Below are 57671 nucleotides of genomic sequence, written 5' to 3'. Positions count from 1 at the left end.
CATGGTCGAGCAGGCATTGTAGGCTTGCGCGTTGTAGAGCTTGTTCCAGGTATAGCTCAGGATGGCCTCGCTGTTGCCGCGCAGCTTGCCGTACTGGTACAGGGAGGGGCCGATATTGCCGAAGGAGATTTCCTTCTTGCCGATCTGGTGGCAGGCGTAGCAATTGCCGCCGTTGACCGCCCCGACCGCGTCCGACGACTGCATGCCGCGTCCGTTCTGCGCGATCTTCTCGCCTTCCTGCCATTTGCCGAGGTACTTGCCGTCGGCCGGCGGTTTGACCGCCGCCAGCTGGGCCGCCTCGATACGCGCCGCCACCTCGGGCGGGCGCTGGATCGGGTACTGGCTGCACAGTTGCTGGGATTCGTCGCGGGCGGCGACCCGCTCCACCGTGGCCGGGCCGGCCGAACGGAAGTCTTGCCGGATCAGGTCGAGCGCGGCCTGGCGATAGTCGGTGTCGGCCGCCACCGTGGCGCAGCCGGCGATGGCGGCGGCGCCGCAGGTCGCCAGGAAGATGCGTGCGATTGCTTTCATGTGCTTTCCCCTATCGTTTTAAGGCCGGTCCGGCATACACGCCGCCGTTCGCGTTTTTTGCCAGGAACATCGTCACCGCCGTCAGCGCGTCGGAGGCGTACAGCGGCTCCGGAAAGCGCTGCTGGCGGAAGCAGTCGGCCAGGCGATGCTGCATGGTGCGCACTTCCCCCTGCGAGACGCGGTAGGCCGGCCACGTGGTGTAGGCCGCCTGGGCGTTGATCGGGTTGAGGATGTTCGGCAACTCCTGCAGGCGGATGCGCTGGCCGTCGACCGAATGGCAGGTGGCACAGGAAAAATCGTGCGAGCCGCCACGGTAAAAGAACAGTTGCTTGCCGGTTTCGTAAGCGCGCTGTTCCATCGGATGCGCGCTCGAGACCGCCATCTTCATGCCGCGCGACTCGGCGCTGATGTACGAGACCAGCGCCTCGATGTCGGACTTCTTGCCGGCCGCGCCGAACGGCGTCTTGACCGCCTCGGCCGGGCTCAGGCCCTGCAGGGTCACGCGGCAGTGGACCAGGCGCTGCTCCAGGTCCATCACCTTGTTTACGTCCCTGAAGTAGCGCGGCAGCTCGGCGTACGCGCCTTTCAGCACCCCCGCGCCCTTGCCGAAGTCGCACTGCTCCAGCGACACCTTGTTCGGCCCGGCCCTGGTCTTCCACAGCTCTTCGCCGCGCATTTCCCACAGCTCGGCGGGATTGCCGTCGGCCAGCATCTGGCGGTACTTCGCGATCTCGTCGGTGCTGGACGTCTGCGCGAGCACGGCGCTCATCGTCGCTAGCAATCCCACAGCGAGCACCGCTGTGCGCTGCTTGATCATGGTCGTCTCCTCGATATGGTTATGGGTACTGCCTGCCGGTTCAGCCGATCGTGCCTTCGTCGGTGCGGGTGTCGCCCGCCGTGTCGACCCAGGTCACGCTGACCTTGTCGCCCTTGGCCGCGCCCTTGAACTTGAACGACAGGTAGGGGTCCTTGGAGACCGAAGGGCCGAAATTGGCGTCGAACACCACCTTGTCGCCAACCTTGGCGACCAGGGTCTTGATGAAATGGGCGGGGACGACCTTGCCGGCGGCGTCCTTGCGCTGCCCGGTTTCCATGTCGTGACGCATGAGGATTTTGACTTCAACCAGATCGCCGGTGGCGCTGGCGCGAATGCGCATGGGATCAGCCATGATGGTTTCCTTTGTCGGTGAGGGAAAAAACGGGGAGCGGCTCAGCCGCCGCAGCCGCCGAGGGTGACCTTGATTTCCTTGGAGGCGAGCAGCCATTTGCCGTCGGCGCGCGCCAGGGCGTGCACATTCGAGGTGCCGCCCATCTTCACGCGCGTGGTCACGGCCGGCTCGGTGCCCGGCGGAATGTTGAAGCTGGCCGACATGGTGTTGGGATTCTTTTCCACCAAAATGGCCATGAAGTCGGTATTCGGCGCCTTGCTGGCGACCGAGACCGGCACCACGGCGCCGTTTTCGGCGATATCCGGGCCGGTGATCGAGACATCGGCGCTGACGACGAACTTGTCGCCGCCGAGTTCCTTGACCACGGCCTCCAGGCTCTTGGCGTCGAACACTTTCTGGCTCCATTCTGCCGCGAACACGTCGGACGGTTTGAGTAGCCCGGCGGCGAATGCCGCGCCCAGCACCGAGGTAATGCGCATCAGATTGCGTCGACTTTGATTCATCATCTTCTCCCATGATTGAAAATTGCCCCCGCCAGTTGACGGCGGGAATACTGCCTTAAACCAAGACTACCCGAGGCGGGTCGTCTCCTGCCATCGCTGTTCATTTGGGTGTTGCCAGAATCCACGCCACCATCCTTGCAATCTCGGCATCGTTAACGTGTCCGTGCGCCGGCATCGGCAGCGCGCCCCAGGTGCCCACGCTGCCCTCCCTGACCTTGCCCGCCAGCCTGGCCGCGGCCGTGCTGTCGCCCTGGTATTTTTCGCGTACCGCCTTGAAACTCGGGCCCATCACCTTGGTATCGATGGCGTGGCAGGCCATGCAGGCGTGCTGCTGGAGCAGCGCCAGGGTGGCCTTGTCGGGCGCGCCCGCAGCCGCCGGCGGCGACGGCGGCGCAGCCACGGCCGCACGCGTCGCCGGCGCCGGCTGCGTTGTATCGACGCCACGGGTGGCGCCGAAACCGCGTGTCTGCTGCGCCAGGTTGCCGTGCGCGTTGCGCGCCGCTTCCGGCAGCGACGAGCGCACCGTGGCCTCGACCGGGCAGTTCTTCATGCAGGCCACGCTCTTGACGTCGGGCTTGCCTTTGACCTCCCACAAGCCATGGCTGGTGACCATGCCGTTGCGGTTCGGCATGCGCTGCTGGGCTTGCGCCATGGTCTGGTCCGACAGCACGAAGTCGTCCGGCACCACCTCGCCCATGTTCAGCATGTAGGCCGTGACGGCGTACACCTCGTCGGTGGTGAGCGACTTGGGCGCGGTCCAGGGCATGGCGCGGTTGATGTAGTCCCACAGGGTGGACACGGTGGCCGCTTTCATCAAGGTGGTCTTTTGCGGCTGGCGGCCATTGACGAGCGAGGCCACCCTGCCCTTGGCCACGTCGTCGGCCGTGGTGCCGCCGATCAGCGGGGTAAACACTTCGTTCGACTCGCCGAAGGTGCCGTGGCAGGAGGCGCATTTGCCTTCCCACACCGCCTGCCCGGCCAGCACGCTGCCCGAGCCCTTGGGCAGGCCGGTGAAGTCGGGCCGCACATCGATATCCCAGGCGGCCACTTCCCGGGCGGTGGCGCTGCGCCCGGGCTTGCCGGCCGGGGCGGCGGCGAGGTTGGCGGCCAGCGCGGCAATGCCGAGCGCGAGCGCGGCTTTAGTAAACCTGGACATTCGACACCTCGCCCGATTGCGCAACCTGCCACGACTGGATTGCATTGTTGTGATAAATGGAGCGGGTGCCGCGCACCGCGCGCAGTTCGTTGATTTTCGGCTGTACGTAGCCGGTCTCGTCGATGGCGCGCGATTGCAGCACGGCCGGCGCACCGTTCCAGTCCCAATCGATATTGAAGCGGGTCAGGCATTTCGACAGCAGCGGCGTCTCCAGGCGCGCCGTGCGCCAGTTGCGTCCGCCGTCCACGGACACGTCGACCCGCTTGACCTTGCCGCGTCCGGACCAGGCCAGCCCGGTGATGTTGTAGTAGCCGGTATCGAGCAGGCGCTGGCCGGCCGACGGCGTGGTGATCACCGACTTGCATTCCTGGATCGAGGTGTACTGGCGGAAGGTTCCGTCCGGCAGCGCGTCGATGTAGTGCAGCGCCTCGTCCTTGGCGGCGTAGGGCTGGTCGCCCACTTCGATGCGGCGCAGCCATTTCACCCACGACACGCCCTGCACCCCGGGCACCACCAGCCGCAGGGGATAACCGTGTTCCGGACGCAGCATTTCGCCATTCATGGCCCAGGCCACGATCACGTCGTCGAGCGCGCGTTCGAGCGAGATCGTGCGCGTCATGGACGAGCCGTCGGCGCCTTCGGCCAGCACCACCCTGGCGCGGCGCTTGTCGTAGCCGCAGTCGTCGAGCAGCACCGACAGCGGCACGCCGGTAAATTCGCTGCAGCTGAGCATGCCGTGCGAGTACTGCACCGAGGGCACCGCCACATTGCCCCACTCCATCGCCGTGTTGGCGCCGCACTCGATGAAGTGCATGCGCGACACCGAGGGCATGCGCATCAGGTCGTCCATGGTGTAGACCTTGGGGTTTTTCACCAGGCCGTTGATCATGAACCGGTGCTTGGCCGGATCGATATCGTGCCAGCCCTGGTGGTGGCGCTCGAAATGCAGGCCGGACGGCGTGATGATGCCGAACAGCCCCTGCAAGGGGGTGAACGAGACCGAGGCCGCGCCCACCCGGGTCAGGCCGGGCGACTCGCGCCGCTGCAGGTTGGCTTCGTACTGCGAGGGCTGGCCGTAGGGATGGGTGACAACCGGCTTGCCCAGGGTGCGCGAATGCTCGGGCAAAGTCAGGATGTTCGGGTCGCCGGCGCCGCCGTCCTGGGCCAGCGCGCTGCCGGCGGTCATGGCGGCCCCGGCGGCGAGGAAACTGCGCCGCAAGAAGCCGCGCCGGGCGCCGTCGATGCCGGCGCGGTTGATGTCCTCGATCAGCGCGCTGTCGAGGAAGTGTTCGGGGGCGGCCTGCACACGGCCGCGCTTGCGTATCGGAGTCGTCATTGCCACTGCCTCTCGCTTGCCTGTTGAACGTCGCCGCTGGCGGCTACCGTTGTTACTTATATGACCATATACGCATATAACCATGCGCGCATATGCTATGTTCGACATCGCCGCCGTGCCGCGTCCTCAGGCCTGCGCGCCCATGAATCCCTGGATCGCGCCCTGCTCCATGCGGCGGCTGTTCTTGACCTTTTCCGCCATCTGCGAACAGACGGTGCGGCACAGGGCGATGGTGTTCTGGTCTTCGATGCGGTAGTACACCTGCGCGCCCTCCTTGCGGCGCCCGAGGATGCGGGCGCGGTACAGCATGTTCAGCTGGCGCGACACATTCGCCTGGGTGGCCCCGATGTCGCCGACGATGGCCCCCACCGTGCGCTCGCCATGGCACAGCGCGTGCAGGATCTTCAGCCGGGTCGGCTCGGACAGGAGCGCGAAATAGTTCGATACTTCTTCGAACACTTCGCTCATCTGTTCGCTGTCGAGGTCTTGATCCATGCTTTATTTCAGGTTTAAAGAAATGCCGATATACGCATGAAACCAAATCCGCACGGATTGCACAAGCGCTTTCGATGTTGCGATGCGGAAAACAACACACGGGTGCGCGAGCCGGTTCAGGGCGTGCCCTCGAGCATTTGCTGTACCAGCAGGTGGGCGTGCGGGGTCAGTGCCGAGAAGTCGCGTGCGCACAGGTAGAGCTGGCGCCTGGCCCAGGCTTCTTCCAGCGGCACGATGGCCAGGTCGCGGCGCAAGGTCCTGGCCAGCACCTCGGACAGGATCGACACGCCGACGCCTGCCTCCACGTGCATGGCGATATGCTCGGGGTTGCGCAATTCGATGCGGTAGTCGAGCTGGCGTCCCAGGCGCGCCGCGCGTTCGGCCAGGTGGATGGTCAGCGCCGTATCGGCCATGCCCACGATCGGCTCGGCGAACAGCTCGGCAAAGGCCACGCTGGTGTGCCCGGCCAGGCGATGCGAACGGCTGGCAATGACGACCAGCTGGTCGCTGGCGATAAGATGCGTCTGCAGCGGGCCGAAATCGGTCACGTCCGACAGGATGCCCAGATCGGCGCGCCGGTCCACCAGCGCCTGCACGCTTTCCAGGCTGGGCCGCTCTTCCAGGTCGATCGACAGGTCGGGATGGGCCGCCAGGAAGCGGCACAGCCGGGGCGGCAGAAAGGCCGCCATCGCCGCCGTGTTCGACAGCAGCCTGATGCGGCCTTTCAGGCCTGTCGCGTAGGTGCGCAGTTCGCCGCGCATCTGTTCGACCTGATCCACGATCGAGCGTCCGTGCCGGACCAAGGCTTCGCCCGCGGCGGTGGGACGCACCCCGCGCCGGTTGCGTTCGAGCAGCGCCGCGCCGAGCGCCGCCTCCATCCCGGCGATCCGTTCGCTGACCGACGCCAGCGCCAGGTGCATGCTGCGCGCACCCTGGGTCAGGCTGCCGCATTCGACGACGCTCAGGAAGACGCGGATATCGGTCAGGTCGAAGCGCATGGTTTGTCTCGTGCTTTCGGAAAATCCGAAGTGTAGCACCGGAATTCCCAGATTGCGCGATGGCGGCCGGCGCACTAAGATCGTTTGCATGGGCCGCTCACTGTCGCGCCGCTCAACCGAGGAGAACATCATGCTTGACGCCCTGCTGCAAACGATCGGAACGCTGGCGGTCCTGGCAAGTATCGCGGCAAAATTCCTGTATTACCGCCGCGCCGGCAAGCGCGCCGGGACCGGACGGCTCAGAATTCGCCGCGCGCACCGCGTTCCAGCATCTTCCGGATGGCGTCGCGCACGCGCATCACGCGCGGCCTGAGTTCGGGCGGCAGCTTGCGGCCCATGCTCGTGAGCATGTCCATGTTCATGGTGTAGATCCACAGTCCGTCGTCCTTTTCCAGCACGGTGATGCGGCACGGCAGAAAGGCCGCCATGTGCGGGCTGAAGTCGACCATCGCGCGCGCGGTCTCGGGGTCGCAGTACGAATACACCTTGAGGAATTTCTGCGGCTGGCCGGAACGCGCCTGCAACTCGGCCGACAGGGGCAGGCTGCCGACCATCTTCAGGTTTTCTTCGGCCGCCACGCTGGCAAAGGCGTCTTCGATCTCGGCCACGGTGACGCCGGCGTCGACCTTGCGCTCCCAGGTGACGGCGACCGCGATGTCGCCGCCGGAGTCGGCCCAGCGCCCCCACACATGGGCCAATTCGGCGCCGGCGCCGTCTTCCGCCCGGGCGGCGGCATTGAAGGTGCCGCAGGCGGACAGCAGCAGCGGCGCGGCGGCCGCCAGCAGGCGCAGGGACGGGAAAGTCATGGTCATCGTATCGCTTGGCATGGGCTGTGCGGGTGGTCGGTAGCGGGCCATGATAATGCGGATCGGCGCGCGATGGCTTAGAATATGCGCGCCATCCGTCCAGCGCTTCCGAGGTCCACATTGAATCAACCGCAGCAAGGGTTCCTCCTGACCCGCCACTGGCGCGATACGCCCGCCGGCACCGAGGTCGACTTCTGGCTGGCCACCGACGATGGACCGCGCCATATCCGCCATAGCGGCCAGCAATCGGTCGCCTTCATTCCCGAGCAATGGCGCACCCAGGTCGAGGCGCTGCTGCAGGGCGAACGCGGCTGCGAATTGCGCGCGCTCGACCTGCGCGACTTCCGCCAGCGGCCCGTGTTCGGCCTGTACTGCCATCAGTACCGCCAGCTGACCCGCCAGTCCAAGCGCCTGCGCGAATACGGCATCGACGTCTACGAGGCCGATATCCGCCCGCCCGAGCGCTACCTGATGGAGCGCTTCATCACGGCGCCGGTGCTGTTCCACGAGGCGCCGGACAGTCCCCTGAAGCCCGATGCGGCCTACCGCCCGCGCCTGAAACTGGTCTCGCTCGACATCGAAACCACGTCGCGCGGCGAGCTGTACTCGATCGCGCTGGAAGGCTGCGGCCAGCGCCAGGTGTACATGCTCGGCCCGCCCAACGGCTGCGCCGCCGCGCTCGACTTCGCGCTCGACTACTGCGACAGCCACGCGCAGATGCTCGAACGCCTGAACGCATGGCTGGCGACCCACGATCCGGACGCCATCATCGGCTGGAACGTGGTGCAGTTCGACCTGCGCGTGCTGCAGCAGCACGCCGAGCGCTGCCAGGTGCCGCTGCGCCTGGGGCGCGACGGCAGCCCGATGGAGTGGCGCGAACACGGCTCGCAGCAGCACTTCTTCGCCGGCGCGGCCGGACGCCTGATCATCGACGGCATCGACGCGCTCAAGTCGGCGACCTGGCAATTCTCGTCCTTCAGCCTGGAGAACGTGGCGCGCACCCTGCTCGGCGAAGGCAAGGCGATCGACAATCCCTACCAGCGCATGGCCGAAATCGAACGCCGCTTCAAGGAAGACAAGCCGGCGCTGGCGCACTACAACCTGAAGGACTGCGAACTGGTCACGCGCATTTTCGACAAGACCGACCTGCTGGCCTTTTTGCTCGAACGGGCCAGCGTGACCGGACTGGCGGCCGACCGCAGCGGCGGCTCGGTGGCCGCCTTCGAACACCTGTACCTGCCGCGCATGCACCGCCAGGGTTACGTGGCGCCCAACCTGGGCGATATCGCGGGCGAAAACAGCCCTGGCGGCTACGTCATGGATTCGCGTTCGGGCCTGTACGATTCGGTGCTGGTGCTCGACTACAAAAGCCTGTACCCCTCGATCATCCGCACCTTCCTGATCGATCCGGTCGGCCTGATCGAAGGCTTGCAGGACGAAAGCGGCGCCACCGTGCAGGGCTTTCGCGGCGCGCGCTTCTCGCGCGAGAAGCACTGCCTGCCCGCCATCGTCAGCCAGATCGCCGCCGGCCGCGAGGCGGCCAAGCGCGAACGCAACCAGCCGCTCTCGCAGGCGCTCAAGATCATCATGAACGCCTTCTACGGCGTGCTCGGATCGAGCGGCTGCCGCTTCTTCGATCCGCGCCTGGCGTCCTCGATCACCCTGCGCGGGCAGGAGATCATGCACCGCACGCGCGAGCTGATCGAGGAACGCGGCTACCGGGTGATCTACGGCGACACCGATTCGACGTTTGTGTGGCTGGGCGACGCGCACGACGACGCCCCGGCCGGCGAGATCGGGCGTGCACTGGTGGCCCATGTCAACGCCTGGTGGGCGCAGCACCTGCGCGGGCAATTCGGCCTTGAAAGCGCGCTCGAACTCCAGTACGAAACCCACTACCGGCGCTTCCTGATGCCCACCATCCGCAATTCGGAAGAAGGCAGCAAGAAGCGCTACGCGGGCCTGATCGGCCAGGCCGGCGGCGGCGAAGAGATGGTCTTCAAGGGCCTGGAAACGGTGCGCAGCGACTGGACCCCGCTGGCGCAGCAGTTCCAGCAGGCGCTGTACCTGCGCATCTTCAAGCGCGAGCCGTACCGCGACTATGTGCGCGAGTATGTCGCCAGCACCCTGCGCGGCGACTTCGACGCGCTGCTGGTGTACCGCAAGCGCATCCGCCGCCCGCTCGCCGAGTACCAGGGCATCGCTCCGCCGCCGGTGCGCGCCGCGCGCCTGGCCGACGATTTCAACCGCCAGCACGGCCGCCCGCTGCAATACCAGCGCGGCGGCTGGATCCGCTACGTGATGACCCTGGCCGGCCCGGAGCCGCTGGAAACGCAGCGCTCGCGCATCGACTACGAACACTACGTCACGCGCCAGCTGCTACCGATCGCGGACGCCATCCTGCCCTTCCTGGGCGACGATTTTGCCAGCCTGACAAGCTTGCAGCAGACCCTGTTCTGACTCCGATCCATGCGCATCACATAAATTTGCCATATTTACGCAGCTCAGCAATAATATGAATGGGAATCATTATCATTCGTAGTAAAGCACAAGAACAAGGACGTCACATGGCACTGCAACCGAAACGGCTGGCCGTCATCATCGCGCTGGCACTCCCCTACCTGTCCAGCCCTGCCCTCGCGCAGAACCAGACCGAACTGAAAGAAATCACCGTCACCGCCACCCGCGACCAGGACGCCGGCTACAACCCGGCCAGCGCCACCAGCGCCACCAAGATCGACGCGCCGCTGCGCGACATTCCGCAGACCGTCAACGTGGTGCCGCTGTCGGTGCTGCGCGACCAGGGCGCGCGTTCGCTGCAGGACGTGCTCAAGGCGGTGCCGGGCATCGGCCTGTCGCACGGCGACGGCCAGCGCGACCAGGTGACCATCCGCGGCTTCACGGCGATCGCCGACCAGTTCGTCGACGGCATGCGCGACGACGCGCTGTACTTCCGCGACCTGTCCAACATCGAACAGGTGGAAATCATCAAGGGACCGGCGTCGGTGCTGTACGGGCGCGGCTCGTCCGGCGGCCTGATCAACCGGATCAGCAAGAAGCCCGGCATCAACAAGAGCGAAGTGAGCCTGCAGGCCGGCAGCTGGAACCAGCGCCGCGCCGAGATCGACGTGGCCCGCGCCGGCGGCGCCAGCCCGGTGGCGGTGCGCGTGACCGGCGCCATCGAACGCGCCGACAGCTATCGCGACCAGCAATTCCTCGACCGCGAAGCGTTTGCGCCGTCGGTCTCGCTCAAGATCGGCGATGCCACCAAGTTGCTGTTGCAGGCCGAATACCTGAACGACAAGCGCGTGACCGATTTTGGCGTGCCCGCGTATCGCGGCAAGCCGGTCGACGTGGCCCCGGGCACCTACTACGGCGCGGCCAACGCCAAGCAGAACGATTATTCCGAGGCGGAAGTGAAAGCGGTCGGCTTCACCCTGGACCACCGTTTCAACGATGCGTGGACCTTGCGCAATGCCTTCCGCCATTACAACTACACGCTCGACCGGAACAACACCCTGGCCGGATCGGTCGACGAGAAGGCGCTGACAGCCTCGCTCAACCGCAGCAATGTGTTGCGCGACGAGAGCGGCTACTTCAACCAGACCGAGCTCAAGCAGATCCTCACGCTGGGCGGCATGCGCCACCAGGTGCTGTACGGCGTGGAAATCGGCAGGCAGGAGAAGGACCAGCTGTTCCGCAGCCAGAACAATATCGCGAAGGTGAATCTGTTCAATCCGGTCGCGCCGGTGCTGCCGTTCACGGTCACCGCCGCGCCGTCGACCGACAACCTGGGCGTGATGACCGTGGCCAGCGCGTATGTGCAGGACATGGCGAGCATCTCGGCGCAGTGGAAAGCGCTGGCCGGGGTGCGTTTCGACCGCTTCGAGCAGGAAACCCGCGAACGCCGCGCAGGGCAGTCGAACCTGTCGCGCGTGGACCGCGCCTGGAGTCCGCGCGCCGGCCTGGTGTACCAGCCGGGCGAGACGCAATCGTACTTCGCCTCGTTCAGCAAGTCGTTCCAGCCGTCGGGCGAATCGTTCGCGCTGGCCGCCAACAATGCCCAGATCGCGCCGGAAGAAACCACCAACAAGGAAGTCGGCGCCAAGTTCGACCTGTTCGACGGCAACGCCACCGCCTCGGTGTCGCTGTTCCGCCTGGAACGCACCAACATCAAGGCCACCGACCCGGCCACCAACCGCCTGATTCCCATCGGCACCCAGCGCAGCGATGGCATCGAGCTGACCTTCGCCGGCAAGCTGGGCGACGGCTGGCAGCTGTGGTCGGGCTATGCCTATCTCGATGCGCGGGCGACGTCGTCGGTGGCGATCGATGCCGGCCAGCCGGTCCAGGGCAAGCGCCCGACGCTCACCCCGGTGCACAGCGCCAACGTGTGGCTGACCAAGTCGCTCGGCAACGGTTTCGGCGTGGGCGCCGGCGCGAACGCGGTGGGCCAGCGCTTTGCCAATCCGGGCAATACGGTGGCGCTGCCCGGTTACGCCACGCTCGACGCCATGGCCTACTACCGGCAGGGCAAGATCGATATCCAGGTCAATGCCATGAACCTGGCCGACCGCCAGTACACGGTGGCGGGACATGGCAGCAACGGCAACCTGAACCTGCCGGGCGCGCCGCGCTCGGTGCAGGTGACGGCGCGCTACAACTTCTGATTGACCAGGAGCATGCACGGCGCTTTGCCGTGCAGGTCGACCGACAACCCGCCGCGTGCGGGTTTTTTTGTTCCGGATCATGGAAAACTGCCGGCCCAGCGGAACTTGGGGCCGTCGATGGCGTCTTACCATGGCGAGCAAAACTGCCCATGGGCGTGCCACTGTCGGCGACCTGCGAATCCAGAGGAAGGATAACGAACATGAGTGACGAACGAGAGAATAGTCATGCAAGCATGGAATCCCGTGTCGCGCGACTGGAAGCTGACGTCGCGGCCATCAAGATCGATGTCGCGGTGATCAAGGCCAATGGCGCGACCAAGGCTGATGTTGCCGAGTTGCGCTCCGAAATGGGTACCGGGTTCGTCGCGATTCGTGCCGACATGGAGGCCGGGTTCGCCGCGATTCGCTCCGAGTTTGCTGCGCAATATTCCGACCAGCGCGCCGATATGCGCAGCGATATTTCGGAAGCGAAGTCGGCCATCATTCTCTGGACGACAGGGGTCGTTTTTATCGGCCATCTGCTGCCGGAGGCTATTCGTTTTCTGGCGCATTATCTCTGATGGTTGTCCTTGCCGCCTTCAGTCTGGCGCAGTCGGTCGATACAAGCGGGGCCGTGTAACATGAACAGGCCTGGCCTCCCTCAACTACAGTGGAAGCGCAATGGACACGAGCGACGAACAGAATGGTCATCGAAACCTGGAATCCCGAGTCGCACGACTGGAAGCTGACGTCGCGGCCATCAAGATCGATGTCGGCGTCATCAAGGCCAATGGCGCGACCAAGGCTGATCTTGTCGCGCTGCGTTTCGAACTGTCGGCGCAAATCGTCGAAGCACAGACCGAACTGTCGGCCCAGATCAGCCAAGGACAGGCCAGGCTGTCGGCACAGGTCGTCCAAGTTCACGCCGATCTGTCGGCACAGGTCGTCCAAGTTCACGCCGATCTGTCGGCACAGGTCGTCCAAGGTCAGGCCGATCTGTCGGCGCAGGTCGAGAGGCAGCGTTCCGACCTGGTCAAGGCTGTTACTGACGGCAGACTGGCAACTGTCCTATGGTTCACAGGCGTGGTCGTCTTTGCTCAATTCCTTCCTGCAATCGCACAATTTGTCAAAGAAGTCTTCTGACGATGTAGTGGGGTATACGCCGCAGCGGCCGACCTAACACCGATGCGTGACGTCCAAGTACCGCAAGCAGAACCGCTCAGGGACAGCAATCGCCCTGGATTCTGGCCTTGATGATCCGGTCGCACGCCATCTATCCAGTCGTCCACGGGTGCACTTAGATTCGCCGGAATCCAAGCGCAATAAATTTGCCACAGACTAGCAAAAAAATATCCTGCGACGCGCAATGATGGCGTATATTTACCGTTGGCCGTTTTACAACGAACAACGAGTTGCCCATCACCGACAAAGGAACCTCGCATGCGCCCTGCCCTCCCTGCCTGCCTCGCCGTTCTCATTATGCTGGGAGGCGAGGCCGCCGCCCGCCCTCGGCCGCTCGGTATCGCCGCCCCTCCCGGCGAATCCACCATCGCCTACGACATGAACGCCAGCGGCCAGGTCGCCGCCGTGCTGGAAGATGGCGACGGCAACACGCGCGGGGTGTTGTTCGAGAAAGGCAAGATCACCGATCTCGGCACGCGCGAGGGCAAGCATAGCGACGCGCGCGCGATCAACGACCGGGGCCAGATCATCGGTTCGGTACGCAACAAGGATGGAAGCTGGAACGCCTTCCTGTTCCACCGCGACACCGGCATGCGCACGATCGGCACCCTGGGCGGTCCCAGCAGTTACGGCATGGCGCTGAACCAGGATGGCGTGGCGGTCGGCTTTGCCGACATCCCCGGCGGCGACTGGCACGCTTTCATCGACGATGGCAGCGGACAGCTGCGCGATCTCGGCACGCTGGGCGGCAATGTCAGCTACGCCAGCGGCGTCAACAAGCACCGCCACGTGGTCGGCACCGCCGCCAACGAACAGGGCTTGCGCCACGCCTTCCTCTACACGCCCGAGAACGGCATGGTCGACCTCGGCACCCTGGGCGGTCGCCAGAGCGCCGCCCTGGCCATCAACGATGCCGGCGTCGTGGCCGGCGCGTCCGAGACGCAGGACCTGCGCTGGCGCGCCTTTGTGCACGACGGCAAGCGCATGGTCGACCTGGGCGCCCTGATCGGCAATTACAACAGCTTCGCCACCGACATCAACAACGCCGGCCACGTGGTGGGCACCGTGCTGGTGGGCACCGAACGCATGTCCTTCGTCTGGCGCGACAACAAGATGACCTTGCACCGTGGCGGCCAGGGCCTGCACCTGACCAATGCCATCAACGACCGCGAGCTGGTGATCGGCGCCACCTACGACCGCAGCATGACCGCCGCCACCATGACCTCGAACGCCGCTCCCGTCGTCACGCGCGGCGGCAGCGAACTGCTGACCCTGATCGGCGCCGTGCTGGGCATGGCCGGCCTGGGCGTGCTGGTCCACCTGCGCCGCCAGCGCGCCGAGCCCGAAAGCCTTGCCTGAACCGGCCGCGCGTCGTGGAAATCCACAGGCGCGCGCGCCATTCCTGCATGGTATGCTTCCCGATCGGCGGCGTTCTGGCCGCGTCAACAATAAAGGAAGTTATGCAGTTCAGTTCAAGATTGGTTCTCCGGGCAGCCGTGCTGGCGTCCTTGTCGGGCGGCGCAGCGCAGGCGCAAGATGTCATCCGGATCGGTCACGTGGCGGCCACGTCCGGGGCCATCGCCCATCTCGGCAAGGACAACGAGAACGGCGCGCGCATGGCGGTCGATGAGTTGAACGCCAAGGGCGTGACGATCGGCGGCAAGCGCTACCGCGTGGAGATGCTGGCCGAAGACGACGCCAGCGACCCCAAGCAAGGCACCGCCGTGGCCCAGAAACTGGTCGACGCCAAGGTGCGCGGCGTGATCGGGCACCAGAACTCGGGCACCACCATTCCCGCCTCGAAAATTTACTACGACGCCGGCATTCCGCAAATTTCGCCGGCCGCCAGCAATCCCAAGTACACGCGCCAGGGTTTCAATACGGCGTTCCGGAATATCGCCAACGACGAGCAGCTCGGCGCCGCCCTCGCCCGCTACGCGGTGCAGGATATGAAGGCCAGACAGATCGCCGTGATCGACGACCGTACCGCCTACGGCAAGGGCCTGGCGGACGAGTTCGTCAAGAACGTCAAGAAATCCGGTGCCGCCAGCGGCGCCCGCATCGTTGCGCAGCAATTTACCACCGATAAGGCCACCGATTTCAACGCGATCCTGACGTCGATCAAGTCGGCCAAGCCCGACCTCGTGTTCTTCGGCGGCATGGACGCGGTGGCCGGCCCGATGCTGCGCCAGATGAAGCAGCTCGGCATCCCGGTGCGCTTCATGGGCGGCGACGGCATGTGTTCCGATTCGGTGCCCCGGCTGGCGGGCGACGGCATGGCCGATGGCCAGGTCATCTGCGCCGAAGCGGGCGGCGTCGAGCCGCAGCAGCAAAAAGGCCTGGACGATTTCCGCGCGGCCTACCGCCGCCGCTTCGGCATCGATGTCATGACCTATGCGCCGTATACCTACGACGCCATGCTGGCCATGGTGGCGGCCATGCAACAGGCGGGCTCGCCCGATCCGGCCGTGTACCTGCCGGTGCTGGCCAAGATCAGCTACAAGGGCGTGACCGGCACCATCGCCTTCGATGCGCGGGGCGACGTCAAGGACGGCAAACTGACCTTGTACACCTTCAAGGGCGGCAAGCGCCAGCGGGTCGCCGTCATCAAGTAAGGCCAAGTCCCTCCAGCAATCCCGATGACAGGCCGACAGCGCCTGTCATCGGCGCATCCCTATTCCCTCCGTCGTTTCCCCAGCCATGTATCCACGTCGGCGTTTCAATGACGCCTGGAATCGACCGTTTCCGCAGGTAATAAGTTGGTATTAATAATTTTTAATTTGGTATGCATACCTCTGAACATTGGTGTTATATTGGTATTCGCTTATTGCATATAAAGCATCTTTGGGTCGTCCACCATCTCGACAAGGAGTTCCAAATTGAACAAAACAATCATCCATAGCCTTATCGTTGGCTTGCTGGGCGGCTCGCTCGCCGCTTGCGGCGGCTCGGGCGAGAATCAGTCCACCGGCACCCAATCGTCCCAGAGCAAGATGCTCGCGGCAACGTCGGTCTGCTTCGCCGAGTGGAATGCCGCAACGGTGTACGAGGGAGGCAAGTCCGCCAGCGTCGCCGGCCAGAATTACACGGCGGCTTACTGGACCCAGGGAGCCGATCCGGCGTCGAACAACGGCGCTGCCGGAAGCGGCAAACCGTGGACCGCGAGCGGCTCGTGCGGCACCGCTCCGACGCCGACGCCGACACCAACGCCGACGCCAACGCCGACGCCGACACCAACCCCGACACCGACTCCACCCCCCACGCCAACGCCGACCCCGACACCTGTACCCAACCCGGCCGCCTGCGCCTTGTGGGCCGAAGGCAGCACCTACAGCGCCGGCCAGGTCGTCAGCTACCTCGGCGTGTCGTACCAGGCGCTGGTGACCCACACGGCGTACGTCGGCACCAACTGGAATCCGAAGGATTCGCCGACGCTGTGGAAGGCGGCCGGCAGCTGCGCGACACCGACGCCGACCCCAACGCCGACGCCAACGCCGACTCCAACGCCGACTCCAACGCCGACGCCGACGCCAACCCCGACACCAACCCCGACCGGCCTGGCCAGGCACGCACTGGTCGGCTACTGGCACAATTTCGCCAACCCGAGCGGCAATACCTTCCCCATCAGCCAGGTCAGCAACGATTGGGATGTGATCGTGGTGTCCTTCGCCGATAACGCCGGCGGCGGCAATGTCAGCTTCACGGTCGACCCGAGCGCCGGCAGCGAAGCGCAGTTCATCGCCGATATCAGGGCCAAGCAAGCCCAGGGCAAGAAAGTCATCCTCTCGCTGGGCGGGCAGAACGGTTCGGTCTCGGTCGGCTCGACCGCCGAAGCGACCAACTTCACCAATTCCCTGCACGCGATCATCGTCAAGTACGGTTTCGACGGGATCGACATCGACCTCGAAAACGGCGTGTCCCAGGGCGCGGCGATCCAGACCTACCTGCCGATCGCGGTCAAGAACCTCAAGGCCAAGGTCGGCGCGAACTTCTACCTGTCGATGGCGCCGGAATGGGTGTATGTGGAAGGCGGCTATACCAGCTACGGCTCGATCTGGGGCGCGTACATCCCCATCATCAACGCCTTGCGCAATGAATTGACGGTGCTGCATCCGCAGTATTACAACAACGGCGACATCTACACGCCATACGCGACCGGCCCGATCAAGGCCGGCTCGACCGACCAGCTGGTGGCCACGGCAAGGATGCTGATCGAGGGATTTACTTACGGCAATAATACCTTCGCCGGCCTGCGGCCGGACCAGGTGGGCTTCGGCGTGCCGTCCGGCCGCAGTTCGGCCGGGTCGGGCTTTACCACGACGACCGATGTCAACAACGCGCTCAACTGCCTGACCCGCCTGCTCAACTGCGGCACCATCAAGCCGCTCAAGGCTTACCCGGATTTCCGGGGCGTGATGACCTGGTCGATCAACTGGGACCGCTACGACGGCTATAACTTCTCGGCGCCCGTCAAGGCGACCCTGAAAACGCTGCCGTAAGCGGCTGGCTGAAGGGGCTCGCAGACGGCCCCTTCAGCCGATCTCAGTTCGCCGGTGCCGGCGGCTGCTGGACCACGACCTCGCGTTCCTCGATCAATTTGCGCTTGAGGGAAGCCTTGACCTTCTCGTAGCCGGCCGTCGCCACCGGGCGCGTGTCTTCGATGTCGATCACATGCCAGCGGCCGCTCTTCGCGCGCACCGGCTCCTGCAGCAAGCCGGGCTCGCCCTGCCCTTCGATGGCTTCCGCAACATCCTTTTCCATGTCCGCCACGCGCATCCAGCCGACCTGCCCTGCCCGCTTGATCACCTCGGGCAGTTTGGTGCGCTTGCGGATGAAGTCGGTAAATTTGGCGCCGCCGTTGAGCTCCTCGATGGCGCGCACCGCTTCGGTCTGGGTGGTGAAATCGAGCTGCGCCAGCTTGTAGTCCTTGGGGCCCAGCTTGGGGTCGGTCTGCTGCGCGTACAGCGCGCGCAGCTTGTCGTCGCTCACGGCGGCGCTGTCGAAGACCAGCGGCACCAGCAGCGCGCCCTGCACCGCCGCGCCGCCCAAGGTGGCGCGCCCGAAGCGGCACTGCGCCACCATGTCGAGCGCCTGCTGGTCCGCCAGCGGTTCGCCGCTCGACTGCTCGATTTTCGGCGCGACCGCAGCGCCGTCGGCGCCCACCAGCACGCGCACGGTCAGGTTGGGCGGCAGGCCGTCCAGCTCCGGAAACCGGATCAGTTTATTCCTGCGCGAGCACGCCTCGGCCACCAGGCGGGCCGGGGTGTAGGCGGCGGTTTCGGCCGGCAGTTTCCACGGCACGGTGAGCACCCATGGCGTGCCGTCCGGACTGGCGGTGGGCACCTTGCAGGTGGCCGCCAGCGCCACCGAAGCGCTGTCGAGCACGCCATAGCCGCTCTCGCCGACCACGCCGGCCACGCGCACTTTCTTGCCCGGAACCAGCTGGACCCGGCTCACGCCTTCCATCCGGTAGCGCAAGGCTTCGGCCGGATAGGCCTGGGCCGCGCAGGCGGACAAGGGCAGATCGGCGGCCGCTGCGATGGTGGGCGCCACCGTCAGCGCCAGCAACATGGCGGCGCGGCCGGACAGGAGGGGGATGTTGCGGGCGCAAGCGCTCAGCGTTCGATGCATGGTCAGACCTCGGTGAGAATATAGCCGGAAATTTCCGGCTTGAAACTCTAGCGCAAAGCCCGGCGCCCCTCAAGATATTTTTATGACAACGACAAGGATCGTGCAAAAATAACCACACTAGGCTGCGGCGCGCACCAGCATGGCCAGCGCCACCAGCGCCGACAGCAAGGCGAAACCCTGCTGCAGGCGTGCGGCCGGCAGGCGCGCCGCGACCAGCCGCCCGGCGCCCATGCCGGCCAGGGCACCGAGCGCGAACGGCATGGCGACAGCCCATTGCAGGTGCCCGCTGGCGGCGCTGGCGGCCACGCCCGACATCGACACAAGCGCGATCACCGCGAGCGAGGTCGCCAGCACCGATTGCGTGCCGAGGTCGGTAAAGCGCTGCAAGGCCGGCACCATCACGAAGCCGCCGCCCACGCCCAGCAGGCCGGACAGCCCGCCCGCCAGCAGGCCGGAGCAGCACAGCGCCCGCGCGCACGGCGCCGTCCAATTCAGTTTGCCGCGCGCGAGGTCGAGCCGGCACGGCGGCGGCTTGCGGCGCGCCGGCGCAAGGCAGGCGCCCCGCACCGCGCGCTGCCAGGCGCGCAGGGCGACGTACAGCAGCACGATGGCGAAGATCGCTGTCAACGGCCGGTTCGGCATGCGCTGCGCCAGCCACAGGCCCAGCGGCGAGCACAGCACCCCGGCCCCGGCCACCAGCAGCGCCGCCTTGTAGCGCACGGTGCCGCTGCGCAGTCCCATGGCCGCGCCGAGGCTGGCCGCCAGTCCCACCGCCAGCAAGCCGATCGGTCCTGCCTCGGCCATCGACAGGCCGGCGCCGAACACCAGCAAGGGCACCGCCAGGATGCCGCCGCCGGCGCCGGTCAGCGCCAGCACGATCCCGACCGCAAAACCGAGCAGTGCGACCATCATCGGGCCACGCTCACGCGTCCGCCAGCGCCGGCCTGGCCAGCCACTCGCGTCCCTTGAGCATGGCGTGCCAGTACAGCGGCGGCAGGATGCGCTCCTTGAGCAGCCACGCCAGGCGCGACGGGCGCGTGCCGTCGATCAGCCAGGATGGAAAACTCGGCGCCAGCACCCCGCCGTCCTTGAACTCGGCCAGCACCACCTTGCCCCGCTCGACCGTCAAGGGACACGCGCCGTAGCCGTCGTAACGCGCCACGCCGGCGCGCTTGCCCAGCGCCGCCAGCACATTGTGCGCCACCACCGGGGCCTGCTTGCGCGCGGCCGCCGCCGTCTTGGCGTTGCCGGTATTGATGGCGTCGCCCAGCGCGTGGATGTTGTGCCAGCGCTTGTGGCGCAAGGTGGCGGGGTCGACATCGATCCAGCCGGCCGCGTCGGCCAGCGGGCTGACCCGCACGACGTCCGGCGCCACCTGGGGCGGCACCACGTGCAGCAGGTCGAAGGCGCGCGTGACCGTCTCCTTGCCGCCCTCCGCATTGACGCGCGCAAAGGTGGCGCGCCGCGCCGGGCCGTCGACCGCCGTCAGCGTGTGGCCCAGGTGCAGGCCGGCGCCATAGCGGTGCATATACGCCGTCAGCGCCGGCACGTACGCGGGCACGCCGAACAGGGTCGGGGCGGCGCTGCAAAAGTCGATCCGCACCTGCTCCAGCAAGCCGCTGCGCCGCCAGTGGTCGGCCGACAGGTACAGCGCCTTTTGCGGCGCGCCCGCGCACTTGATCGGCGCCTGCGGCTGGGTAAAGATGGCCTGGCCCGCGCGCAGGCTGCGCACCAGCTGCCAGGTGTAGGGCGCCAGGTGGACCAGGTAGTTCGAGGTCACGCCGTTGCTGCCGAGCGTATGCGCCAGGCCGTCGATGGCGTTCCAGTCGAGTTTGAGCCCCGGGCACAGCACCAGCTGCCCGTAGCGCAGCATCCGGAAGCCGTCGAGCACGACCGCGTTGCGCTCCGGTTCGAACGCCGCCACCGCCGCCCTGATCCACCTGACCCCGCGCGGAATGACCGACGCCATGGTGCGCGCGGTCTGCGCCGCATCGAACACGCCGGCGCCGACCAGGGTCCAGCCGGGCTGGTAGTAATGCACGTCGGCCGGGTCGACGATGGCGATGTCGAGCTCGGGCGCACGCGCCAGCAGGCTGGCCGCCGTGGCGATGCCGGCCGCGCCGCCGCCGACGATCAGCACCCCGACCTGGTCCATGGTGCCGGCGCTCACAGCGCGTTGAGCGGAATTTTCAGGTAGCGCTGGCCGTTCGCTTCCGGCTCGGGAAACTGCCCGGCGCGCATATTGACCTGCACCGACGGCAAAATCAGCGTCGGCATGGCCAGGGTGGCGTCGCGCCGGGTGCGCATGGCGACGAACGCGGCCTCGTCGATGCCATTGCCGACATGGACGTTGTGGGCGCGCTCCTCGGCCACCGTGCTGACGAAGCGCACCTCGCGCCCGCCCGGTTGGTAGTCGTGGCACATATACAGCAGGGTATCGTCGGGCAGGGACAGCACCTTGCCGATCGAGCGGTACAGGGTGGCCGCGTCGCCGCCCGGAAAATCGCAGCGCGCGGTGCCGTAGTCGGGCATGAACAAGGTATCGCCCACGAACGCGGCCAGGCGAGCGCCGTAGCCGGCCACGTAGCTCAGGCAGGCCGGCGTGTGGCCGGGCGTGTGCAGGACGCGGCATTCGACGCTGCCGATGCGGAAGGTTTCGCCATCGGCGAACAGGTGGTCGAACTGGCTGCCGTCGCGCGCCATGCCGGCGCCGGTATTGAGCAAGTTGCCGAACACTTCCTGCACGGCGGCGATGTGGCGCCCGATGCCGGTCTTGCCGCCCAGTCGCTGTTGCAGGTAGGGTGCGGCGGTCAGGTGGTCGGCGTGGACGTGGGTTTCGAGGATCCACTCGACCCGTGCGTCCAGCTCGTGCACGCGCGCGATCAGGCGGTCGGCCGAGGTGGTGGCCGTGCGGCCCGACTTCTGGTCGAAGTCGAGCACGCTGTCGATCAGGGCGCAATGGCGCGTGGCGCCATCGATCACCAGGTAACTGACGGTACTGGTGGCGGCGTCGAAGAAACCTTCGACCTGGAATGCGGCGGTGCTCATGCTGGGGTGTTCTCCTCGGGTTCAGCCACAAGGCGGTGCAAGACCCATGCCAGATACACAATCTGCGAAAACCCTGATCCAGATCCTTGATTTAATACGGAATTTACATTCTTCCGGGCGCAGCGCGCACTGCCGCATCGCTGCCATGTGGCAGTGTCACTTGACAGTATTGGCAGTACCGGGCCACCATGCGCGCCTGACCAGGAGCCATCGCATGCCGACCGACCCGAGCAATCCAGCCCCCCTTTCAGCGCAACTGCAGTCGCTGGTGTCCTTCCTCGAACACGAGGCGCAGCCGATGATCGTGCTCGACCCCGACTACAGCATCCTGGCCGCCAACGGCGCCTACCGGCGCCAGTTCGGCGGCACCGGCAAGCCCTTCATCGGCCAGAAGTGCTACCGCGTCTCGCACCGGTACGAGCTGCCCTGCGACCAGGCCGGCGAACACTGTCCCATGAAGAAGGCGCGGGAGCTGCGCGCTCCGGACCGCGTGCTGCACATCCACCACACGCCGCGCGGCCCGGAGCATGTGGATGTGGAGCTGCGCCCGATTTTCGACCAGCACGGCGCCATCACCGCCTATGTCGAACGCCTCTCGACGGTGCGCAGCGCCTCGGCCCAGCCCAGCGGCGACGGCCTGGTCGGCCGCTCGCCGGCCTTCAACGACGCCCTGGCCGCCCTGCAGCGGGTGGCGCCCTCGATGCTGCCGGTGCTGCTGCTGGGCGAATCGGGCACCGGCAAGGAACTGTTCGCGCGCGCCGTGCACGCCAGCAGCGCGCGCGCCGGCGGTCCGCTGGTCGTGGTGGACTGTTCGGGCCTGAGCGAGTCGCTGTTCGAGAGCGAACTGTTCGGCCATGAAAAAGGCGCTTTCACCGGCGCAGCCTTGCGCAAGCCGGGACTGGTGGAGACGGCCCAGGACGGCACCATCTTTCTCGATGAAATCGGCGACGTGCCGCTGGCGATGCAGGTCAAGCTGCTGCGCCTGATCGAAACCGGCACCTACCGCCGCGTGGGCGGGGTGGAAACCCTGCACGCCAATTTCCGCCTGGTGGCGGCCACCCACAAGCCGCTCGAGGCGATGGTGGCGCGCGGCGAGTTCCGCCAGGACCTGTATTACCGCATCAACGCCTTCCCGATCCGCCTGCCGCCGCTGCGCGAGCGCGCCGACGATATCGCCCTGCTGGCCGACTCCTTCCTGCGCCGGCCGGGGGCGATGCGGGCCGTGAGCATCGATGCGCAGGCGCTGGCGCACTTGCAGGGGCGCGCGTGGCCGGGCAATATCCGCGAGCTGCGCAATGTGCTCGAACGCGCCAGCCTGTTCGCCGACGATGGCGTGATCCGCAGCGCCCATCTGGCGCTGGCGCCGGCCCGGCCCGCCCCGGGGCCGGCCTCGCCTGGCGAGACCCTGGCCGACGCCCTGAGCCATTTCGCCGGCACCCGCAGCGAACTGGCGGCCCACCTGGGCATCAGCGAGCGCACGCTGTACCGGCGCCTGAAACAAGGCGGATTCGGCTGACACGTAGTATTAAGCCAACAGTGAAGCCAACACCGGCGCTTTATTGTAGTATTACTCCTACATCCAGCCACACGTCCGTCGACCCAAAAAACTGTCACGAATTAAAGGCTCCCCAAGACCGATTCGTAGATCAGGACATCATGGATTTTCACGCCCATCAGAATGAGCATGAGCACCGCTACCGGCAGCTCGCCGCGTCCTTGCCCGTCGCCGTCTACAGTTGCGACACCGAAGGCCGGGTCACCGAATTCAACCGGGCCGCGGTCAGGCTGTGGGGGCGCACGCCGGTGGCCGGCGCCGAGTTCTGGTGCGGCTCGCACGCCATGTTCACGCTCGACGGCACCCGCCTGCCGCACGACCAGTGCCCGATGGCGCTGGCGGTGCGCGAAGCGCGCGAGGTCGGGCGCATCGAAGCGGTGGTCGAACGCCCTTGCGGCGAGCGCCGCTACGTGCTGGCGCATCCCCAGCTCACGCGCAACCAGGCCGGCGCGATCACCGGCGCGATCAACGTGGTGGTCGACATCACCGAGCGCAAGCTGCTCGAAGAACGGCTGCGCGAAACCGACCGCGGCAAGGACGCGTTTTTCTCGACGCTGGCGCACGAACTGCGCAATCCGCTCTCGCCCATCATGTCGGCCGCATCCCTGCTGGCCCGCAGCGACGACCCCGGCGTGACGCGCATGGCCGGCATCATCGTGCGCCAGGCGGCCATGCTGGAACGCCTGGTGGACGATCTGTTCGATGCCTCGCGCATCACGCGCGGCGGCGCGCCCCTGCGCATGGCCGACACCACGCTCGCGCGCGTGCTGGACCGCGCGCTCGACACCGTGCGCGCCCCGCTCACGGCGCGCCGGCAAACCCTGGGCGTGGAGTCGCCGCCGGGCGAGGTAGCGCTCCATTGCGACGAGGTGCGCGTTGCCCAGCTGATCGGCAATGTGCTGCTCAACGCCAGCAAATACACGCCGCCGGAAGGCGCGATCAGGCTGTCGGTGCGGATCGACTGCGACAACTTGCTGGTGACGGTGTCGGACAACGGCATCGGCATCGAAGCGGACCGGCTGGAACAGATTTTCCAGCTGTATGCCCAGGTCGACGGCGCCGACATGCACGGCAAGGGCGGCATGGGAATCGGCCTGGCGCTGGTGCGCGACCTGTGCGAGCGCCATGGCGGCACGGTGCGGGCGCACAGCGACGGTCCCGGCCGGGGCAGCCGCTTCGAGATCGTGCTGCCGGTGGTGGTCAGCGGCGCTTAGGCCACTTAAGCCACTTAAGCCACTTAAGCCACGTCGGCCAGCACATCCATCAGCTTGCCCGTATCGACCGGCTTGACCATATGCTGGTCGAAGCCGGCCGCCTGGCTGCGCCGGCGGTCGCTCTCCTGGCCGTAGCCGGTGATCGCCACCAGCAGCGCATTGCAGGTGCCCGGATGGCTGCGCAGGCGCGTGGCGAGCGCGTTGCCGTCCATTTCGGGCAGGCCGATATCGAGCAGGCAGACGTCGAAACGGGCGGTGTCGATGCGCGCCAGGGCATCCCTGGCCGAATGCTCCACCGTCAGCCGGTGCCCCGCCGCCTCCAGCAGCATGGCCAGCATGGCGGCGGCGTCGACATTGTCGTCCACCACCAGGATATCGAGCGCGCGCGCCGGCCCGGCGTGCGCCTCGCGCGCGCGCGCGGGCGCAACGGCCTCGCGCCCGTCGCGCAGGCGCGGCAGCGAAACGCTGAAGGTACTGCCGGCGCCGGTCCCGGCGCTGTAGCACGACACCTTGCCGCCATGCAGCTCGACCAGGCTCTTGACCAGCGCCAGCCCCAGGCCCAGGCCGCCGGCGGTGCGGTCGGACGTGTGCTCGGCCTGGCTGAACAGGTCGAACACGCGGCAAGCCAGCTGGTGCTCGATGCCGACGCCGTTGTCGGTCACGCTGAGCAGTACGCGCTCGTCGTCCATCTCGATGCGCAGGTCGATGTTGCCGCCGTCGGGCGTATACTTGGCGGCGTTATTGAGCAGGTTGCCGACGATTTGCACCAGCCGCTTGGCGTCGCCCAGCACCGTGGTGCCGTAGGGCGGCAGATGGATCGCCAGCTGGTGGCCCCTGCCGCGGATCAGCGGCCCGCTCTGCTCGACCGCGTCGGCGACGATGTCGCGCAGGTCGAGCGGCGCCGTCTCCAGCTTGACCACCCCGCCGGTCACGCGCGACACGTCCAGCAGGTCGTTGACCAGGTGCGTCATGTGGCTGACCTGGCGGCTGATGATTTCGCTGGTCTTGCGTACCCGCGCCTCGTCGAACTTGCCCAGCTTGAGCAGCTCGGCAGCGGCGCCGATCGGCGCGAGCGGATTGCGCAGTTCGTGCGCCAGCATCGCCAGGAACTCGTCCTTGCGGCGGTCGGCGTCGATCAATTTGTCTTCGGCCAGCTTGCGCGCCGTGATGTCGGCGATGGTGCCGACCAGCTGCGTGCGCGGCCGGTCTTCGCCATGGTGGCGGCGCCCGTACAACTCGACCCAGCGCGCCGCCCCGTCCTGGCTCAGCACCCGGCCCTGGAACTGGAAGCGCATATTGCCCGCCACGCTGGCCGCAACCGCGTCGGTGAAGCGTTCGATATCGTCCGGATGCAGGAACTCGGACGCGAAGCGGGCCGCGTTGACCGGCGGGTCGGAGTGCGCGATGCCCAGGATGTCGTAGGTGCGCTCGTTATCCCAGGTGACCATGTCCGACACCGGGTCCCAGGTCCACAAGCCCAGTTCGGCCGCATCGGTCGCCAGCTGCAGGCGTTCGGCACTGTGCCGCAGCGCCTGGCCGGCCTGGCGCACGCCGGTGATGTCGCGCGACATGGCGAGGACGCGCTGGAGCTTGCCGTCGGCCCCGAAGATGGGGGCGACGATCACGTCCCACCACCTGGGCGTGCCCTTGGCGGTCGGGCAGAAAGCGGTAAAGCGGCCGGTGCCGCCCCTGCGCGCATCGTCGAGCGCCGTCAATACCGTCGGCACCGCCTCCGGCGGCCACAGGCTGGACCAGCTGCGGCCCAGCAGCGGCGTCATGTCGTCGATCTCCATCGCGCACTGGCCATTCTTGTTCATCGACTCGATGCGCCCGCTCTTGTCGAGCAGCTTGACGCAATCGGGACTGCTTTCGTACATGGCGGCGCCCAGGTCGGGGACGGGAAGCGCAGGAGGGACGTCACTGCTGGGAGAGGAAAAATCGGACATGGCAGGGAATCGGTTCTTTTCTACGAGCATATGCAAAGCGGCTATTGCCCGATTCTACTGGTTTCTTACCGAGATTCAGTACGTTAGCCTACATAAGCGAAACTTCCTGCGCCGCTATGGCACAATCGCCCGCATGCCGAACCTCCGCCAGTTGGACCTGAACCTGCTCAAGGCGCTCGACGCCCTGCTCGACGAACGCAATGTGACGCGCGCGGCCGCGCGCCTCGGCCTGACCCAGCCGGCCATGAGCGGCATGCTGACACGCCTGCGCGAGAGTTTCGACGATCCGCTGCTGGTGCGGGTGCAGCGCGGGGTCGCGCCGACGCCGCGCGCGCTGGCCCTGGCCGCGCCGGTCAAGCAGGTATTGGCCGACATCGCAGGCCTGTTGCAGCCACAAGCCTTCGACCCGGCCACGGCGCGCATGACGCTGTCGATCGCCGCCACCGACTACGCGCTGCGGGCGATCGCTGTGCCGTTTCTTCTGGCCCTGCGCCCGCTGGCGCCGTCGATCCGGGTCGCGCTGCTGCCGGTCGTCAACGAGCAGTTGCAGGCCCAGCTCGAACAGGGGCTCGTCGACCTCGCACTGGGCACGCCGGAAACGACGGCGCCCGACCTGCACGCGCGCATCCTGTTCGAGGAACGCTATGTGTGCGTGATGCGCAGCGGCCATCCGGCGGCGCCGGCGCCGCAGGCCGGCCTGTCGCTCGACCAGTTCTGCGCGCTCGACCACGCGCTGGTGTCGTATGCGGGCGGCAGCTTCGAAGGCGTGAGCGACGAGGCGCTGGCGCGGCTCGGCAGGCAGCGCCGGGTCATGCTGTCGGTCAAATCCTTCCTGCTGCTGCCCGATATCCTGCGCGCCAGCGACCTGGTGGCGGTGGTGCCGCGCCGGCTGGTTGACGATGCCGACGGCCTGGTGCTGTGCGAACCGCCGCTCGACATTCCGGGATTGACCAAGGTGCTGGCCTGGCACGAGCGCACGCACCGCGATCCGGGCCACCGCTGGTTACGCGCACTGCTGCTGCGCACCTCCGGCGCGCGCGCCTAAGGCGCTGGCGGCCAGGCCGTCGATCCATTCCTGGTGCGCGTTGAGCATCGGATTCGGGCGGGCCTGGGCCATGTCCCGGGCCGGGGCGCCATTCTGCGATTCCTGGGTCAGGATGCGCACGCGGCCGCCGGGCAGGTCTTCGAACAGCCAGGCGTGATACGCGTCGAGGCGCGCGTCCGCGCCGCCTTCGACCCAGCCGTGCCAGGCCACACGGGCCGGCACGCCCGGCCCAGGCGGCTGGTATTCGGTCACTTCGGCATGCACGGCGAAACCGAAGGTAGTGAAACGGAAGCGCGCCCCCGCGTGCAGATGCGGGCCGGAACCGTCGTCGAAACGGATATCGGACACATTGCCGTAGTACGCTGGCCATGCCAGGGTGTTGTCCAGCTGGGGCCAGACGTCGGCGGCGCTCAGGCCGGCCACGGTGATCTCGTTGGAAACGTAGTTGTCGGTGGTGCCGGGCAGATAGGCTGCGGGCCAGAGGATATCGCTCATGCGGGTAAAACCTTTCAATGAAGTGATCGGGATCCATGTTCGGATCACTTCATGATGGGCTTGCGCCTGTTATAAGTCCAATCCCGTATTTTTATCGCGCCCATCATTTAAGCCGATACCGGAACGGCCAGCCGGCCGGCTTCAGCGGTGCAGCTCGCCGGCGCGCTCGGGCTGGTACAGGACGTCGAGCACGGTAAGCTGGAAACTGGCGCCGTCGGGACGGGTCCAGTCGATGCTGTCGCCCGCCGCCAGCCCGATCAGGGCGTTGCCGACCGGCGAGAGGATGGAAATGTGCTCGCCGTCGAGCCGCATGTCTTTGGGATAGGCCAGGGTCAGGTTGAATTCTTCGGCCGGCGCGTCGAGCGTGAAGCGCACGCGCGAATTCATGGTCACGACATTCGGCGGCATCTCGTCCGGCTCGACCAGTTCGGCGCGCGCCAGTTCGTCGAGCAGCACGTTCCGGACCTCGGCCTGCGCGGCCGGCAGCGAATCGAGCAGGGTTTCAAGGCGTTGCATGTCGACGGACGACACAATGATATTCGGTCTCATGATGGTACTCCACGGATGGTAAAAAAGAGGCAAGGCGGATGGAGGGTGGCTCGGGAGGACGGACAGCGTTATGTCTTGAGTGTCCTCACCGAGCTCAAGAGAGCCGGGCGAGATGGCGCGCGCGCGAGCGCGCTCCGTCGCCGCAAGGGGACGGAACAGCGTGCATCGAACGGGAGCGCATTGGATTCATTGGCGGTGCGTGGGCAGAATAGCCCGAGTATAACCCCATCGGCGCAAATGCGGCGAAGTCGCGCTCAATCCTGCACGCGCAATGGCCAGGCCAATTCCCTTGCCGGCCCCGGTAAGCAGTGCGACAGGTTTATCATGCATGCTGTTTTCCCCGATGAAGCGAGGGACACTGCCGGTCGCGGCAACCATCGGGCTTCTTCGATTAATCAGGCAAACCAGAAGGCAGACATGAACATTCCAGGACTGGGCGAGATGACGCTCGACGAAGGCACCGACTGGCTGTGCAGCGAACCGCTGCCGGTCAGGATGCTCGATGGGGCGATCTGCGAGATCGCCCTGGAGGGGTATCAGGACGATCCGCATCCGCAGGATTTCCACGCCGCCATCGCGGCCTTCCTGTCCAACGGTCCCGACGTGCTCAGGGCGGCGCAAGCGCCTATCTTCCAGTACTATCGGGATGTCAACCGTCGCCAGGATCCGTCGGACGAGGACTTCGTCGCCATCGCATCGGCCGACGACGTCTGGCGCCACATCCAGTTCGGCTTCGAGCCGATGGTCGAACGGGGCGATCCGGACGAGCGCGATGTCTACATCTCGATCACCTGCAACTGCGACTGGGAGCGCGAGCACGGGCTGCAGATCGTGCTCCGCAACGGCGAGTCGGTCTGCAAGATCGGCCCCTACGACGGGCACCTGAGCAATGCCGATGCGTATGGCGACGACACCCTGAAGCAGGTAATCTATCGCAGCTTCGCCTGAATGCTGCAACCGGAACAGAGGAGTGAGCAATGATCATCGCCATGACCGCATTTGCCTTACCCAAGCCGATCACCCGCGAGGAAGCGCGCACCATTTTTCTGGGCACCGCGCCGACCTACCAGGACGTGCCGGGACTGCTGCAGAAGCACTACGTCCTCTCGGAAGACGGGGCCACGGCGGGCGGCCTCTATCTCTGGACGTCCCGGGCGGCGGCGGAAGCGATGTACACCGACGCCTGGCGCGCCTTCGTGCGCGAGAAATACGGGACCGATCCAACGGTCACCTGGTTCGACAGTCCGGTAATGGTCGACAACGTGGCTCAGAAGGTTCTCACGTACTAGCGGCCATGCAGCGTATGCGCCGGCGTCTGGTACATCGGCCAGGTTGTCACGTTGTTGGAATACCAGAATCTTGACCTTCAATAGCGTCGGATACGGAAGGCGGCCGCCTGTGGCAGCGATGGCCTCGGCGCCGTCGCGTCAGTTTCTGCCGTCAGCGCTTCGAAGTCCACATGCTTGCTCACGCCAGCCAGAGGAACGCCGATCTTCGCGTTCATGTTCGGCAAACAGGCTGACGCCAGGCGTCCCCATCATCGGGCCTCACTGGACGTTGGCAAAACCGAAATTCCACGAGCGAGGCCGGTCGGTGGCGGGTTTTTAGGGTTCGCGCTCACCGATTGCGAAGGGTGCCGATGACGCTTTGGGACGTCTGAAGACCTCGTACAAATCCTTCTTGATCTTACCGAGCACCTCATTTTTATATTCGTCCAAATTAAAGCCAAGGGCATGTCTTTCATCGAAGACAAAACCCTCGCCGCCAAAAATTTTTGCAACCTCCGAAATCCGTGCGGGAGTCCAGTTCTCCAGGTTACGGATGAAGATCTTCAATGTCGATTCGTGTATCGAAAAGCGCTCGTTCAATAAAAAAGTCCTGATGGAATTGTTGACTGCCGCATCCACAGAAGGCACGATTTTCAAGACCATGTCAAACTCGCCTGTGCGCCGCATCTCGATATAACGCTCCGGATCCAGGTCGAAATTTATATGATTCCTCCCTTCATCCGGATCGGCCGCACCGGTCGGCACGTGCAGGGGATGCAGGTGGCGGACGTAAAAGAAGTTCAGGTCGCCCTTCAGCGAACTATTGCAGACCTGGCAAGCAGGGACCAGGTTATAAAGCGAGATGGCAAGATACGGATACTGAAATTTTGGGTAAAAGTGGTCGAGCGTGGGGCGAAAACTCTTCCCGTCGCTGATGATCGTGAATGCAAAATTCTGATGGCAATAAGGGCACAGCACGTACTTGGAAGTCTTGCAGAGCTTGTAAGCATTCCATTTTTTATAGGATACATCGCGTTTTTTGGAAAAATGATCGTAATTGAAAAGTGCCGCACAATCCTCAAAAAACCGGGTACCCTCCGCGTCATTGCATAAATATATCAGTCCATTAACATAGTGTATTAGCTGATCAAGTTGCGCAGGTGTGCCGCATGCGATTATCTCGCGCTTTTCCTTCAAGAGATGCAGCAAATGATCGCTTGTGACCGAACCGCTTTTCAAAGCTGCATCGATTCGGTCTGCAACATAAGCCGCGTGGTCGCGCTCAGCATTTTCCCACACATCCCCGATATGAACGATCAACGGCCTCTCCTAGTTGCTGCGATTTCTGATATACGATCGGATTACCGGATCGTCTATGAGATCGATATGATACCTGGCAGGCCGTTCGCCTTTTTTAATTTTCTGCACCAGACCGCCAATAAATTTAGCGGCGAATTCCCCCATCGTTCCCGCTCCCCCGCTTCGATTTATAATATCCTGAAGCGGAGCCCCGAAAGAAACAATGGTTTCACCCTTTGCAACCCCGGACTCGTCCACATTTTGCTGAACACGATCAATCCCAATCGCATCCGTCTTTAACTTGATAATGCTATCGCGTGGAAAGTCACTCATCAATACTGGCGAATGCGTCGTCAAGATCACCTGGATCGTGCGGAAGATCTTTTTTTCCCTCACAGTCTTGATGTAATTATTGAGGTAGTCGACATACTTCTGTTGCCAGCTCAAATGCAAAAATATATCTCCTTCATCGATCAGCAGCAACAGATTATCGAATTCGCCTGTTTTCGATTTTCGCTGGCGAAGAGCTGCTTCAATTTTACTGAATTGATTTATCAACGCATTCCCTCCCGCACTGAGTTTTGCGATACCAATGGTTGCATGTTGCTTCAGTTCATTCAGTGCTTCGGTCGAACTTTCCTCCATGATATAAGGCTTTTCGGGCAGATCCCCAAGACCGAGGATTTTACGCACCCCTTCAAGTTCCGCCACCATTCTCCTGTACGTCTTCATCGCAGTGCGCGGAGCGGTTCCCATTTTGCGTCGGAACGGAACTCCCTCAGCTTGGAGAACCGACTGGATGATGTCCGTTTGCTTTTTATGAGCTCTTATCGTCCGTTGGAGCGCCAACAGCTTCAAGCTTGGAGTAGCCTCTAATTTTTCATAAATATACGCTTTAATTTTCTCATTGAGCAATTCCTGCGCAAGACTTATCGCATCGTACTCTTTTGTCTTGACATAATCCAGGTAGTCCAAGCCGCTGTCGCGCCGGAATTTCTCCGCAGCTTTTTTGACAACATCTTGCTGGGCTATGGCACTCCGCAACGGATCGGGCAGGGCATCTTTATCTATTACATTGCCCAAGATAAAGAGCATGGAGATTTCAAAGATGATGCTTTCCGAAAAATGAAAATTAATCGAAATTTCTGGAGAAATGTTGAAATTCTTGACCAGACTTCTTAACATCGGGTAGTCCGAATTTTTATTTTCACGCATACGCCGCATGCTTTGGAGGTTAATGAACTGCTGATTTTCTTCCGGCATATCGACCGTGTACGGCACCGGCGTGTAATAAATTATTAAGGTTTTGCTGTACGGATTATCCGCACCCACCACATCCTTGTTGATGTTTAATATATTGCTTACGATCGACGACAGGGTCCTGCTTTTTCCCGACCCGTTCGGGCCTATAATCAAGGACATCGAATCCGAAGCAAACAGCTTCAAATCCGGCTGTTGAGCTATCTCATCTGGCACAAGTTTGATCGCGCCGTACTCGGTATTGATTGCATTGATCATTTTTTGCTTAATAGATTTGCGAACTGAAATACGCTATGCAAAGTGTAAGTTGTCTTGTCGGATAAACGTAGCTGCATGAAAGCGAGGATAGGCCGGCCCGGTCGCTACGTGTAAGCGAGTCCCCCGCCACTTATCTGATACATATCTTAACGAAAAGTCAACCCGTTAAAACGTATAGGTAGACATATCGGCAGGAATCGAACGCGTCAGATCGGCGGCCGCGCTTTAAGAACCCGGCAACCTGCTCGCCAGCGCATCGCGCACGTGTTGCGCCAGTTGCGCGCGCCGGTACGGCTTGCCCAACAGCCGCACGCCGTCATCGAGCCTGCCTCCCGTGGTCAGCGCGTCGCGCGTGTAGCCGGACGTGTACAGCACCGCCACGCCGGGCAGCTCGCGCTGCGCCAGCATCGCCAGCTCGATGCTCGACACCGGCCCCGGCATCACGACGTCGGTAAACAACAGGTCGACCCAGGCGCCCTTGCGCAGCAGGGCCAGGGCGCTGGCGCCGTCGTGCGCTTCCAGCACGCAGTAGCCAAGTTCGTTCAGGGTCGCCACCGTGGTTGCGCGCACTTCCGGATCGTCTTCCACCACCAGCACCGTTTCGCCGCCGCCGACCACGTCCTGTTCGAGCACGCCCATCTTGCCGGTCGCCCGTTGCGCGGAACGCGGCAGGTAAATCACCACCGTGGTGCCTTTGCCGGCCGCGCTGTCGAGCGCAATGTGGCCGCCGCTCTGCTTGACGAAGCCGTAGGCCATGCTCAGTCCCAGGCCGGTCCCCTGCCCCACCGGCTTGGTGGTGAAAAACGGCTCAAACGCATGCGCGATGACGTCGCTGTCCATCCCGTCGCCGGTGTCGGCAAAGCTGAAACGGAGATAGTCGCCGGGCGCCAGGTCGAGCGCGGCGGCCTGCGCGGCATCGACGTGCGCGTTGCGCAGGCCGATGGTCAGCACGCCGCCGCCGTGCATGGCGTCGCGCGCGTTGATGGCCAGGTTCATGACAACGTTTTCCCACTGGCCGGGATCGACCAGGGTATTCCACAAGCCCTCGTCGGCATCGATGCGGATGCGCACCGACTCGCCCAGCGCGCGCTGCAGCAGGTCGTCCATGGCCTGGAAGGTTTGCAAGGGGTTGAGCACGACCGGCTGCAAGGGCTGGCGCCGCGCGAAGGCGAGCAGCTGCGAGGCCAGCTTGGCGCCACGGTCGACCGCCGACTGGATGCTGGCCAGGCGCTTTTGCAGGCGCGCGTCGTCGCGCTTGCCCAGCTGGAGCAGCTGGACGTTCCCGCCGATGACGTGCAACACGTTGTTGAAGTCGTGCGCCACGCCGCCGGTCAGCTTGCCGACCGCTTCGAGTTTTTGCGCATGCTGGAGCGCTTGGCGCGCTTCTTCCAGCGCCAGGCTGCGTTCGACCTCGAGCTGTTCGGCGAGCTTGCGCTCGGAGATGTCGCGCATGAAGGCGCTGATGACGAAGCCGGAGGCCTGCGCAAAGCCGGCAATCGCCAGTTCGACCGGCACCCGCGCGCCGTCGCGGTGCAGCGCGCTCACTTCGAACACATTGCGCACCATGGTGCCGCCGCTGGCGACCATGCGCGCGACGCCGGCATTGTGGGCGGCGCGCAGCTCGGCGGGAATGATCAGGGTGGCCAGGTCCTGGCCGATGGCGCTTGCCGCCGGCCAGCCGAACATGGCTTCGGCCTTGGCGTTCCAGTCGGTGATGCGGCCGTCCGCGCCGACGGCGACGAAGGCATCGTGCGACTGGTCGAGGATGACGCTGACCCGGTGCCGTTCCGCCGCCAGGCGCGCGTTCGCTTCGAGCAGGGTCTGTTCGTCGGCCTTGGCGCGCGTGATGTCGGTGTGGGTGCCGATGGTGCGCAGGGGGTGGCCTTCGGCGTCGCGCGTGACCGCCATGGCGCGCGCGCGGATCCAGCGCCATGTCCCGTTCTTGCAGCGCATCCGGTATTGGCATTCGTACGGCTGGTCGGTGCTGTCGACATAGGCGTTGAGCGTGGCGAGCACGCGCGCGCGGTCGTCGTCATGGATCAGCGCTTCGAAGGCGGCATTGGTGGGCTCGATCTCGTCGGCGCCATAGCCCAGCATTTCCTTCCAGCGCAGCGAGTGGACGATGTCGCCGGTGCCGCGATTCCAGTCCCAGACCCCGTCGCCGGCGCCCTCCAGCGCGTACTTCCAGCGAAATTCGCTCTCGCGCAGCTGGCGCGTCATGTCGGCCGCCAGCGCCATGGCGCGCCCGCGCCCGGAGGCGAGCGTCCAAACCAGCAGCGCCAGCAAGGCGCCGGCGGCGACGCCGACAATGGCGATGAACTGCGGCCGGTCCGAGCGCTGGCGCGCCTCGAACTGGGCCGCCGAGCGCATGTGCAGGATCCATGGACGGCCGGCGACGACGACGCGCACGGTGGCCGAAAAACGCGCCGGACGGCGCATCTCGGCCGGCGTCTGGCGCGCCGAGCGGTACAGCCTGGCGCCTTCCTCGATCCTGTCGCCGTCGTAGATCGACAGCATGATGTCGCCCGAGCGCTCCCCGCCCAGGCCGGCCATCAGGTCGTCCATGCGAAACGGCGCGCCGACCCAGCCGATGATGGCGGCGCGCCGCTCGGCCACGGTGGCGGCCGGGGCATCGCGCCGGTACACGGGCAGGTACATGACCAGCCCGGCCTGCTCGTTGCGGCCGTTCTCCTGGATCAGGCGCACCTTGCCCGAGGCGGCCGACTGGCCGCTATCGCGCGCGCGCTCCATGGCGGCGCGCCGGGTCGGGTCGCTCAGCATGTCGAAACCGATCGCGCGCAGGTTCAGGCCGGTAAAGGGTTCGATCTGGGTAATGGCCGACAACACCGGCCGTTCGCCCGGCGGGTGGACGGTGTAGCCGGGGCTGGCCCGGCGCTGCGTGGCGGTGTGGGTATCCAGCTCGCCCGGCCGGACCAGTTCGACCAGCGCGATGCCCTGGATGCCGGGATAGGTTTCCTCCAGCCGCAAGGAGGCGATGTAGTCGCGGAAGTCGGCCCGCGCCACCGCCATCGAACCGAGCAGGAAGGCCTGGGTGCCGCGCTGGACATGCTGGTAGTTTCCCATGCGCTGTTCGATGCGGCGCTCCATCTGGCGCGCCTGGTAGGCGAATTCGGCGTGCTGGCTTTCGTCGAGCTCGGCGCGTGCGAAGTGCCAGGCGAAGGCCGTCGCGACGATGGAGATGAGAAAAATCGCCAGCGCCAGCAGCAGCGGGGTGTATTTACCGCGCACGGCGGCGGCGGGCGCGTCGTGGCGGCGCTTTTCTTCAGGCTGGACAGCGCTGGTCGGCATAGGCATCTTTGAGTAGGACAATGCGCATTATCGGCGAATTATGCGATTCTCCAAGGCAAAGTGTTGCAGTGCGCCTACTTTTACATCGCCAAACCGTGACAGGTGCGCCCGCGTACCAATTATGCGGGCCGCGTGCCGACCAGGACCGGCTGGTAAAAGGCGTCGTCGATGCGGCGCACCTGCGCGAAGCCGGCTTGGCGCATCAGCGCGCACATTTTGTCGGTCGACAAGGCGTAGTAGCGCGAACGCATCGCGTGTGTCTGTACAGCCTGGCTTGCAAGGTCTTCTTCGATGAAGTAAAAGGTCAGGTCGTAATGGTCGCCCGCGAAATCCCAGACCTGGAACAGGACGTAGCGCTTGCCGTCTTCGGTGCGCGCGCCGTAGGGCTTGACCAGGTTCACGCCGCGCTCTTCGCGCTCGTAGTCGCGCATCGACATCAGGAAGCCGCCGCCGGGCGCCAGGCAGGCGAACATCTGGCGCAGCGCGATGAGCAGGTCGTCGTCGGTGAGCAGGTGCGGCAGCGAGTTGTCGCAGGAGAGTACGAGCTCGAAGCCGGCGCCGTGGTGCTCGTGGGCGCGGCGCATGTCGCACACCGAGAAGTCCACGCTGGCGCCCGCGAGATCGGCTTCGCGGCGGGCGCGTTCGATTTCCTTTTCCGACAGGTCGGAGGCGGTCACGGAAAAGCCGCGCCGGGCCAGGCCGATGGCCTGGGTGCCGATGCCGCAGGAGACGTCCAGCAGCGTGCGCCTGCCGGGCCATTCGGCCTCGATCAGCGTGCCCAATTGTTCGCCTTGCAAGGCGACGCTGGCATGCCAGTCCTGGTGGATCAGGTGATAAAAAGGGGTCAGGCGGTCGTAAAAGTCGGACATGGATTCCTCGTCGATGGCAGCGCTAGCTTGGACGGGAATAATAGCATTCAGGCAAAATTGTCGCTCGGCATGATTGCCCGGCGACAGCCCTCTCCTATCACTACGCCTCGGCGCGCCGCAAGGACGGCTCTCCCTTCAGGGCAAACGGCATCGCCCGGGCCCAGCGGTTGGCCGACAGCGAAAACGTCAGCGCGCGCACCTGGTGATACCAGCCGGCCGGCACGTACAGCATATCGCCGGGATGGACGATGCATTCGATCATATTGGCCTGGCGCGCCAGCGGGAACCTGTCGAAATCGGGCGCCTCGGGGTCGACCGGGGAGCCGAACAGGATCGCATTCGCTTCGCTCGGGTACAGGAATTCGTCGTGGTGCGGCGGCACCAGGAAAATGCGCTTGCTGCCCCAGACCTGCGCGAAGATATTGTCGTCGTAGTCGCAGTGCAGCGGCGTCACCGTGCCCACCGGCCCGAGCCAGAAGCGCGGCGGGCCCATTTTGCTGAAGTACGCGGGCCAGTAGCACATGCTGTTCAATTCACGCAGTTCCAGGTTGCCCAGGTAAGGCGGCAAATCGTGGTTGCCGCCGGCGACCAGGTCCAGGTACTCCAGCATCGACATATCCTGCATGGCGCGGTCGGGCGCGAAGGCGGTGTTGATGTAGTCGCCCACGCGGGCGCGCACCGGCAGGTGGCTGAAGCGTTCGCGCAGGGTTTGCGGCGTGAGGCCCGAGAGCGGCCAGCGCGTGGCCACGCCGGTGATCAAGAATGGCAGGCCTAGCGCCGCGCGCGCGCGAAACGCCGCCGCATCCGGCACGAGCACGCGCGCAATCTCGCTGATGACGGGAAGCGTGCGCCCCACCCGCTTGATCGCCTCGCGCATGGCGTCGATCGAGGTCACTCCGCGCACCGCCGCGTCGCGTTCCAGGCGCGCCTGTTTTCTGGCTTCGGCATCCCCGGCCCAGGCCGATTGGGTCGCCAGCAGCGTGGGCGGCAACCGTGGCGCGACGCGCGGCGGCGCCGGTTCCGGCTGCGCAAGCGCCGGTTTCTCTTCACTTGACATAAATCCTTACCATCTTCCGTTATTGCCCCTGGCGCGGCGCGGCGCGCGCCGTGGGGCGACAGCATAACGCATGCGATGGCGATCTTCCACCTTTGCGAGAAGGGGCAGAGGAAATCACGTCATGGCCGGCATCTTCTCCAGCAGCTTGTCGAGCGTGAGCGGATAGTCGCGCACGCGCACGCCGGTGGCGTTGTAGACCGCGTTGGCCACCGCCGCCGCCACCCCGCAGATGCCGAGTTCCCCCACGCCCTTGGCCTTCATCGGCGAGGAGACCGGGTCGGTCTCGTCGAGGAAGATGACTTCCTGGTGCGGCACGTCGGCATGCACCGGCACCTCGTACCCGGCCAGGTCGTGGTTGACGAAAAACCCGCTGCGCTTGTCGACCACCAGTTCTTCCATCAGCGCCGCGCCGAGGCCCATGGTCATCGCCCCGATCACCTGGCTGCGCGCCGACTTGGGATTGAGGATGCGCCCCGCCGCGCACACGGCCAGCATGCGCCGCACCCGGGTTTCGCCGGTGGCGGCATCGACCGCGACTTCGACGAAGTGCGCGCCGAAGGTCGACTGCTGGAATTTTTTATCCAGGTCGCCGTACTCCATCGTGTCCTCGGCAACAAGTTCGCCCGCCTGCGCCAGCGGCACGCTCTTGCCGCCCGCGCTGACGGCGCCGCCGGCAAACTGGGCCTCGGCCGGGTTCATGCCCAGCTTTTGCGCCACCGCCTCGCGCAGTTTCATGCACGCCGCGTACACGCCGGCGGTGGCGCTGTTGGCGCCCCACTGCCCGCCCGAGCCGGCCGACACCGGAAAGCGGGAGTCGCCCAGCTTCACCACCACCTTGTCGATCCCCACGCCCATCATCTCGGCCGCCGTCTGGGCGATGATGGTGTAGCTGCCGGTGCCGATGTCGGTCATGTCGGTTTCCACGGTGACCACGCCTTTGCCGTCGAGGCGAATGCGCGCGCCCGACTTCATCACCAGATTGTTGCGGAAGGCGGCCGCCACGCCCATGCCGATCAGCCAGCGCCCTTCGCGCTTCTTGCCCGGTTCGGCGCTGCGCTCCTTCCAGCCGAAGCGCTCGGCGCCGCTGCGCAGGCACTCGATCAGGCGCCGCTGCGAGAACGGCCGGCCCGGTTTTTCGGGATCGACCTTGGTGTCGTTGAGGATGCGGAAGGTGACCGGATCGATCTTGAGCTTTTCGGCCATTTCGTCCATCGCGATTTCGAGCGCCATCAGGCCCGGCGCTTCGCCCGGGGCGCGCATCGCGTTCCCTTCGGGCAGGTCGAGCACCGCCAGGCGCGTTCTGGTCATGCGGTGCGCGCCTGCGTACAGCAGGCGCGTTTGCTGGACCGCCTGTTCCGGTTGACCGCCGGGCAAATCGCCCGACCAGGTTTCGTGGCCGATCGCGCTGATCTTGCCGTCGCGCGTGGCGCCGATGCGGATGCGCTGGATCGTGGCCGGACGGTGCGTGGTGTTGTTGATCATCAGCGGGCGGCTCAGCGCCACCTTCACCGGCCGTCTGGCGGCGCGCGCGCCGAGGGCGGCCAGCAGCGCTTCCGCGCGCAGGAACAGCTTGCCGCCGAAGCCGCCGCCGATGTACGGCGAGACCAGGCGCACGTTTTCTTTCGGGATGCCGAGCGTCTTGGCCAGGTCGCCGCGGGTCCAGTCGATCATCTGGTTCGCGGTCCAGACGGTCAGCTTGTCGCCCTCCCACGAGGCGATCGAGGCATGCGGCTCCATCATCGCGTGCGAGTGGTCCGGCGTGCGGTAGGTGGCGTCCAGCAGCACCGGCGCGCCGGTGTAGGCGCGCTCGAAGTCGCCCACCTTGGTATCGGGCTTGTCGGCCTTGGGCACCTTGGCCGAGCCCCTGGCCTTGTCGAGGTCGTACGCGCCCTTCTCTTTTGCATACGCCACCTCGATCAGGCTGGCGGCGGCGCGCGCCTGTTCGAAGCTCTCCGCCACCACCAGCGCGATGGCCTGGTGGTAGTGCTGGATCTCCGGCCCGCCGAGCAGCCTGGCGGTGTTCATCTTGCCCTTTCCGAGGGTGCCGGCGTTGGCGGCGCTGATCACGGCGATCACGCCCGGCGCGCGGCGCGCGGGTTCGAGGTCGATCGAGGCGATGCGGCCCTTGGCGATGCCGGCGCCGAGCACGTAGCCGTAGGCGGCGTTGGGCGCGGCGGCGTGCTGCTCGTAGGCGTAGGGCGCGCTGCCGGTGGTCTTGGCCGGGCCGTCGATGCGGTCGAGCGCACGCCCGACGACCTTCAGCTGGTCGATCGGATTGGTGGTGGCGGGTGTGGTGAACTTCATGGGTCAGCCTTTCTTCGCATCGGCCAGCACCGCATGCAGCGTGCGCTGGACCAGCGTGATTTTGAACGCGTTGTCCTGCGTCGTTTTTGCGCCTGCCAGCAAGTGATCGGCGACGGCTTTGGCGCCGGCGGCCATCTTTTGCTCGGCCGCTTCGACGCGCCACGGCTTGTGGGCCACGCCGCCGAGCGCCACGCGGCCGGCGCCGTCGGGCAGGATCACCGCCGCCACCGACACCAGCGCAAAGGCGTACGAGGAACGGTCGCGCACCTTGCGGTACACATGCGTGCCGCCGAGCGGCTTGGGCAGGGTGACGCTGGTGATCAGCTCACCCGGTTCGAGCAGCGTCTCGATGTGCGGGGTGCTGCCCGGCAGCCGGTGGAAGTCGGCGATCGGAATCGTGCGCGCGGCGCCGTTGGCGCGCACCGTCTCCACTTGCGCATCGAGCAGGCGCATGGCCACCGCCATATCGCTCGGATGGGTGGCGATGCAGGCCTCGCTGGCGCCGACAATCGCGTGCTGGCGGCTGAAGCCGCCGATGGCCGAACAGCCGCTGCCCGGCTGGCGTTTGTTGCACGGCTGGTTGGTGTCGTAGAAGTACGGGCAGCGCGTGCGCTGCAGCAGGTTGCCGGCGGTGGTCGCCTTGTTACGCAGCTGCATCGAGGCGCCCGACAACAGGGCGCGCGAGAGCACGCCGTAGTCGCGCCGCACCCGCTGGTCGGACGCCAGGTCGGTATTGCGCACCAGGGCGCCGATGCGCAGGCCGCCGTCGGCAGTCGCCTCGATCTTGTCGAGGCCGAGGCCGTTGACGTCGATCAGGTGGCCCGGGGTTTCGATGTCGAGCTTCATCAGGTCGAGCAGGTTGGTGCCGCCGGCGATGAATTTGGCGCCGGGGGCGCGCACGGCGGCGGCGGCCGCCTCGGCGGCACTGGTGGCGCGCTGGTAGGTGAAGACCCTCATGCCTTGCTCCCTGCGACCTCGGTAATCGCATCGAGGATGTTCGAATAGGCGCCGCAGCGGCAGATATTGCCGCTCATGCGCTCGCGGATTTCTTCGGCCGACAGCAGCGGCCTGGCCATCAGGTCGGCGCTGACGTGGCTCGGGATGCCCTGCCGGATCTCGTCGATGACCGAGACGGCCGAACAGATCTGGCCCGGGGTACAGTAGCCGCACTGGTAGCCGTCGTGCTTGATGAAGGCGGCCTGCATCGGATGCAGCTTGTCCTGGCTGCCCAGGCCTTCGATGGTGGTGATCTTCGACCCTTCGTGCATTACCGCCAGGCTCAGGCAGGAATTGATGCGGCGGCCGTCGGCGATCACCGTGCAGGCGCCGCACTGGCCGTGGTCGCAGCCCTTCTTGGTGCCGGTCAGGTGCAGGTTTTCGCGCAGGACATCGAGCAAGGTGGTGCGGGTGTCGACCTCGAGCGCGTGGCGCTTGCCGTTGACCTCGAAGGCGACCTTGCTGGTGACCGGCGGCGCGGGCGGCAGGCCCGGGGCCAGGTCGGCCGCGCTTGCCGCCCCGGGCACGCTGGCCGCCGTGACGCCGATGGCGCCTGCGATCAACAGCTCCCGCCGCGATAGTTTGATGTCGCTGAACTGGTCCATGTGTTGGCATCCTCTTGGCTGATTGTGTGGCTGCCCGGACGCGCACTTCCGGCCGGCCGGACGCGCCGCAAAGGCGTTGGTGGGTGTCTTGCGCGTTCGCAGAATGCGCAATGTAGCGAGGATGCCCGGTATGCATGGATCGGTCTGTTAGAAGCCACACATTCGTTCGATAAACCCCCGGCGCGCGTCAGCCGCTCCACAGCCAGGCCGGCCGCGTCGAGCGATGGCACGGCATTGTCGAGGCTGGTGAAGACCGCGGGTGTTTGGGCAAGCGGCCCAGGCAGCATGCCGGCGTCGCCCTGGCGGCCGGCCAGCCGGATGGTCGATTCGCGCCGCGACATGGGCAGGCGCACCTCAGCGGCAGCCACCTGTCGCCCTGCGAACAGGAAAAGCGATCCCGACATGAACAGGGAAATGAAAAGGGCCCGCGACGGGGCCCAGGAACGTGCGCACGCGCATGCAATCGAAGCGGACGGCAGCGGCGTGACGGCGCCGGCACGCGCTTGCACGGGGCCGTGCCCGGGCAAGCGCGCGAGGCCAGCCTTACTGGGCTTTGGCCGCTTCCTTGCGTTTGGCCGCCTTCTTGCGTTTGCCCGCTTCAGGACGCTTTGCAGCTTCCGGGGCTTTGGCCGCGTCGGCGCCGGCGGCGGCTTCAGGGCGCGCTGCCGCTTCGTACAGCGGCAGCACGCGCGGCTGCATCGCGGTCAGCGAGGCGATCCGGGTGGCATCGGCCGGGTGGGTCGACAGGAATTCCGGCCCGCCGGCGCCGCCCGATTCGGCCGCCATCTTTTCCCACACCGACATCGCCGCGCGCGGATTGTAACCGGCGCGTGCGGCCAGTTCCAGGCCCATGGTGTCGGCTTCCGATTCGTGCTGGCGCGAGTTCGGCAGGGTAAACAGATAGTGCGACGCTTCGCTGGCCACGGCCACTTCCAGGCCCTTGGCCGGCGCCAGCACGCTGGCGATGGCGGTCAGGCCGCCGGCGGCCTTGGCCTGCGACATGCGCTCGCGCCCGTGCTCGCGCAAGGCGTGCGCGATCTCGTGGCCCATGACCATCGCGATTTCATCGTCCGTCAACTTGAGCTTGCGAATCAGGCCCGTATAAAAGGTAATCTTGCCGCCCGGTGCGCAGGTGGCGTTGAGCACCGGCGCGTCGATCAGCGCCAGCTCCCATTTCCAGTCCTTGGCATCTTCGCGGAACACCGGCACCTGGACCTGCAATGCCTTGGCGATGCGCGCCACGCGATTGTATTCGGCGCCGCTGGTGAGCAGACGGCCAGCGCTTTTCGCCTTCTGGTTCTGGTTGCTGAAATCGGTGAGCGCCATCGCGTCCACTTCCGAGGCCGGCACGATCAGCAACTGCGAGCGCGTCACGCCGACGGCGCCTGGCTTGGTGCTGGTGGCGCAGCCTGCCAGGGCCGCTACCGCGATCGCTGCGAGGCACAGTTTGGTGTGCATGGTGTTCAACATACTATTACTCCGATTTACATAAAGAATTGCCTATGATAATAGTTTCTTGCACATATGTCATGATTTATATCAATACGCGTGATAAATATTGAATTAGTGTCGTTTTTATCAATGCGGGGATTCGGGTTTCGGTTAAACGATCACGAAATGCGGAGCCGGACACGCGGGCTTACCGCTGCTTACACTTGCTAACAGCCCATTAACAAGAAAGACATATTTCTATCTAGAAATCTTGCACGAGTCGTGGAATACTGAGTCCATGCCACCGACAAAGGCAATCCACCTCCGGACCAACGACAAGGACACCACCATGGCTTATCTCAGTGCTACCGACTTTTCCCCTCTGACAGCCGGGCAGATGGCCCAGGCCCACCCGCTCGTCTTCGGGAAATACACCCCGACCAGCGCCACTTCGCCATGGGACCTGTCGGCGGTCGCCGCCACGTCGGCCCCTTACGCCATTCTCGACGACGTGTACTCGTTCACGGTCGTCGAGAACGCCACCTACGATATTTTCAGTTTCAGCTATTTCGATCCCTACCTGATCACGCTGTACGATAAAAACGGCAAGGCCATCGCGGCCGACCGCGAAAGCGACGGCAACTACGGCACCGACTTCCTGTCTTCCTACGTGGCGACCTATTCCGGCACCATGTACGTGGAAGCGGGATGGCACCAGGGAACGGCCGCCGCCAACCTGACCGCCTCGATCGCGGTGTTCGCCGACCTCGACACCGTACCGAAGGCGTCCAACACGTTCAATGGCGGCGACGGCGCCGACCGCTTCATCGACACCAGGAGCGCCGACCTGGTCAACGGCGGCGGCGGCATCGACACCATGGTGTACGCAGGCAAGCGCACCGATTACGACATCGTCAAGAGCGGCGCCGACCTGCTGGTCTACTCGCTGGTCAGCAAGGATGGCGTGGACAGCCTGCGCAGCGTGGAAAAACTGGCCTTCGCCGACAGCGTGACCGATACCACGCACAGCGACCTGACCCAGGCGCTGTACGTCAGCTACTTCGGCCGCGCGGCCGACACGGGCGGCCTGAAAAGCTTCCAGGCGCGCCTGGGCGAGCTCAAGGCGCCGTCGAGCGCGGCCGAACTGAGCGCCCGCTACAATACCGACAGCGCGGTCAAAACCCTGATCGATTCCTTCGCCACGAGCGCCGAGTCGACCGCCTTGTACTCGGGCGACAACAAGGCCTTCGTCAGGGCCATCTATACCAACCTGCTCAGCCGCGAGCCGGACCAGGGCGGCCTGGAATTCTGGAGCAACGCCCTCAATGCCGGCTCGCTCACGCGCGCCAACGCCTCGCTGTCGATCATGGCCGGGGCCCAGGCCAACACGACAGCGCAGGGCAAGCTCGACGCCCAGTTGATCGGCAACAAGATCAGCGTGGCGTCGAACTTCACCTACGGCCTGGAAACCGAAGGCAAGGTGGGCGCCTACAACGGCCTGGGCGCGGCCGCCGTGGCGCGCGAACTGCTCAAACAGGTCACCTCGGCCACCGACGCCTTCACGTTCCAGACCAAGGTGATGCAGGCGGTCGACTCCCTGCCGACCTCGGCCGGCGGGCTGGCCAGCCCCGGGGATGCGCCGCCGGACGCCCTGCCGATCACCCTGAGCGGCGTGGACAGCCAGCCGGCCGCCTTCCTGTATGCCTGAGTGAGCGTGCCGCGCCTGTGCCGGCCCGTGCCGGCGCAGGCCTTGCCCCATGCCGCCCGGCTCCGGGCGCGCGCCGTCCTCCCCCGCAGTTGTTTTCTTTTCGCCATCTTTTGTCCCGCAACTCGTGAATGCCCGCGCCCGGTACGTTACAATCGCGGGCGCAGTAGTCGACCACCCGGCCGTAAAGACGCTGTCGGCGTGGGATCTTAAAAACATAAGACTTTAAAACGAGACAATTGAATGAGCCTTTTCCGAACCAAAAATCTGGACGCCATGGTGGCGCAAAGCCGCGCCGCCGGCGGGTTGAAGAAAGTGCTGGGACCGATTGACCTGGTCCTGATGGGGATCGGGGCCATCGTCGGCACCGGGATTTTCGTCCTCACCGGCACCGGCGCCGTCACCGCCGGCCCGGCCCTGACCCTGTCCTTCGTGATCGCCGCGATGGCCTGCGGTTTCGCAGCCCTGTGCTACGCCGAATTCGCCTCCACCATTCCCGTGGCCGGCTCGATCTACACCTACAGCTACGCCACCATGGGCGAAATCGTGGCCTGGATGATCGGCTGGGATCTGCTGCTCGAATACGGATTGGCCACCTCGGCCGTGTCGGTCGGCTGGTCCGGCTACTTCCAGTCGCTGATCGGCGGCTTCGGCATCAAGCTGCCGGTCGCGCTCACCGCCGCGCCCGGATCGATTCCCGGCGTCGACACCCTGTTCAACCTGCCGGCCCTGATCATCATGCTGCTGCTGACCACCCTGCTCTCCTTCGGCGTGCGCGAGTCGGCGCGGCTCAATGGCGTGATGGTGGCGATCAAGGTCGGCGTGGTGCTGCTGTTTATCGTGGTCGGCGCGCGCTATGTCGAGCCGTCCAACTGGCAGCCGTTCATGCCGTTCGGGATGAACGGCACCATGAGTGCGGCGGCGCTGGTGTTCTTCGCCTTCATCGGCTTCGATGCGGTGACCTCGGCGGCGGAAGAAGTCAAGCGCCCCGAGCGCGACCTGCCGATCGGCATCATCGGTTCGCTGGTGGTGTGCACCATCCTGTACGTGATCGTCTCGGCCATCATGACCGGTATCGTGCCTTACCAGCAGTTTGCCGGGGTCGACCATCCGGTCTCGCTGGCCCTGCAGTACGCCAAGCAGAACTGGGTTGCCGGTTTCGTCGACCTGGGTGCGATCCTGGGCATGACCACCGTGATCCTGGTGATGACCTACGGCCAGACCCGCGTGATCTTCGCCATGTCGCGCGACGGCTTGCTGCCCAAGCGCCTGGCGACCGTGCATCCGAAATACGGCACGCCTTTCTTCGCCACCTGGATCGTCGGCATCGTGTTCGGCCTGATCGCCGCCGTGGTGCCGCTCGGCGTGCTCGCCGAACTGATCAACATCGGCACCCTGGCCGCCTTCTGCCTGGTATCGGTGGCCGTGATCGTGCTGCGCAAGACCCGTCCGGACCTGCCGCGCGCCTTCCGCTGCCCTGGCGTGCCGGTGGTGCCGGCCCTGGCGATCATCTTCTGCGTGGCGCTGATGACCTTCCTCAGCAAGACCACCTGGATCGCCTTCGGCATCTGGCTGGCGATCGGCCTGGCGGTGTACTTCGCCTATTCGCGCCGCAACTCGGTGCTGAACAACACTAACTAAGGCGCGCCGCGCACGCTTTATCGCAACAACGACAAAGCCCCTGGAAACAGGGGCTTTGTCGTTAACAGGCCAGGCTCCTTGCCCGATGCCGCCGGATCGCATGGTTTCCGACACCGGGCCTCGCAACCGGCTTTCCGGCGCAGGCGGCAATCGAACGCAGGGACGAAGCGGACGAAGCGCATCGGCGCCAAGGACGCCAGCCTCTCAGCGGTCTTGCATATTTGCCATAATTAAATTTGCTGTTACGATACTGCCGGACGCCAGCCGGCTCACTTCTCCGGCAACAGTTTACTCGGAGGCAGCAGCTTGCAGATCGCCGGCGGCAGCGGTACCGATTTTTCCGCAGGAAAATTGACCCAGACAATCTTGGCGCCGCCTTCCGCATGCAGGACGCCCGCGTTGCCGTCGGCGTCGACCATGCGGATCTGGTGCAGCATCTCGAAACTGGAGCGCCCCGGCGGCCCGACGAAGGTGGTGACCTCGATCTCGCCCGGATACTTGAGCTGTTTCAGGAAGGAACAATGGGCATTCACGATCACCGGACCTTCACCGGCCGGATCGGGCGTGCAGGCGATCTCGTCGAACCAGGAAATCCGGGCCTGCTCGATATAGCGGAAGTAGACGGTATTGTTCACATGGCCCATCGCGTCCATGTCGCCCCAGCGGATCGGCATGCGCAGGGTGTGGACCAGGGTCGGCGGGAGAGTGGTAGCAAGTGTGGTAGTCATGGCGCAATCTTATCATCGCTGCCGCCCGGCGTGGCAACACGGCTGACGCCGGCGCGGCACGAAGTTGTTCATCATCTTTGTCAGGATCAAACGCATGGAAAAAGAATCAGTCTCGCTGTACCAGACCAAGGGCTCGACCGACAAGGAATACCATTGCCACCTCGACCCGGTCGAGGGCGGCTGGATGGTGTACGGGCGCAACGGCCGGCGCGGCGCGGCCCTGGCCCACCAGGCCAAGACCGCCACGCCCCTGCCCTACGCGGAAGCGAAGGCGATCTACGACACCCTGGTCAGGAGCAAGCTGAAAGGCGGCTACAGTCCCGACGACGCCGGCGTGCCCTACCAGGGCACCGAGCTGGCATCGGCCTTCACCGGCGTGCTGCCGCAATTGCTCAACCCGATCCCCGAAGAACGCGCCCTCAAGCTGCTGCAGGACGACGCCTGGGTCATGCAGGAAAAGGACGACGGCCACCGGCGCATGGTGTCGGTCAAGGCGCCGGGCGAACTGGTCGGCAGCAAGCGCAACGGCTTTCCGGTACCGCTGCCGCTGGGCGTGGTGGAGGAGCTGTCCAGCCTGCCCGCCGGCACCATCCTCGACGGCGAAGCCCTGCCCGGCCCGCGCCTGAGCATTTTCGATATCCTGGAACTGGGCGGGCGCAAGCTGCACGAGCTCGGCTTCGAGGAACGCCACGCCCTGCTGGCCGGCGCGGTCAAGGCCGGCGCCAGCGTCGCGGTCTCTCCCTTGTATAAAGGCACGGCGGCCAAGACCGAGGCGTTCGAACGGATCCGCCAGCAACGCGGTGAAGGCGTGGTGTTCCGCAAGAAGGATGCCGGCTACGCCCACGGCCGTCCGGCCTCGGGCGGCGACGCCCTCAAGCACGTGTTCTACGAAACCGGCACCTTCCTTGTCGAGCAGGTCGCCAAGGGCAAGCGCAGCGTGCACCTGGCGGTGTTCGACGCCAGCGGCGCCAAGGTCGACATGGGCAAGGTCACCATCTCGTCGAACTTCGAGATTCCGCCGGTGGGCGCCCTGGTCGACGTGCGCTACCTGTATGCGCATCCCGATGGCAAGCTGCATATTTCCACCTACAAGGGCGAGCGCGACGACCTCGACATCTCGGCCTGCAGCGCCGCCCGCCTCAAATACAAGGCCGACGCCGCCATGGAAGAAGGCGAAGGCGAGGATGAAGACAGCGACGCGGCCGCCGCCTGACGCGCGCCCTTGCTCCCTCGCGCTCCCCAGCGCCGGCCACCGCCCCCTGCGGTGGCTTTTTTTTGTCCTGCGCCGCCTTGGCTGGCGCGCGTACGCCATTACCCTTTGGACAAGGAAGTATGCGCCTAGAATGGCAATCCTGACAAGGTTGCGTATTGACACAATTTGGCGTGCGCAAGACGATGCTTTATAATGTCGCTAAGAGCGCGCAATGTCGAGCATCTCCTCTAAAAGCGCCGGCACTCACCTTTTTCGATTTATTTCCATGTAGAATTGTTTGTTGTAAAAAGATATGTAGCGATATGCCGCCGGCCAGCGCGCCGGCGGCAATGCAAGCGTGCTTGCGCCGGCCAGCTGCAACGCCGCGCGACACGCCTGCCACCTTCCCGCGCCAAGCCCGGCTTGGCCTGAAAAGACGACGATCCCGCGCTCACGTTTCCCCTTCGCCCACGGTCCAGGCCATGGCGGCGGGGACGCGCGTACGCCCACCAGAACGACCTACCGAATACGGACCTACCGCCATGTTTACCAATAATAAAATCCTGTTTGCCATCCTCGTCGCGGCCTCGCCCGCCCTGTACGCGCAGACCTCGCTGACCGGCGCCGGCTCCTCGGCCGCCGAAATCCTGTACACCTCGATGGCCGCCGCCTACAGCAAGTCGTCCAACGTGAGCCTGAACTACCAGTCCAGCAGTTCCACCGAAGGCTTGCAGCAGGTCAAGAGCCGCAAGGTCGACTTCGGCGCCACCGACGTCGCCCTGTCGGCCGACGAACGCAAGGCCGGCAAGCTGCTGTGCTTTCCGACCGCCGTGTCGGGCATCGTACCGGTGGTCAACCTGCCTGGCGTCGCCAGCGGACAGCTGAAGTTGACGGGCGAGCTGCTGGCCGACATCTTCAGCCGCAAGATCACGAAATGGAACGACCCGAAGGTGCAGGCGCTCAATCCGGGACTGGCCCTGCCGGCACTGGCGATCAGCGCCGTGACGCGCCAGGACGGCTCCGGCACCACCTTCAACTTTACCGACTACCTGAGCAAGAGCAGTGCGGAATGGAAAGCCGCTTACGGCAGCAGCTACAGCGTCAAGTGGGCTGCCGGCACCACCCCGGTGAAAGGCAGCGCCGGCGTGGTGGCCGCGCTCAGGCAGACCCCAGGCGCGATCGCCTATGTGGACTATCAGTATGTGACGAAGAACAAGCTCAGTTTCGCCAGCCTGAAAAACCGCGACGGCAAGTTCGTCGCGCCGAGCGGCGCCGGTTTCTCGTCGGCGATGAACAACAGCGGCTGGACCAGCAAGGGCGCGTATGAAGAAATGCTGACCGACAAACCTGGCGTCGCCAGCTGGCCGATCACCGCCAGCACCTTCGCCATCGTTCCGCTGATTACCAGCAGCCCGGACAGCGCCGTCGCCGCCATCAGGTTTTTCACCTGGGGCTTCGTGCATGGCGATGACGCTGTCGGCAACACCGCCTTCGTGCGCCTGCCGGACAATGTGCAGGGCCGCATTTTCGGCGAACTGACCACCATCACCGACAGCGCCGGCAAGCCGCTCAAGTGGTCGCTCAGCGATACGCTGAACCTGCGCTGATCAATTGCCCCGGTAGGTCGAGAAGCCGAAGGGGCTGATCAGCAGTGGAATATGGTAATGCGCAAGCTTGCCATCGACCACGAACACGACCGGCACTTCGGGAAAGAAGCTGTCGGTCTTCCTGGCGGCAAACCAGGCGCCGGTCTTGAAGGTCACCCGGTACACGCCCTTGTCGAAGCGTTCCCCTTCGGGAAACAGCGCGCGAATCCGCCCATCGGCATCGGTTGCGCCCGCGCCCAGCGCGACCCACTGCTTGCCCGCCTGTTTTTCGAGCGTCACCTCGACCTGGGCCGACGGCAAGCCATCCTGCAAATTGAGCACGTGCACGCTGAGCGGGTTGGCGGCGGCGGCCAGCTGGGCCATGCCGGACAGGATGGCTGCGGCGGCGAGCGATGTGACATTCATTGTAAGACTCCTTCAGTTCAATTAAAAAGACAGCTTCGATGCCAGCGCATCGATGGCGCGCGCGGCGCAGGACTCGTCCATGGCCGCGCCGCCGGCACCGGCCACGCCGATGCCGCCGATCGCCTCGTTCCCCGACATGATCGGCAAGCCGCCGCCCAGCAACAGCAATTCCGGCAAGGTGGTCAGGTTGGCCGTGTCCGGCTGGGTGCGCGCCCGTTCGGCCAGCACCCGGGTCGGCGTCCTGGCCGACAGCGCCGTGTACGCCTTGCGTTGCGCGGCCAGGGTGTTGTGCGGTCCGACGCCATCGGCGCGCTTGAGCGCCACCAGGTTGCCGCCGCGGTCGACGACGGCCACCGCCGCCCCGCGCCCCTGGGCCTGGCAGGCGGCCAGGGTGGCGTCGACCAGCTCGCCGGCCAGGGCAAGCGATAGCTCGGGCCGCAGCAGCGGCGCAGCGGCCGCGCCGCCGGCGGCCAGCAGCAGCGGGAACATCATTGAAACGGGGCGCAAGGCCATGGAATTCCCTCGGGTTGACAGCAAAGACGCCATGCTAAAGCCCCGACGCCAACGCCACGATGACGGCGGCATGACAAATCTGTCATCCACGAGCGCGCCGGGCTGGGGCATAATCACCCGGTGATCGGGAGCTCGGCATGCGAATTTTGTTGGTGGAAGATGAAAGCAAGACGGCGGACTACCTGCGCAAGGGGCTGGGCGAGTCCGGCTACATGGTGTCGGTCGCGCGCGACGGCAACGACGGCCGCCACCTGATCGAGGAAGAGGAATTCGACCTGATCGTCCTCGACGTCATGCTGCCCGGCCTGGACGGCTGGCAATTGCTGAAGATCGTGCGCCAGCGCGGCGCCACCCCGGTGCTGTTCCTGACCGCGCGCGACGCCGTCGAAGACCGGGTCAAGGGGCTCGAACTGGGCGCCGACGATTACCTGGTCAAGCCCTTCTCCTACGCCGAGCTGCTGGCGCGCGTGCGCACCCTGCTGCGGCGCGGGCCGCCGCGCGAGCTCGACACACTGCAGGTGGCCGACCTGCACCTCGACCTGCTGCGCCGCAAGGTGAGCCGCAACGGCGAGCGCATCCTGCTTACCAACAAGGAATTCGCCCTGCTGCACCTGCTGCTCAGCCGCCAGGGCGAAGCGCTCTCGCGCAGCTTCATCGCCTCGCAGGTGTGGCAGATGAATTTCGACAGCGACACCAACGTGGTCGACGTCGCCATCCGCCGCCTGCGCGCCAAGGTCGACGACCCCTGGCCGGTGAAACTGATCCACACCCTGCGCGGCACCGGCTACATGCTGGAAGCGCCGCCCTGATGCGCTCGCTGAGCCTGCGCCTGGCGCTGCAGTTCGCGCTGGCGGGCGCCGTGCTGACCGGCGCCATGGGCCTGTACCTGTACCAGGCGCTGGCGCGCGAACTGGCCGTGCGCGACGACCAGGCCCTGGCCGGCCGGGTCGAACGGATGGGCGCGCTCATCGACGACAGCGCCAGCATCGACGCCCTGCAACGCCGGCCCCAGTTGTACGGGAACATGATGGGCAACCGCGACAGCATGCTGTGGATCGTCGACGACCAGGGCAGCGCGCGCATCACGGTCAATCCCACGCCGCTGGCGGTGCCGCATCTGCCGGGCCGCGCCGAGATCCAGTTCGCCGACGTGGACGGAGCGGCGCCGGCGCGCCTGGCCTGGCGCCGCCTCGAACACCGTGGCGCCGGCCTGACCCTGGTGGCCGGCAAACTGCTGGCCGAGCGCGAGCAGATGATGGCGTCCTACCGGGGCAAGCTGCTGCTGGCCCTGGCCGCCAGCGCCCTGCTGATGTTCGCGCTCGGCTGGCAGGTCAGCCGCCAGGGGCTGGCGCCGGTGCGGCGCCTGGCCGCGCGCGCGGCCGCCATCGACAGCCGCCACCTGCACCTGCGCCTGGGCGGCCGCGAGGACGTCAGCGAACTGGCCGAACTGAGCGCGGCGCTGGACGGCATGCTGACACGGCTGGAACACGGCTTCGCGCAGTTGTCGCGCTTTTCCGAAGACCTGGCGCACGAACTGCGCACCCCGCTCAACAACCTGATGGGCCACACCCAGCAGACCCTTTCGCGCGGGCGCGGCGTGCAGGAATACGAAGAACTGCTGGCCTCCAACCAGGAAGAATACGAGCGGCTGGCGCGCATGATCGACAGCATGCTGTTCCTGGCCCGCAACGAGCAGCCGGACGCGGCGGTACGGCGCAGCGCGGTGCCGCTGGCCCCGCTGCTGGCGCAGTTGTGCGAGTATTTCGAGGGCATGGCCGAGGAGCGCCAGATGCGCTTCGCGATCCGCGTGGAGGGCAGCGTGCAGGCCGATCCCGACCTGCTGCGGCGCGCGCTGGCCAACCTGCTGGCCAATGCCCTGCGCTACGGCGAGGCCGGCAGCACGGTCGGCATCGCCAGCGCGGCCGTGGACGGCATGCTGGAAGTGAGCGTGCATAACCCCGGCCCGGCCATCGGCGCCGAACATCTGCCGCATCTGTTCGAACGCTTTTACCGCGCGGACGCCTCGCGCAGCGGGCAAGGCGACACCGGCGGGCTGGGACTGGCCATCGTGCAATCGATCATGCAACTGCACGGCGGCAGCGCCCGCGTCGACAGCGGAGTCGGCGGCAACCGTTTCACGCTGCGCTTCCCGATCTGATGGATTCGAACTGGCTGAAGACGCACAGCTTGCGTTCACCGCTTATCCGGCGGATATTGTTGACGCGGCCGGTCGAAACACACTCGCCCTTCGCCGTCCAGGCAAATGATACGATCCGCACTATCAATCGTTTCGCGACGATGAGCAACCACGATGCGGGTTATCTCCAATGACTTGAGCGCTGCGTTGATGCGAGCTTCACACTGGGCGTCCAGGTGTGAGGTAGCCTCGTCGAGCAGAAGGACTTTCGGCATCCGGTACAGGGCTCGCGCAAGGAGCAGACGTTGTTTCTGACCGCCCGACAGTGCCCCTCCCATGTCACCGATACAGGTATCGGCGCCCATCGGCATCCGGCGAATCTCTTCATCGATTGCTGCACGCTGCAAGGACTGCCAAACCAAGGACAGGTCGATCTGTTCGCTAAAGAATGCGACATTCTCCGCGATCGTGCCGGAGACCAGCTCGTCGTCTTGCATTACCGTTCCGAAGGCTCTCCGGACCGTTCGGGAGCCCCATGCCTTCACCGAACGCCCATCGAGTATGACTTCACCGGCTGTGGGTGCATACAACCCGCAGATGATCTTCAGAAGCGTCGATTTCCCGGCTCCCGAAGGACCGACAATGGCCACGAATTCGCCTCGATCGATACGGATCGAAATTCCACGCAGAACATAGGGATCTTGTGGCGCATAGGCGAAAACAATTCCGCAAAGCTCGACAACCCCGTCGATCCTGCCATCGCCAGGGGACGGCGCATCGACTCCCTCCTCACGCTCGACCAGGACCACGTCGGCCAAGCGGTGTGAATACATATCGGTCAGGCGCCACTGAACTACTTGTTCGAAAAAAGCGCTGGAACGTGCCATGAACTGTCCTTCGTACGCCATGAATGCGTACAACAGGCCGACCGACATGCTGCCGTCGATTATGCCGCGCGCGCCATTGAAGACGATGAAAACCATGATTATCGCGCTCACCAAACCGAGCGCGCTGGTGAAAACCTGATTGCTCACGTTTTGGCGCTGATCGCACCTGATGCACTCGGCCAGTTTATTCGCCCAAGCGCTCTCGCGTGCCTGCTCTGCCCCCATTACCTTGATCGTCTGGATCGCCCGGATGGTCTCGATCCGCTTGCCGTTCTCGGCAATATGCGCTAGCAGGGCCTGCACCCCGAGCCGGATGGCGAGGGGAAGTCCCACGAGGCGGATCCCCACATACACCGCCAGCCCGGCAAGTCCCAGCCACGCCAGATTCGGCGCAAGCGCGAACATCATGGCCAGCGTGGTTAGCGCCAACAATCCGTCGACAGTAGTGACGACAAGCCCTCCCGATATCAATGTTCTGACCGGACCGATGGCATCGAAACGTGACAGCACATCCGCCAGCTTTCGCCTCTGAAACCATGGCAGAGGAAGTCGTATGAGATGACGTAACAAGCGCACACTCATATCCCAATTCATCAGCGCGCTCAATTGGAATGACACGAGCGCCCTCAACAGTTCGGCAACGATGTTAAACACAGCGAACAGGGCGAATCCGGTGGCCAGCGCGACCAACAATGCCTGATCCCCCTTTAGCGCGGCCTGATCCACTGCGAGTTGAATGTAGAATGGACTAGCCACAACATAGGCCTGCAAAAGCAGCGACAGTAAAAAGATCTGTGCCAGGGCGCGATAGCTGACCCGATCGAACCTGAACCATGACCATAAGCTCAATGGACTGCTCACACGGCGTTTTTTGAACTGCGGGGCTGTGGCCAGCTCGAGCGCCACGCCGGTAAAATAGCGGCTCGTTTCCTTCATCGACAACACGCGCGCGCCACGCGCCGGATCGACGATGCATATCCTGCCTCGCTTGATACGCCTGAGTACCACGTAGTGCTGCATGCCCCAATGAAGAATGGCAGGTAGTCGTAATTTTTTAAGCTCATCCATTTCGCAACGAACCGCACGCGCCGTCAAATTTACCGTGGCCGCGAGGTCGATCATCTGAGCCATCGTCATTCCGCGCGCTGAGGCGGGATAAGCACGGCGCAAAATATTCAGGTCGGTCGGCGCACCGAATTCCTTCAGGACGATCGCTATGCAGATTAATCCGCATTCTGCCGCCTCGGATTGATAAAAATAATCCATCATTGGTCTGCGAGTGCCAGGCAAGCCCTACGGAATTATTCATATTTCGGAGGGCTGGGATTGTCGTCGAACAGCCATCCGACATCCATACTCGGAGACAGCACAGTGCGGGTGGCGGTCCCATTCTTGACCACCCACTCGGCAAAATACGAACGACCGCCATTGCCGAACCTTCCTCGGAATTCGCAGTTGCGGCGATCGTAACAAAAACCGGAAATCCTGCTTATTCCACCGTTGCGAAGGGCCACACGCGCATTGAACATGCCGGATGCTTGCAATCGATACGTCATGCCTTCCACACTGACGCTGATCGACTCGATCTCGTCGGTCGGCAACGATGTCGTTCCCAGCGCCGGAACGTTGTCGACAAAGCACATTCGCGCATTCACACATCCGCGAACATGGTGTTCCGACACGCTGAACGGGCGATCTACCACTGTAACAACTATTTCCCCTGGCAACGTGCGGCGATAGGTATCCGCAATCGCGAACGGCATGACCGGCACCAGCATCGCCATGAGCGTAAAACAACTGAATTTCATTGTTGGCCTCCGCAGGACTTACACACGCGCGCTACCGGAAGAAGCGCGCGCTGAACTAACATGGTGATTCTCGTTTCAACTGACTGTATCCAGCGGACATAGCAATCGGGTGCCGTCATGCACAGCGGATCCGGCACATCCGGGCGGCTCGCCTTTTTGCGCTACTTTTCCTTCGGCGGACTGGGATGTTCGGCAAATAGCCCGGATATGTCTATGCTGGCCGACAATACCGTACGTATCGGTACTCCGCCGCTGATCAACCATTCGACCGCATATGCGCCACCCGCTTCGGAAAACCTGGCACGGAAAGCGCAGTTGAAGCTGTCGCTGCAAAATCCCGCGAATCGCTCGATTCCACCAGAACGCGGGTCCAATCCCGGATCGAACATACGGTCGGATGGGAGCACGTAGTGTCGACCGCCTACATTCACCGTAATCGACTTGATCTCGGTGGTCGGCAAACCGATTGTCGAAAGCGGAGGGACATTATCGATAAGACAGGTATCGGCCTGCCCGCAATCCTTGATGCTATGCAAGGATCGATCGAAAGGCCCATCCACGACGGTAACCCGTATTCCACCAGGAAGGGTTCGCTTGTAGATTTCCGCGTGGGCATCAGCACCAAGCAACAACACCACGGACCATATCCATATCTTCAAGTTCATCGCCGCCCCCATCAATCATCCCAGCGGGACATGAAGCTTGCAATGCCGGCCGCTGGGTTCGCTGACATCGCACGGGCACGCCTCGCCAGGTTCGGTCACAATCGTCTTACCGCACGACTCTTATCTCTTTCACGTTGCTGTTGACGATGCCGTCCCTCATATCACGGGGCAGAATTATGCAACCTTCAGAGGCGGTGCCAAGGCCGTTATCACCATGGATCAGAAAATCGGAACGGCCGTGCATGTCATTTTCTGCCGATGGCCTCAATGCAATTGAACTCGGGCCTTTATGATTGGTCACATCACCAATCATGTACCTTCCTTCAGGAAGCGGACCGCCGTTACGAATATGGTCCGCGTCCGGATTGTTTTTGTAGAGCGGAGTGCCGGCATATCCGGCATTTTCCCTTCCAAATTGGTATGACATGCCGTCCTTTCCTACCAGCATCAGGTTGCCCGAACTTTGATGATATTCGAAGAAATAATCGCCTTGAGGTATTGCCTCGGGCGCAATCGGTGCATACCTGCCAACACCGCCTCCAGCGCGGTCGGTGCCAGAAAAACCATCGGAAAAATTGTCGTTCCAATTATCGTAGTTTCCGTAATCCCCAAAATAGTCGTTGGAATCAGAAAACCACTCGATCGTGTCGCCGTAATCGGCGGCATAATCGATTTCCGTATACACCTGCAGCTGGTCGCCTGAGTCCCGGTCATATTCCATTGTCCTGTGCTCTGCCCATTTTTGCATGATGCCACCGGCAACAAGGCACAGTTCACTTCTGCTTAATTCACGCATGATGTCACCCGTCTGAGTTAATTGATGAAGTCAGAAAAGAAGCGTCATCCTTCCCTGAACGCCGCTTGATGGCATGAAGAGGGTCAAGTAGCCAGTCGAGCAGACTGCGCTCTTCCAACACAAGATCGGCGCTCACGCGCATTCCCGGTGCCAGCGGCCATTGCTTGCCGTAGGCGGACAAGCTGTCGCGCTCCAACGCGACCCGGATTTTGTAGAGCTGTTCATTCATTTCCGTGGGGATGGGCAATTCATTCGGTAAGACCGGCGCACTCGACACAAAGCGTACCTGTCCTTCGCCAACGCCAAATATCTGGTAGGGAAACGCGTCAAACATCACCTTGACTTTGGCCCCGTTCCTGACCATACCAATCGCACGGGACGGCGCCCACAGTTCAATTTCGAGCGCGCTGCGAATGCCATTGCCATGCTCGGGCACGATGACCGCAAGCGTCTGGTTAAGAGACACCGGCGTACCGTTTTTGACTTGCAAAGCCGATACCACGCCGTCGCGAGGCGACGTTGGATTGTCGGCATAAGTGGCCTCGGCGTTAAGGCGCTTCTCCTCTTCCTTGACAGCAATCTGAGCTGTGCTGTGGTCTAATTTGCCCGGACACCTCAATAGG

The 57671-nt window shown here is 64.7% G+C and carries 50 protein-coding genes and 1 pseudogene (1 of these 51 running past the window's edge); 18 read left to right on the top strand and 33 right to left on the bottom strand.

Annotated elements, in window-relative coordinates; all coding sequences use genetic code 11:
* The 9 genes from soxX to EJB06_RS00225 form a co-directional block, all read right to left on the bottom strand.
* Window positions 1–531 carry the 5' portion of a sulfur oxidation c-type cytochrome SoxX gene (gene soxX, locus EJB06_RS00265; RefSeq protein WP_126072001.1) on the bottom strand. Its footprint begins 93 nt before the window's first position, so the window shows 531 of its 624 coding nt (coding positions 1–531); it begins with the start codon at window positions 529–531; the stop codon falls past the left edge of the window.
* Window positions 532–541: 10 nt separating this feature from the next.
* Complete coding sequence (gene soxA, locus EJB06_RS00260) at window positions 542–1348, bottom strand: sulfur oxidation c-type cytochrome SoxA (protein ID WP_126072000.1); 807 nt, start codon at window positions 1346–1348, stop codon at window positions 542–544.
* A gap of 40 nt (window positions 1349–1388) precedes the next feature.
* Window positions 1389–1700, bottom strand: a complete 312-nt coding sequence (gene soxZ / locus EJB06_RS00255; RefSeq protein WP_126071999.1) for a thiosulfate oxidation carrier complex protein SoxZ — start codon at window positions 1698–1700, stop codon at window positions 1389–1391.
* 41 nt (window positions 1701–1741) lie between these two features.
* Window positions 1742–2203 (bottom strand): thiosulfate oxidation carrier protein SoxY, encoded by a 462-nt coding sequence (gene soxY / locus EJB06_RS00250; protein WP_126071998.1) that lies wholly within the window; start codon window positions 2201–2203, stop codon window positions 1742–1744.
* A 100-nt stretch (window positions 2204–2303) separates the two neighbouring features.
* Window positions 2304–3359, bottom strand: a complete 1056-nt coding sequence (locus tag EJB06_RS00245; RefSeq protein WP_126071997.1) for a c-type cytochrome — start codon at window positions 3357–3359, stop codon at window positions 2304–2306.
* Window positions 3343–4695: a sulfite dehydrogenase gene (gene soxC / locus EJB06_RS00240; RefSeq protein ID WP_126071996.1), complete on the bottom strand. Its 1353-nt coding sequence runs from the start codon at window positions 4693–4695 to the stop codon at window positions 3343–3345. The genes EJB06_RS00245 and soxC overlap by 17 nt, the downstream gene beginning before the upstream one ends.
* A 126-nt stretch (window positions 4696–4821) precedes the next feature.
* Window positions 4822–5190 carry an ArsR/SmtB family transcription factor gene (locus tag EJB06_RS00235; RefSeq protein WP_229426860.1) on the bottom strand — a complete coding sequence of 123 codons (369 nt, stop codon included), beginning with the start codon at window positions 5188–5190 and terminating at the stop codon, window positions 4822–4824.
* Between the two features lie 116 nt (window positions 5191–5306).
* Window positions 5307–6188, bottom strand: coding sequence for a LysR substrate-binding domain-containing protein (locus EJB06_RS00230; protein WP_126071995.1), 882 nt, complete (start codon window positions 6186–6188; stop codon window positions 5307–5309).
* A 239-nt stretch (window positions 6189–6427) separates the two neighbouring features.
* The gene (locus EJB06_RS00225) at window positions 6428–7000 is read right to left on the bottom strand and encodes a DUF302 domain-containing protein (protein WP_229426859.1); all 573 of its coding nucleotides are present in this window, start codon (window positions 6998–7000) and stop codon (window positions 6428–6430) included.
* Window positions 7001–7078: 78 nt separating this feature from the next.
* Here EJB06_RS00225 and EJB06_RS00220 point away from each other — a divergent pair, with 78 nt between their 5' ends.
* The 7 genes from EJB06_RS00220 (at window position 7079) to EJB06_RS32355 (ending at window position 17324) form a co-directional block, all read left to right on the top strand.
* Window positions 7079–9454 carry a DNA polymerase II gene (locus tag EJB06_RS00220; RefSeq protein ID WP_126071994.1) on the top strand — a complete coding sequence of 792 codons (2376 nt, stop codon included), beginning with the start codon at window positions 7079–7081 and terminating at the stop codon, window positions 9452–9454.
* Window positions 9455–9561: 107 nt separating this feature from the next.
* Window positions 9562–11664 carry a TonB-dependent receptor gene (locus EJB06_RS00215; protein ID WP_126071993.1) on the top strand — a complete coding sequence of 701 codons (2103 nt, stop codon included), beginning with the start codon at window positions 9562–9564 and terminating at the stop codon, window positions 11662–11664.
* 200 nt (window positions 11665–11864) lie between these two features.
* A complete protein-coding gene (locus tag EJB06_RS00210; protein WP_126071992.1) occupies window positions 11865–12224 on the top strand; it encodes a hypothetical protein in 360 nt (119 codons plus the stop codon).
* 100 nt (window positions 12225–12324) lie between these two features.
* Window positions 12325–12786, top strand: a complete 462-nt coding sequence (locus EJB06_RS00205) for a hypothetical protein (protein ID WP_126071991.1) — start codon at window positions 12325–12327, stop codon at window positions 12784–12786.
* 297 nt (window positions 12787–13083) lie between these two features.
* The gene (locus EJB06_RS00200) at window positions 13084–14184 is read left to right on the top strand and encodes an HAF repeat-containing protein (protein WP_126071990.1); all 1101 of its coding nucleotides are present in this window, start codon (window positions 13084–13086) and stop codon (window positions 14182–14184) included.
* Between the two features lie 101 nt (window positions 14185–14285).
* The gene (locus EJB06_RS00195; protein ID WP_126071989.1) at window positions 14286–15440 is read left to right on the top strand and encodes a branched-chain amino acid ABC transporter substrate-binding protein; all 1155 of its coding nucleotides are present in this window, start codon (window positions 14286–14288) and stop codon (window positions 15438–15440) included.
* Between the two features lie 264 nt (window positions 15441–15704).
* Window positions 15705–17324, top strand: a complete 1620-nt coding sequence (locus EJB06_RS32355) for a chitinase (protein ID WP_229426857.1) — start codon at window positions 15705–15707, stop codon at window positions 17322–17324.
* 43 nt (window positions 17325–17367) lie between these two features.
* Here the strand turns inward: EJB06_RS32355 and EJB06_RS00175 are convergent, their stop codons facing one another.
* From EJB06_RS00175 to EJB06_RS00160, 4 genes and pseudogenes are all read right to left on the bottom strand, one after another.
* Entirely contained in the window at window positions 17368–18456 is a 1089-nt protein-coding gene (locus EJB06_RS00175) for an energy transducer TonB (RefSeq protein WP_126071988.1), read from the bottom strand.
* 117 nt (window positions 18457–18573) lie between these two features.
* A complete protein-coding gene (locus tag EJB06_RS00170) occupies window positions 18574–19368 on the bottom strand; it encodes a sulfite exporter TauE/SafE family protein (protein WP_126071987.1) in 795 nt (264 codons plus the stop codon).
* Window positions 19369–19378: 10 nt separating this feature from the next.
* Window positions 19379–20674, bottom strand: a pseudogene (locus tag EJB06_RS00165) (NAD(P)/FAD-dependent oxidoreductase); the annotation flags it as partial.
* The gene (locus tag EJB06_RS00160; protein WP_126071986.1) at window positions 20623–21504 is read right to left on the bottom strand and encodes an MBL fold metallo-hydrolase; all 882 of its coding nucleotides are present in this window, start codon (window positions 21502–21504) and stop codon (window positions 20623–20625) included. The pseudogene EJB06_RS00165 and the gene EJB06_RS00160, both read right to left, overlap by 52 nt.
* 214 nt (window positions 21505–21718) lie before the next feature.
* On the opposite strand from EJB06_RS00160, the gene EJB06_RS00155 reads away from it, so the two are divergent.
* Both EJB06_RS00155 and EJB06_RS00150 read left to right on the top strand, forming a co-directional pair.
* On the top strand, window positions 21719–23020 hold the full coding sequence (locus EJB06_RS00155; protein WP_126071985.1) for a sigma-54 interaction domain-containing protein: 1302 nt from the start codon (window positions 21719–21721) through the stop codon (window positions 23018–23020).
* 140 nt (window positions 23021–23160) lie between these two features.
* The gene (locus EJB06_RS00150; RefSeq protein ID WP_126071984.1) at window positions 23161–24273 is read left to right on the top strand and encodes a sensor histidine kinase; all 1113 of its coding nucleotides are present in this window, start codon (window positions 23161–23163) and stop codon (window positions 24271–24273) included.
* Between the two features lie 23 nt (window positions 24274–24296).
* Here the strand turns inward: EJB06_RS00150 and EJB06_RS00145 are convergent, their stop codons facing one another.
* Window positions 24297–26219 (bottom strand): PAS domain-containing hybrid sensor histidine kinase/response regulator, encoded by a 1923-nt coding sequence (locus EJB06_RS00145; RefSeq protein ID WP_164557748.1) that lies wholly within the window; start codon window positions 26217–26219, stop codon window positions 24297–24299.
* Between the two features lie 133 nt (window positions 26220–26352).
* Here EJB06_RS00145 and EJB06_RS00140 point away from each other — a divergent pair, with 133 nt between their 5' ends.
* Entirely contained in the window at window positions 26353–27264 is a 912-nt protein-coding gene (locus EJB06_RS00140) for a LysR family transcriptional regulator (RefSeq protein WP_126071982.1), read from the top strand.
* On the opposite strand, the gene EJB06_RS00135 is transcribed toward EJB06_RS00140, so the two are convergent.
* Both EJB06_RS00135 and rnk read right to left on the bottom strand, forming a co-directional pair.
* Complete coding sequence (locus EJB06_RS00135; protein ID WP_126071981.1) at window positions 27223–27759, bottom strand: SRPBCC domain-containing protein; 537 nt, start codon at window positions 27757–27759, stop codon at window positions 27223–27225. The genes EJB06_RS00140 and EJB06_RS00135 overlap by 42 nt on opposite strands.
* Before the next feature lie 141 nt (window positions 27760–27900).
* On the bottom strand, window positions 27901–28308 hold the full coding sequence (gene rnk, locus EJB06_RS00130; RefSeq protein ID WP_126071980.1) for a nucleoside diphosphate kinase regulator: 408 nt from the start codon (window positions 28306–28308) through the stop codon (window positions 27901–27903).
* A 417-nt stretch (window positions 28309–28725) separates the two neighbouring features.
* Between rnk and EJB06_RS00125 the strand changes: the two genes are divergently transcribed.
* Both EJB06_RS00125 and EJB06_RS00120 read left to right on the top strand, forming a co-directional pair.
* Entirely contained in the window at window positions 28726–29256 is a 531-nt protein-coding gene (locus EJB06_RS00125; RefSeq protein WP_126071979.1) for a DUF6985 domain-containing protein, read from the top strand.
* A gap of 29 nt (window positions 29257–29285) precedes the next feature.
* The gene (locus tag EJB06_RS00120; protein ID WP_126071978.1) at window positions 29286–29597 is read left to right on the top strand and encodes a YdhR family protein; all 312 of its coding nucleotides are present in this window, start codon (window positions 29286–29288) and stop codon (window positions 29595–29597) included.
* Window positions 29598–29912: 315 nt separating this feature from the next.
* Here the strand turns inward: EJB06_RS00120 and EJB06_RS00115 are convergent, their stop codons facing one another.
* The 9 genes from EJB06_RS00115 to EJB06_RS00075 all read right to left on the bottom strand — a co-directional run bounded on the left by EJB06_RS00115 (window position 29913) and on the right by EJB06_RS00075 (window position 42991).
* A complete protein-coding gene (locus tag EJB06_RS00115) occupies window positions 29913–30896 on the bottom strand; it encodes a hypothetical protein (protein ID WP_126071977.1) in 984 nt (327 codons plus the stop codon).
* A 9-nt stretch (window positions 30897–30905) separates the two neighbouring features.
* A complete protein-coding gene (locus EJB06_RS00110) occupies window positions 30906–32393 on the bottom strand; it encodes an AAA family ATPase (RefSeq protein WP_126071976.1) in 1488 nt (495 codons plus the stop codon).
* Between the two features lie 225 nt (window positions 32394–32618).
* On the bottom strand, window positions 32619–35702 hold the full coding sequence (locus EJB06_RS00105) for a CHASE domain-containing protein (protein WP_164557747.1): 3084 nt from the start codon (window positions 35700–35702) through the stop codon (window positions 32619–32621).
* Window positions 35703–35821: 119 nt separating this feature from the next.
* Window positions 35822–36571 (bottom strand): class I SAM-dependent methyltransferase, encoded by a 750-nt coding sequence (locus EJB06_RS00100; RefSeq protein WP_126071974.1) that lies wholly within the window; start codon window positions 36569–36571, stop codon window positions 35822–35824.
* 100 nt (window positions 36572–36671) lie between these two features.
* Window positions 36672–37628: a cupin-like domain-containing protein gene (locus tag EJB06_RS00095; protein WP_126071973.1), complete on the bottom strand. Its 957-nt coding sequence runs from the start codon at window positions 37626–37628 to the stop codon at window positions 36672–36674.
* A 114-nt stretch (window positions 37629–37742) separates the two neighbouring features.
* On the bottom strand, window positions 37743–39932 hold the full coding sequence (gene paoC, locus EJB06_RS00090; protein WP_126071972.1) for an aldehyde oxidoreductase molybdenum-binding subunit PaoC: 2190 nt from the start codon (window positions 39930–39932) through the stop codon (window positions 37743–37745).
* Window positions 39933–39935: 3 nt separating this feature from the next.
* The gene (locus EJB06_RS00085; RefSeq protein WP_126071971.1) at window positions 39936–40889 is read right to left on the bottom strand and encodes an FAD binding domain-containing protein; all 954 of its coding nucleotides are present in this window, start codon (window positions 40887–40889) and stop codon (window positions 39936–39938) included.
* Entirely contained in the window at window positions 40886–41533 is a 648-nt protein-coding gene (gene paoA / locus EJB06_RS00080) for an aldehyde dehydrogenase iron-sulfur subunit PaoA (RefSeq protein ID WP_126071970.1), read from the bottom strand. The genes EJB06_RS00085 and paoA overlap by 4 nt, the downstream gene beginning before the upstream one ends.
* Window positions 41534–42076: 543 nt before the next feature.
* Complete coding sequence (locus tag EJB06_RS00075; RefSeq protein WP_126071969.1) at window positions 42077–42991, bottom strand: M48 family metallopeptidase; 915 nt, start codon at window positions 42989–42991, stop codon at window positions 42077–42079.
* Between the two features lie 322 nt (window positions 42992–43313).
* Here EJB06_RS00075 and EJB06_RS00070 point away from each other — a divergent pair, with 322 nt between their 5' ends.
* Together EJB06_RS00070 and bcaP are read left to right on the top strand one after the other, a co-directional pair.
* On the top strand, window positions 43314–44672 hold the full coding sequence (locus EJB06_RS00070; protein WP_126071968.1) for a DUF4214 domain-containing protein: 1359 nt from the start codon (window positions 43314–43316) through the stop codon (window positions 44670–44672).
* Between the two features lie 240 nt (window positions 44673–44912).
* Complete coding sequence (gene bcaP, locus EJB06_RS00065) at window positions 44913–46310, top strand: branched-chain amino acid transporter BcaP (RefSeq protein ID WP_126071967.1); 1398 nt, start codon at window positions 44913–44915, stop codon at window positions 46308–46310.
* Window positions 46311–46579: 269 nt separating this feature from the next.
* Here the strand turns inward: bcaP and EJB06_RS00060 are convergent, their stop codons facing one another.
* Window positions 46580–47038: an acyl-CoA thioesterase gene (locus EJB06_RS00060; protein ID WP_229426856.1), complete on the bottom strand. Its 459-nt coding sequence runs from the start codon at window positions 47036–47038 to the stop codon at window positions 46580–46582.
* Window positions 47039–47132: 94 nt separating this feature from the next.
* On the opposite strand from EJB06_RS00060, the gene EJB06_RS00055 reads away from it, so the two are divergent.
* Both EJB06_RS00055 and pstS read left to right on the top strand, forming a co-directional pair.
* Window positions 47133–48251, top strand: coding sequence for a hypothetical protein (locus EJB06_RS00055; protein ID WP_126071966.1), 1119 nt, complete (start codon window positions 47133–47135; stop codon window positions 48249–48251).
* A 521-nt stretch (window positions 48252–48772) separates the two neighbouring features.
* Window positions 48773–49837, top strand: a complete 1065-nt coding sequence (pstS, locus tag EJB06_RS00050) for a phosphate ABC transporter substrate-binding protein PstS (RefSeq protein WP_126071965.1) — start codon at window positions 48773–48775, stop codon at window positions 49835–49837.
* On the opposite strand, the gene uraH is transcribed toward pstS, so the two are convergent.
* Together uraH and EJB06_RS00040 are read right to left on the bottom strand one after the other, a co-directional pair.
* A complete protein-coding gene (gene uraH / locus EJB06_RS00045; protein ID WP_126071964.1) occupies window positions 49838–50242 on the bottom strand; it encodes a hydroxyisourate hydrolase in 405 nt (134 codons plus the stop codon).
* Between the two features lie 21 nt (window positions 50243–50263).
* Window positions 50264–50755, bottom strand: coding sequence for a GlcG/HbpS family heme-binding protein (locus EJB06_RS00040; protein WP_126071963.1), 492 nt, complete (start codon window positions 50753–50755; stop codon window positions 50264–50266).
* A 137-nt stretch (window positions 50756–50892) separates the two neighbouring features.
* Here EJB06_RS00040 and EJB06_RS00035 point away from each other — a divergent pair, with 137 nt between their 5' ends.
* Window positions 50893–51564 (top strand): heavy metal response regulator transcription factor, encoded by a 672-nt coding sequence (locus tag EJB06_RS00035; RefSeq protein ID WP_126071962.1) that lies wholly within the window; start codon window positions 50893–50895, stop codon window positions 51562–51564.
* Window positions 51564–52913 (top strand): heavy metal sensor histidine kinase, encoded by a 1350-nt coding sequence (locus EJB06_RS00030; RefSeq protein ID WP_126071961.1) that lies wholly within the window; start codon window positions 51564–51566, stop codon window positions 52911–52913. The genes EJB06_RS00035 and EJB06_RS00030 overlap by 1 nt, the downstream gene beginning before the upstream one ends.
* 35 nt (window positions 52914–52948) lie before the next feature.
* Here EJB06_RS00030 and EJB06_RS00025 read toward each other — a convergent pair whose 3' ends face one another.
* From EJB06_RS00025 to EJB06_RS00005, 5 genes are all read right to left on the bottom strand, one after another.
* Window positions 52949–55048, bottom strand: coding sequence for a peptidase domain-containing ABC transporter (locus EJB06_RS00025; RefSeq protein ID WP_126071960.1), 2100 nt, complete (start codon window positions 55046–55048; stop codon window positions 52949–52951).
* Window positions 55049–55080: 32 nt separating this feature from the next.
* Window positions 55081–55587 carry a hypothetical protein gene (locus EJB06_RS00020; protein WP_126071959.1) on the bottom strand — a complete coding sequence of 169 codons (507 nt, stop codon included), beginning with the start codon at window positions 55585–55587 and terminating at the stop codon, window positions 55081–55083.
* A 161-nt stretch (window positions 55588–55748) separates the two neighbouring features.
* Window positions 55749–56252 carry a hypothetical protein gene (locus EJB06_RS00015; RefSeq protein ID WP_126071958.1) on the bottom strand — a complete coding sequence of 168 codons (504 nt, stop codon included), beginning with the start codon at window positions 56250–56252 and terminating at the stop codon, window positions 55749–55751.
* A gap of 106 nt (window positions 56253–56358) precedes the next feature.
* Window positions 56359–57048, bottom strand: a complete 690-nt coding sequence (locus EJB06_RS32145; RefSeq protein WP_198420730.1) for a tlde1 domain-containing protein — start codon at window positions 57046–57048, stop codon at window positions 56359–56361.
* A gap of 4 nt (window positions 57049–57052) precedes the next feature.
* A partial coding sequence (locus EJB06_RS00005) for a beta-barrel domain-containing protein (protein ID WP_126071957.1) occupies window positions 57053–57671 on the bottom strand: 619 nt, incomplete at its 5' end.

The organism is Massilia atriviolacea (assembly GCF_003953935.1).
Taxonomy (GTDB): Bacteria; Pseudomonadota; Gammaproteobacteria; order Burkholderiales; family Burkholderiaceae_D; genus Telluria_A; species Telluria_A atriviolacea.
This window is presented reverse-complemented; position numbering and strand designations above follow the sequence as displayed.

Coding starts and splice junctions, on each gene's coding strand:
- soxA (WP_126072000.1), bottom strand. CDS start 1,348: ATGATCAAGCAGCGCACAGCGGTGCTCGCTGTGGGATTGCTAGCGACG.
- soxZ (WP_126071999.1), bottom strand. CDS start 1,700: ATGGCTGATCCCATGCGCATTCGCGCCAGCGCCACCGGCGATCTGGTT.
- soxY (WP_126071998.1), bottom strand. CDS start 2,203: ATGAATCAAAGTCGACGCAATCTGATGCGCATTACCTCGGTGCTGGGC.
- EJB06_RS00245 (WP_126071997.1), bottom strand. CDS start 3,359: ATGTCCAGGTTTACTAAAGCCGCGCTCGCGCTCGGCATTGCCGCGCTG.
- soxC (WP_126071996.1), bottom strand. CDS start 4,695: ATGACGACTCCGATACGCAAGCGCGGCCGTGTGCAGGCCGCCCCCGAA.
- EJB06_RS00235 (WP_229426860.1), bottom strand. CDS start 5,190: ATGGATCAAGACCTCGACAGCGAACAGATGAGCGAAGTGTTCGAAGAA.
- EJB06_RS00230 (WP_126071995.1), bottom strand. CDS start 6,188: ATGCGCTTCGACCTGACCGATATCCGCGTCTTCCTGAGCGTCGTCGAA.
- EJB06_RS00225 (WP_229426859.1), bottom strand. CDS start 7,000: ATGACCATGACTTTCCCGTCCCTGCGCCTGCTGGCGGCCGCCGCGCCG.
- EJB06_RS00220 (WP_126071994.1), top strand. CDS start 7,079: ATGCGCGCCATCCGTCCAGCGCTTCCGAGGTCCACATTGAATCAACCG.
- EJB06_RS00215 (WP_126071993.1), top strand. CDS start 9,562: ATGGCACTGCAACCGAAACGGCTGGCCGTCATCATCGCGCTGGCACTC.
- EJB06_RS00210 (WP_126071992.1), top strand. CDS start 11,865: ATGAGTGACGAACGAGAGAATAGTCATGCAAGCATGGAATCCCGTGTC.
- EJB06_RS00205 (WP_126071991.1), top strand. CDS start 12,325: ATGGACACGAGCGACGAACAGAATGGTCATCGAAACCTGGAATCCCGA.
- EJB06_RS00200 (WP_126071990.1), top strand. CDS start 13,084: ATGCGCCCTGCCCTCCCTGCCTGCCTCGCCGTTCTCATTATGCTGGGA.
- EJB06_RS00195 (WP_126071989.1), top strand. CDS start 14,286: ATGCAGTTCAGTTCAAGATTGGTTCTCCGGGCAGCCGTGCTGGCGTCC.
- EJB06_RS00175 (WP_126071988.1), bottom strand. CDS start 18,456: ATGCATCGAACGCTGAGCGCTTGCGCCCGCAACATCCCCCTCCTGTCC.
- EJB06_RS00170 (WP_126071987.1), bottom strand. CDS start 19,368: ATGATGGTCGCACTGCTCGGTTTTGCGGTCGGGATCGTGCTGGCGCTG.
- EJB06_RS00160 (WP_126071986.1), bottom strand. CDS start 21,504: ATGAGCACCGCCGCATTCCAGGTCGAAGGTTTCTTCGACGCCGCCACC.
- EJB06_RS00155 (WP_126071985.1), top strand. CDS start 21,719: ATGCCGACCGACCCGAGCAATCCAGCCCCCCTTTCAGCGCAACTGCAG.
- EJB06_RS00150 (WP_126071984.1), top strand. CDS start 23,161: ATGGATTTTCACGCCCATCAGAATGAGCATGAGCACCGCTACCGGCAG.
- EJB06_RS00145 (WP_164557748.1), bottom strand. CDS start 26,219: ATGTCCGATTTTTCCTCTCCCAGCAGTGACGTCCCTCCTGCGCTTCCC.
- EJB06_RS00140 (WP_126071982.1), top strand. CDS start 26,353: ATGCCGAACCTCCGCCAGTTGGACCTGAACCTGCTCAAGGCGCTCGAC.
- EJB06_RS00135 (WP_126071981.1), bottom strand. CDS start 27,759: ATGAGCGATATCCTCTGGCCCGCAGCCTATCTGCCCGGCACCACCGAC.
- rnk (WP_126071980.1), bottom strand. CDS start 28,308: ATGAGACCGAATATCATTGTGTCGTCCGTCGACATGCAACGCCTTGAA.
- EJB06_RS00125 (WP_126071979.1), top strand. CDS start 28,726: ATGAACATTCCAGGACTGGGCGAGATGACGCTCGACGAAGGCACCGAC.
- EJB06_RS00120 (WP_126071978.1), top strand. CDS start 29,286: ATGATCATCGCCATGACCGCATTTGCCTTACCCAAGCCGATCACCCGC.
- EJB06_RS00110 (WP_126071976.1), bottom strand. CDS start 32,393: ATGATCAATGCAATCAATACCGAGTACGGCGCGATCAAACTTGTGCCA.
- EJB06_RS00105 (WP_164557747.1), bottom strand. CDS start 35,702: ATGCCGACCAGCGCTGTCCAGCCTGAAGAAAAGCGCCGCCACGACGCG.
- EJB06_RS00100 (WP_126071974.1), bottom strand. CDS start 36,571: ATGTCCGACTTTTACGACCGCCTGACCCCTTTTTATCACCTGATCCAC.
- EJB06_RS00095 (WP_126071973.1), bottom strand. CDS start 37,628: ATGTCAAGTGAAGAGAAACCGGCGCTTGCGCAGCCGGAACCGGCGCCG.
- paoC (WP_126071972.1), bottom strand. CDS start 39,932: ATGAAGTTCACCACACCCGCCACCACCAATCCGATCGACCAGCTGAAG.
- EJB06_RS00085 (WP_126071971.1), bottom strand. CDS start 40,889: ATGAGGGTCTTCACCTACCAGCGCGCCACCAGTGCCGCCGAGGCGGCC.
- paoA (WP_126071970.1), bottom strand. CDS start 41,533: ATGGACCAGTTCAGCGACATCAAACTATCGCGGCGGGAGCTGTTGATC.
- EJB06_RS00075 (WP_126071969.1), bottom strand. CDS start 42,991: ATGCACACCAAACTGTGCCTCGCAGCGATCGCGGTAGCGGCCCTGGCA.
- EJB06_RS00070 (WP_126071968.1), top strand. CDS start 43,314: ATGGCTTATCTCAGTGCTACCGACTTTTCCCCTCTGACAGCCGGGCAG.
- bcaP (WP_126071967.1), top strand. CDS start 44,913: ATGAGCCTTTTCCGAACCAAAAATCTGGACGCCATGGTGGCGCAAAGC.
- EJB06_RS00060 (WP_229426856.1), bottom strand. CDS start 47,038: ATGACTACCACACTTGCTACCACTCTCCCGCCGACCCTGGTCCACACC.
- EJB06_RS00055 (WP_126071966.1), top strand. CDS start 47,133: ATGGAAAAAGAATCAGTCTCGCTGTACCAGACCAAGGGCTCGACCGAC.
- pstS (WP_126071965.1), top strand. CDS start 48,773: ATGTTTACCAATAATAAAATCCTGTTTGCCATCCTCGTCGCGGCCTCG.
- uraH (WP_126071964.1), bottom strand. CDS start 50,242: ATGAATGTCACATCGCTCGCCGCCGCAGCCATCCTGTCCGGCATGGCC.
- EJB06_RS00040 (WP_126071963.1), bottom strand. CDS start 50,755: ATGGCCTTGCGCCCCGTTTCAATGATGTTCCCGCTGCTGCTGGCCGCC.
- EJB06_RS00035 (WP_126071962.1), top strand. CDS start 50,893: ATGCGAATTTTGTTGGTGGAAGATGAAAGCAAGACGGCGGACTACCTG.
- EJB06_RS00030 (WP_126071961.1), top strand. CDS start 51,564: ATGCGCTCGCTGAGCCTGCGCCTGGCGCTGCAGTTCGCGCTGGCGGGC.
- EJB06_RS00025 (WP_126071960.1), bottom strand. CDS start 55,048: ATGATGGATTATTTTTATCAATCCGAGGCGGCAGAATGCGGATTAATC.
- EJB06_RS00020 (WP_126071959.1), bottom strand. CDS start 55,587: ATGAAATTCAGTTGTTTTACGCTCATGGCGATGCTGGTGCCGGTCATG.
- EJB06_RS00015 (WP_126071958.1), bottom strand. CDS start 56,252: ATGAACTTGAAGATATGGATATGGTCCGTGGTGTTGTTGCTTGGTGCT.
- EJB06_RS32145 (WP_198420730.1), bottom strand. CDS start 57,048: ATGCGTGAATTAAGCAGAAGTGAACTGTGCCTTGTTGCCGGTGGCATC.